The 57,671-nt window shown below is 50.3% G+C and carries 38 protein-coding genes, 14 tRNA genes, 2 rRNA genes and 3 pseudogenes (1 of these 57 running past the window's edge); 50 read left to right on the top strand and 7 right to left on the bottom strand.

Annotated features, from left to right (window positions below):
* The first annotated feature begins 61 nt into the window (after window positions 1-61).
* The 17 genes from AOU00_RS17715 (at window position 62) to AOU00_RS17795 (ending at window position 5,509) form a co-directional block, all read left to right on the top strand.
* Window positions 62-2,987: ribosomal RNA gene (locus AOU00_RS17715) — 23S ribosomal RNA — on the top strand.
* Between the two features lie 77 nt (window positions 2,988-3,064).
* Window positions 3,065-3,181 (top strand): 5S ribosomal RNA (gene rrf, locus AOU00_RS17720).
* 70 nt (window positions 3,182-3,251) lie between these two features.
* Window positions 3,252-3,327 (top strand) — tRNA-Ala (locus tag AOU00_RS17725).
* A 4-nt stretch (window positions 3,328-3,331) separates the two neighbouring features.
* Window positions 3,332-3,407, top strand: a tRNA-Asn gene (locus tag AOU00_RS17730).
* A gap of 3 nt (window positions 3,408-3,410) precedes the next feature.
* A tRNA-Ser gene (locus AOU00_RS17735) sits at window positions 3,411-3,502 on the top strand.
* Window positions 3,503-3,522: 20 nt separating this feature from the next.
* A tRNA-Glu gene (locus AOU00_RS17740) sits at window positions 3,523-3,594 on the top strand.
* Between the two features lie 9 nt (window positions 3,595-3,603).
* Window positions 3,604-3,679, top strand: a tRNA-Val gene (locus AOU00_RS17745).
* Window positions 3,680-3,705: 26 nt separating this feature from the next.
* Window positions 3,706-3,779, top strand: a tRNA-Met gene (locus tag AOU00_RS17750).
* A 27-nt stretch (window positions 3,780-3,806) separates the two neighbouring features.
* Window positions 3,807-3,883, top strand: a tRNA-Asp gene (locus AOU00_RS17755).
* Window positions 3,884-3,896: 13 nt separating this feature from the next.
* Window positions 3,897-3,972 (top strand) — tRNA-Thr (locus AOU00_RS17760).
* Between the two features lie 4 nt (window positions 3,973-3,976).
* Window positions 3,977-4,062 (top strand) — tRNA-Tyr (locus tag AOU00_RS17765).
* 7 nt (window positions 4,063-4,069) lie between these two features.
* Window positions 4,070-4,145, top strand: a tRNA-Lys gene (locus tag AOU00_RS17770).
* 11 nt (window positions 4,146-4,156) lie between these two features.
* Window positions 4,157-4,238: transfer RNA gene (locus tag AOU00_RS17775), tRNA-Leu, on the top strand.
* A gap of 10 nt (window positions 4,239-4,248) precedes the next feature.
* A tRNA-Gly gene (locus tag AOU00_RS17780) sits at window positions 4,249-4,323 on the top strand.
* A 7-nt stretch (window positions 4,324-4,330) separates the two neighbouring features.
* Window positions 4,331-4,407: transfer RNA gene (locus AOU00_RS17785), tRNA-Arg, on the top strand.
* A gap of 12 nt (window positions 4,408-4,419) precedes the next feature.
* A tRNA-Leu gene (locus tag AOU00_RS17790) sits at window positions 4,420-4,499 on the top strand.
* A 746-nt stretch (window positions 4,500-5,245) separates the two neighbouring features.
* On the top strand, window positions 5,246-5,509 hold the full coding sequence (locus tag AOU00_RS17795) for a hypothetical protein (RefSeq protein ID WP_231109524.1): 264 nt from the start codon (window positions 5,246-5,248) through the stop codon (window positions 5,507-5,509).
* Window positions 5,510-5,704: 195 nt separating this feature from the next.
* Here AOU00_RS17795 and AOU00_RS26680 read toward each other — a convergent pair whose 3' ends face one another.
* The 3 genes and pseudogenes from AOU00_RS26680 to AOU00_RS17805 all read right to left on the bottom strand — a co-directional run bounded on the left by AOU00_RS26680 (window position 5,705) and on the right by AOU00_RS17805 (window position 6,900).
* Window positions 5,705-5,887 carry a hypothetical protein gene (locus AOU00_RS26680; protein WP_061832043.1) on the bottom strand — a complete coding sequence of 61 codons (183 nt, stop codon included), beginning with the start codon at window positions 5,885-5,887 and terminating at the stop codon, window positions 5,705-5,707.
* 284 nt (window positions 5,888-6,171) lie between these two features.
* Window positions 6,172-6,403: pseudogene (locus AOU00_RS27150) on the bottom strand (IS110 family transposase); the annotation flags it as partial.
* A gap of 38 nt (window positions 6,404-6,441) precedes the next feature.
* Entirely contained in the window at window positions 6,442-6,900 is a 459-nt protein-coding gene (locus AOU00_RS17805) for a hypothetical protein (protein ID WP_069291226.1), read from the bottom strand.
* A 416-nt stretch (window positions 6,901-7,316) separates the two neighbouring features.
* Here AOU00_RS17805 and AOU00_RS17810 point away from each other — a divergent pair, with 416 nt between their 5' ends.
* Window positions 7,317-7,781: a hypothetical protein gene (locus AOU00_RS17810; RefSeq protein ID WP_061832045.1), complete on the top strand. Its 465-nt coding sequence runs from the start codon at window positions 7,317-7,319 to the stop codon at window positions 7,779-7,781.
* 455 nt (window positions 7,782-8,236) lie between these two features.
* On the opposite strand, the gene AOU00_RS17815 is transcribed toward AOU00_RS17810, so the two are convergent.
* Together AOU00_RS17815 and AOU00_RS17820 are read right to left on the bottom strand one after the other, a co-directional pair.
* Window positions 8,237-9,067 carry an SDR family oxidoreductase gene (locus AOU00_RS17815; RefSeq protein ID WP_061832046.1) on the bottom strand — a complete coding sequence of 277 codons (831 nt, stop codon included), beginning with the start codon at window positions 9,065-9,067 and terminating at the stop codon, window positions 8,237-8,239.
* A gap of 46 nt (window positions 9,068-9,113) precedes the next feature.
* Window positions 9,114-9,866, bottom strand: a complete 753-nt coding sequence (locus AOU00_RS17820) for an SDR family oxidoreductase (protein WP_061832047.1) — start codon at window positions 9,864-9,866, stop codon at window positions 9,114-9,116.
* A 167-nt stretch (window positions 9,867-10,033) separates the two neighbouring features.
* On the opposite strand from AOU00_RS17820, the gene AOU00_RS17825 reads away from it, so the two are divergent.
* On the top strand, window positions 10,034-10,690 hold the full coding sequence (locus AOU00_RS17825) for a TetR/AcrR family transcriptional regulator (RefSeq protein ID WP_061832052.1): 657 nt from the start codon (window positions 10,034-10,036) through the stop codon (window positions 10,688-10,690).
* Window positions 10,691-11,283: 593 nt separating this feature from the next.
* Window positions 11,284-12,324: a collagen-like domain-containing protein gene (locus AOU00_RS25905; RefSeq protein WP_335582230.1), complete on the top strand. Its 1,041-nt coding sequence runs from the start codon at window positions 11,284-11,286 to the stop codon at window positions 12,322-12,324.
* Between the two features lie 258 nt (window positions 12,325-12,582).
* On the opposite strand, the gene AOU00_RS17835 is transcribed toward AOU00_RS25905, so the two are convergent.
* Window positions 12,583-13,434 carry an aldo/keto reductase gene (locus AOU00_RS17835; protein ID WP_069291227.1) on the bottom strand — a complete coding sequence of 284 codons (852 nt, stop codon included), beginning with the start codon at window positions 13,432-13,434 and terminating at the stop codon, window positions 12,583-12,585.
* Window positions 13,435-13,694: 260 nt separating this feature from the next.
* A pseudogene (locus AOU00_RS27155) lies at window positions 13,695-13,961 on the bottom strand (GNAT family N-acetyltransferase); the annotation flags it as partial.
* A gap of 197 nt (window positions 13,962-14,158) precedes the next feature.
* Between AOU00_RS27155 and AOU00_RS17840 the strand changes: the two are divergent.
* The 30 genes and pseudogenes from AOU00_RS17840 to AOU00_RS17985 all read left to right on the top strand — a co-directional run.
* Window positions 14,159-18,187, top strand: a complete 4,029-nt coding sequence (locus tag AOU00_RS17840) for a DUF5695 domain-containing protein (RefSeq protein WP_061832049.1) — start codon at window positions 14,159-14,161, stop codon at window positions 18,185-18,187.
* Window positions 18,188-18,321: 134 nt separating this feature from the next.
* A complete protein-coding gene (locus AOU00_RS17845; RefSeq protein ID WP_061832054.1) occupies window positions 18,322-19,620 on the top strand; it encodes an alpha-glucosidase/alpha-galactosidase in 1,299 nt (432 codons plus the stop codon).
* A 13-nt stretch (window positions 19,621-19,633) separates the two neighbouring features.
* Window positions 19,634-21,460: a cache domain-containing sensor histidine kinase gene (locus AOU00_RS17850; protein WP_061832050.1), complete on the top strand. Its 1,827-nt coding sequence runs from the start codon at window positions 19,634-19,636 to the stop codon at window positions 21,458-21,460.
* Between the two features lie 16 nt (window positions 21,461-21,476).
* Entirely contained in the window at window positions 21,477-23,069 is a 1,593-nt protein-coding gene (locus AOU00_RS17855) for a response regulator (protein ID WP_069291228.1), read from the top strand.
* Between the two features lie 123 nt (window positions 23,070-23,192).
* Complete coding sequence (locus AOU00_RS17860; RefSeq protein ID WP_231109528.1) at window positions 23,193-24,548, top strand: ABC transporter substrate-binding protein; 1,356 nt, start codon at window positions 23,193-23,195, stop codon at window positions 24,546-24,548.
* 32 nt (window positions 24,549-24,580) lie between these two features.
* Complete coding sequence (locus AOU00_RS17865; protein ID WP_061832109.1) at window positions 24,581-25,486, top strand: carbohydrate ABC transporter permease; 906 nt, start codon at window positions 24,581-24,583, stop codon at window positions 25,484-25,486.
* Window positions 25,483-26,409: a carbohydrate ABC transporter permease gene (locus AOU00_RS17870; RefSeq protein ID WP_061832102.1), complete on the top strand. Its 927-nt coding sequence runs from the start codon at window positions 25,483-25,485 to the stop codon at window positions 26,407-26,409. Before AOU00_RS17865 ends, AOU00_RS17870 begins: the two co-directional genes overlap by 4 nt.
* A 166-nt stretch (window positions 26,410-26,575) precedes the next feature.
* A complete protein-coding gene (locus AOU00_RS17875; protein WP_061832103.1) occupies window positions 26,576-27,685 on the top strand; it encodes a M24 family metallopeptidase in 1,110 nt (369 codons plus the stop codon).
* A 68-nt stretch (window positions 27,686-27,753) separates the two neighbouring features.
* A complete protein-coding gene (locus tag AOU00_RS17880; RefSeq protein ID WP_061832104.1) occupies window positions 27,754-29,280 on the top strand; it encodes an Ig domain-containing protein in 1,527 nt (508 codons plus the stop codon).
* Window positions 29,281-29,327: 47 nt separating this feature from the next.
* Window positions 29,328-30,536, top strand: coding sequence for an NAD(P)/FAD-dependent oxidoreductase (locus AOU00_RS17885; RefSeq protein ID WP_061832105.1), 1,209 nt, complete (start codon window positions 29,328-29,330; stop codon window positions 30,534-30,536).
* Window positions 30,533-31,534, top strand: coding sequence for a proline racemase family protein (locus AOU00_RS17890; RefSeq protein WP_061832106.1), 1,002 nt, complete (start codon window positions 30,533-30,535; stop codon window positions 31,532-31,534). The genes AOU00_RS17885 and AOU00_RS17890 overlap by 4 nt, the downstream gene beginning before the upstream one ends.
* 63 nt (window positions 31,535-31,597) lie before the next feature.
* Window positions 31,598-32,485: a dihydrodipicolinate synthase family protein gene (locus AOU00_RS17895; protein ID WP_061832107.1), complete on the top strand. Its 888-nt coding sequence runs from the start codon at window positions 31,598-31,600 to the stop codon at window positions 32,483-32,485.
* Between the two features lie 15 nt (window positions 32,486-32,500).
* Window positions 32,501-33,937 carry an aldehyde dehydrogenase family protein gene (locus AOU00_RS17900; protein ID WP_069291229.1) on the top strand — a complete coding sequence of 479 codons (1,437 nt, stop codon included), beginning with the start codon at window positions 32,501-32,503 and terminating at the stop codon, window positions 33,935-33,937.
* The gene (locus AOU00_RS17905; RefSeq protein WP_069292078.1) at window positions 33,930-34,247 is read left to right on the top strand and encodes a (2Fe-2S)-binding protein; all 318 of its coding nucleotides are present in this window, start codon (window positions 33,930-33,932) and stop codon (window positions 34,245-34,247) included. Before AOU00_RS17900 ends, AOU00_RS17905 begins: the two co-directional genes overlap by 8 nt.
* Entirely contained in the window at window positions 34,244-34,579 is a 336-nt protein-coding gene (locus tag AOU00_RS17910) for a (2Fe-2S)-binding protein (protein WP_023987257.1), read from the top strand. Before AOU00_RS17905 ends, AOU00_RS17910 begins: the two co-directional genes overlap by 4 nt.
* A 5-nt stretch (window positions 34,580-34,584) precedes the next feature.
* A complete protein-coding gene (locus AOU00_RS17915; RefSeq protein WP_069292077.1) occupies window positions 34,585-35,799 on the top strand; it encodes an NAD(P)/FAD-dependent oxidoreductase in 1,215 nt (404 codons plus the stop codon).
* 85 nt (window positions 35,800-35,884) lie between these two features.
* Window positions 35,885-38,185 carry a glycoside hydrolase family 127 protein gene (locus AOU00_RS17920; RefSeq protein ID WP_069292079.1) on the top strand — a complete coding sequence of 767 codons (2,301 nt, stop codon included), beginning with the start codon at window positions 35,885-35,887 and terminating at the stop codon, window positions 38,183-38,185.
* Between the two features lie 439 nt (window positions 38,186-38,624).
* A pseudogene (locus tag AOU00_RS17925) lies at window positions 38,625-39,565 on the top strand (copper amine oxidase N-terminal domain-containing protein).
* 5 nt (window positions 39,566-39,570) lie between these two features.
* Entirely contained in the window at window positions 39,571-42,807 is a 3,237-nt protein-coding gene (locus AOU00_RS17930) for a DUF5704 domain-containing protein (protein ID WP_069291230.1), read from the top strand.
* A 445-nt stretch (window positions 42,808-43,252) separates the two neighbouring features.
* The gene (locus tag AOU00_RS17935) at window positions 43,253-45,724 is read left to right on the top strand and encodes a rhamnogalacturonan lyase (protein WP_069291231.1); all 2,472 of its coding nucleotides are present in this window, start codon (window positions 43,253-43,255) and stop codon (window positions 45,722-45,724) included.
* A 305-nt stretch (window positions 45,725-46,029) separates the two neighbouring features.
* Window positions 46,030-47,529, top strand: coding sequence for a nitrogenase cofactor biosynthesis protein NifB (gene nifB / locus AOU00_RS17940; protein WP_069291232.1), 1,500 nt, complete (start codon window positions 46,030-46,032; stop codon window positions 47,527-47,529).
* 6 nt (window positions 47,530-47,535) lie between these two features.
* On the top strand, window positions 47,536-48,402 hold the full coding sequence (gene nifH / locus AOU00_RS17945; RefSeq protein WP_061831012.1) for a nitrogenase iron protein: 867 nt from the start codon (window positions 47,536-47,538) through the stop codon (window positions 48,400-48,402).
* Between the two features lie 88 nt (window positions 48,403-48,490).
* On the top strand, window positions 48,491-49,939 hold the full coding sequence (gene nifD / locus AOU00_RS17950) for a nitrogenase molybdenum-iron protein alpha chain (protein WP_069291233.1): 1,449 nt from the start codon (window positions 48,491-48,493) through the stop codon (window positions 49,937-49,939).
* The gene (gene nifK, locus AOU00_RS17955; RefSeq protein ID WP_069291234.1) at window positions 49,936-51,465 is read left to right on the top strand and encodes a nitrogenase molybdenum-iron protein subunit beta; all 1,530 of its coding nucleotides are present in this window, start codon (window positions 49,936-49,938) and stop codon (window positions 51,463-51,465) included. The genes nifD and nifK overlap by 4 nt, the downstream gene beginning before the upstream one ends.
* A 79-nt stretch (window positions 51,466-51,544) precedes the next feature.
* Window positions 51,545-52,906, top strand: coding sequence for a nitrogenase iron-molybdenum cofactor biosynthesis protein NifE (gene nifE, locus AOU00_RS17960; protein ID WP_069291235.1), 1,362 nt, complete (start codon window positions 51,545-51,547; stop codon window positions 52,904-52,906).
* On the top strand, window positions 52,896-54,203 hold the full coding sequence (gene nifN / locus AOU00_RS17965; protein WP_069291236.1) for a nitrogenase iron-molybdenum cofactor biosynthesis protein NifN: 1,308 nt from the start codon (window positions 52,896-52,898) through the stop codon (window positions 54,201-54,203). Before nifE ends, nifN begins: the two co-directional genes overlap by 11 nt.
* The gene (locus AOU00_RS17970) at window positions 54,200-54,589 is read left to right on the top strand and encodes a NifB/NifX family molybdenum-iron cluster-binding protein (RefSeq protein ID WP_069291237.1); all 390 of its coding nucleotides are present in this window, start codon (window positions 54,200-54,202) and stop codon (window positions 54,587-54,589) included. Before nifN ends, AOU00_RS17970 begins: the two co-directional genes overlap by 4 nt.
* A gap of 103 nt (window positions 54,590-54,692) precedes the next feature.
* The gene (locus tag AOU00_RS17975; RefSeq protein ID WP_069291238.1) at window positions 54,693-55,457 is read left to right on the top strand and encodes a HesA/MoeB/ThiF family protein; all 765 of its coding nucleotides are present in this window, start codon (window positions 54,693-54,695) and stop codon (window positions 55,455-55,457) included.
* A complete protein-coding gene (locus AOU00_RS17980) occupies window positions 55,435-56,571 on the top strand; it encodes a homocitrate synthase/isopropylmalate synthase family protein (protein WP_069291239.1) in 1,137 nt (378 codons plus the stop codon). The genes AOU00_RS17975 and AOU00_RS17980 overlap by 23 nt, the downstream gene beginning before the upstream one ends.
* A 244-nt stretch (window positions 56,572-56,815) precedes the next feature.
* Window positions 56,816-57,671 carry the start of an ABC transporter ATP-binding protein gene (locus AOU00_RS17985; RefSeq protein ID WP_081330731.1) on the top strand. Its footprint extends 881 nt past the window's final position, so only the first 856 of its 1,737 coding nucleotides appear in the window; its start codon is at window positions 56,816-56,818; its stop codon lies beyond the right edge, outside the window.

The following is a 57,671-nucleotide window of genomic DNA, read 5'->3' on the forward strand; positions in this document are numbered from 1 at the left end:
TATTCACACATTCGTGTTGAACCGAAATTCAGAGCAAATCGTATTTACCATGTAAATACTAGGTTAAGCTACAAAGAGCACACGGAGGATGCCTAGGCGCCAGGAGCCGACGAAGGACGTGGCGAACAACGATAAGGCCTCGGGGAGCTGTAAGCAAGCTTTGATCCGGGGATGTCCGAATGGGGAAACCCGGCTGTCTTCATCGACAGTCACTTTCTGCTGAATACATAGGCAGAATAGAGGCAGACCAGGGGAACTGAAACATCTAAGTACCCTGAGGAAGAGAAAACAATAGTGATTCCGTCAGTAGCGGCGAGCGAACGCGGATTAGCCCAAACCAAGGAGCTTGCTCCTTGGGGTTGTGGGACGTCTCACATGGAGTTACAAAGGAACCGGTTAGATGAAGAGGTCTGGAAAGGCCCGCCAGAGAAGGTAAAAGCCCTGTAGTTCAAAACTTGTTCCCTCCGAGACGGATCCCGAGTAGTGCGGGGCACGTGAAACCCCGTATGAATCCGGCAGGACCATCTGCCAAGGCTAAATACTCCCTGGCGACCGATAGTGAAGCAGTACCGTGAGGGAAAGGTGAAAAGCACCCCGGAAGGGGAGTGAAATAGATCCTGAAACCGTGTGCTTACAAGAAGTCAGAGCCCTATTGATGGGTGATGGCGTGCCTTTTGTAGAATGAACCGGCGAGTTACGTTCCCGTGCAAGGTTAAGGTGAAGAGCTGAAGCCGCAGCGAAAGCGAGTCTGAATAGGGCGAATGAGTACGTGGACGTAGACCCGAAACCGGGTGATCTACCCCTGTCCAGGGTGAAGGTGCGGTAACACGCACTGGAGGCCCGAACCCACGCATGTTGAAAAATGCGGGGATGAGGTGGGGGTAGCGGAGAAATTCCAATCGAACCCGGAGATAGCTGGTTCTCCCCGAAATAGCTTTAGGGCTAGCCTCGGAAAGAAGAATCGTGGAGGTAGAGCACTGATTGGGTGCGGGGCCCGCAAGGGTTACCAAGCTCAGTCAAACTCCGAATGCCATAGATTTAGTTCCGGGAGTCAGACAGTGAGTGCTAAGATCCATTGTCGAAAGGGAAACAGCCCAGACCATCAGCTAAGGTCCCCAAGTGTGTGTTAAGTGGGAAAGGATGTGGAGTTGCACAGACAACCAGGATGTTGGCTTAGAAGCAGCCACCATTGAAAGAGTGCGTAATAGCTCACTGGTCGAGTGACTCTGCGCCGAAAATGTAACGGGGCTAAACACACCACCGAAGCTATGGCTTGATGCTTGCATCAGGGGTAGGGGAGCGTTGAATGCGGGTTGAAGGTGTACCGTAAGGAGCGCTGGACTGCATTCAAGTGAGAATGCCGGTATGAGTAACGAAAAGATCTGTGAGAATCAGATCCGCCGAAAGCCTAAGGGTTCCTGAGGAAGGTTCGTCCGCTCAGGGTAAGTCGGGACCTAAGGCGAGGCCGATAGGCGTAGTCGAAGGACAACAGGTCGAAATTCCTGTACCACCGTAATCCGTTATGAGCGATGGGGTGACGCAGTAGGGTAGTGACGCGGACTGATGGATGTCCGTCTAAGCAGTGAGGCTGGTGTGTAGGCAAATCCGCACATCGTAAGGCTGGGCTGTGATGGGGAGCGAAAATTGTAGTAGCGAAGGTCATGATCTCAGACTGCCAAGAAAAGCCTCTAGCCAGGAGAAGGTGCCCGTACCGCAAACCGACACAGGTAGGCGAGAAGAGAATTCTAAGGCGCGCGGAAGAACTCTCGTTAAGGAACTCGGCAAAATGACCCCGTAACTTCGGGAGAAGGGGTGCCTCGGTAGGGTGAATAGCCCGAGGGGGCCGCAGTGAAAAGGCCCAAGCGACTGTTTAGCAAAAACACAGGTCTGTGCGAAGCCGCAAGGCGAAGTATACGGGCTGACGCCTGCCCGGTGCTGGAAGGTTAAGGGGAGTGGTAAGCCCTTCGGGGCGAAGCTATGAACCGAAGCCCCAGTAAACGGCGGCCGTAACTATAACGGTCCTAAGGTAGCGAAATTCCTTGTCAGGTAAATTCTGACCCGCACGAATGGCGTAACGACTTGGGCGCTGTCTCAACGAGAGATCCGGTGAAATTTTAATACCTGTGAAGATGCAGGTTACCCGCGACAAGACGGAAAGACCCCATGGAGCTTTACTGCAGCTTGATATTGAATTTGGGTACGATCTGTACAGGATAGGTGGGAGCCGTTGAATCTTGAGCGCCAGCTTGAGAGGAGGCATCCTTGGGATACCACCCTGATCGTATCTAGGTTCTAACTTGGTACCGTGATCCGGTGCGAGGACAGTGTCAGGTGGGCAGTTTGACTGGGGCGGTCGCCTCCTAAAGAGTAACGGAGGCGCCCCAAGGTTCCCTCAGAATGGTTGGAAATCATTCGAAGAGTGCAAAGGCAGAAGGGAGCTTGACTGCGAGACCTACAAGTCGAGCAGGGACGAAAGTCGGGCTTAGTGATCCGGTGGTACCGCATGGAAGGGCCATCGCTCAACGGATAAAAGCTACCCTGGGGATAACAGGCTTATCTCCCCAAGAGTCCACATCGACGGGGAGGTTTGGCACCTCGATGTCGGCTCATCGCATCCTGGGGCTGAAGTAGGTCCCAAGGGTTGGGCTGTTCGCCCATTAAAGCGGTACGCGAGCTGGGTTCAGAACGTCGTGAGACAGTTCGGTCCCTATCTGTCGTGGGCGTAGGAAATTTGAGAGGAGCTGTCCTTAGTACGAGAGGACCGGGATGGACGTACCGCTGGTGTACCAGTTGTTCCGCCAGGAGCACCGCTGGGTAGCTATGTACGGAAGGGATAAGCGCTGAAAGCATCTAAGCGTGAAGCCCCCCTCAAGATGAGATTTCCCAGTATGTAAGACCCCTTGAAGACGACGAGGTAGATAGGTTGGGGGTGGAAGTGCAGTAATGCATGGAGCTGACCAATACTAATCGGTCGAGGGCTTATCCTAAAATAAAACGCAAATGAGTTTCGGATCCAGTTTTCAGGGTGTAACCTTGAATGTAGAATTTACGATGTAAATTCATGTTTGGTGGCGATAGCGGAGGGGTTCCACACGTACCCATCCCGAACACGACCGTTAAGCCCTCCAGCGCCGATGGTACTTGGACCGCAGGGTCCTGGGAGAGTAGGACGTCGCCAAGCAACCCCATAATGGGGATTTTTTTTCGCCTATCATGCTATTGATTATACATACAAAATTGATTTTTTAGATGGGGCTATAGCTCAGCTGGGAGAGCGCCTGCCTTGCACGCAGGAGGTCAGGGGTTCGATCCCCCTTGGCTCCACCAATATTCCCTGATAGCTCAGTTGGTAGAGCACTCGACTGTTAATCGAGTTGTCACAGGTTCGAGTCCTGTTCGGGGAGCCATGTGGAGAGGTGTCCGAGTTGGCCGAAGGAGCACGATTGGAAATCGTGTAGGCGCCAAAAGCGTCTCGAGGGTTCGAATCCCTCTCTCTCCGCCAGCTCTTAATAATAGATATATGGCCCGTTGGTCAAGGGGTTAAGACACCTCCCTTTCACGGAGGTAACAGGGGTTCGAATCCCCTACGGGTCATAGTAATTCGGAGGCTTAGCTCAGCTGGGAGAGCATCTGCCTTACAAGCAGAGGGTCGGGGGTTCGAGCCCCTCAGCCTCCACCATTTGAAAAGTAAATATTTATTACTGTCGCGGGGTGGAGCAGTTCGGTAGCTCGTCGGGCTCATAACCCGAAGGTCGCAGGTTCAAATCCTGCCTCCGCAATTACTTTCAACTAAGAGAGTTGCCTCTGGAACCGTGGTGTAGAGGCCCAACATGCCTGCCTGTCACGCAGGAGATCGCGGGTTCGAATCCCGTCGGTTCCGCCATTTAACTTAATATGCCGGTGTAGCTCAACTGGTAGAGCAACTGACTTGTAATCAGTAGGTTGGGGGTTCAAGTCCTCTCGCCGGCACCATTTTGGAGGATTAGCGAAGTGGCCAAACGCATCAGACTGTAAATCTGCTCCCTTACGGGTTCGGTGGTTCGAATCCATCATCCTCCACCAGTTTTACGAGCCATTAGCTCAGTTGGTAGAGCACCTGACTTTTAATCAGGGTGTCGAAGGTTCGAGTCCTTCATGGCTCACCATTGTATTACATGCGCGTGTGGCGGAATTGGCAGACGCACTAGACTTAGGATCTAGCGTCTTTTGACGTGGGGGTTCAAGTCCCTCCACGCGCATCTTGTTTTTGCGGACGTGGCTCAGCGGTAGAGCATCGCCTTGCCAAGGCGAGGGTCGCGGGTTCGATTCCCGTCGTCCGCTCCATTTATTAGTCCCCTTAGCTCAGCTGGATAGAGCGTTTGACTACGAATCAAAAGGTCGGGAGTTCGAATCTCTCAGGGGACGCCATTAACTTCATAAGCCGGTGTGGCGGAATTGGCAGACGCGCGCGACTCAAAATCGTGAGGGAAACCGTGGAGGTTCGAGTCCTCTCACCGGCATCTATTTCGGGATGTAGCTCAATGGTAAAACTCAGCTTTCCAAGCTGGTAGCGTGGGTCCGATTCCCATTACCCGCTTTATATAGATGAAAAAGGAGAGATGGCTTATTTTTATGCCATCTCTCCTTTTTTAGTTTTAAACTATTTCTATCGACATGACAACCAGTAGAAACCCCAAGGCAGTCTCCTCCGTTCTTTTGCGTTATTAACATGCACAGGCAACTTCCAGAATTTTTATTTTCTGATCTTCTTCATATACTTAAGTTTCAGCTCGTAGTTCAGTTCTTGAAGGCAATATCAGCATGCAGACAGAAATTGCCCCCGCAACCTAACTCTGGTATCGGCGAGAGAAGCAACCGCTCCAGATCCAGAGTTTCAATCTGCTTAACTATCGGTTAATGGGCTTTGAGCGAAGCACTGACCGGAGTCATCTTCGTCTGAGAAGCAACTGGACCTGGTGACCATGGATATCACGATGCCAGATATGACAGGTACACACGAGGCTTTCTATGGATAGGGCGTAAAACTAACGAGGAACGATAGTTAAATAACACACAATGTTGAGCAGGCGCTTCAAGTCTGCTCTTTTTATTAAACTAACGGGCAGGATAGTTATAAATATGTTAAAATAAGGGAGAATAAAATCAGAGGTGAGCTAATGTTCAATCCGAAGATCTTCTTCTATTAGTTGTGTCTAAGGTCATGGCTTCAAATGCCAAAATCTAACCCGGCACAACGGGGATGAAGATGTTTACACGGGAAGAGATTCAATTCTGGGAAGATGAGAAACAGCAAAGTCTGGAGATCAATAATAAGCCCAAAGATCCAAGAAAAGAGAAGCTTAAGGATTTCCGTAAAGGAATCAAGAGTGTTCATTACAACAAAGAATGTAAAATAGCAAGAAAAGATGATTATCGTCTGTATAGAACAAAAATGAAACGACTGATGCGTAGTGAAGAATACGAGCTCCTACACAGTTACAAACGAACGAGTGGTTGGATTACTTGGTAAATGAGGTAGCCTTTGAATGAACTCATCCTATTGTTGAAGTGAGTAGCAGTAGGGCAGTTCATGAGGGGCTGCTTTTTTTTCATTGAGCTAACGGGCAGTTTAGTTGAACAAGATAAGTGGAGGTTTTATGTCGCATTTGACGCAAACTGTGAAGGAGGAAGCTGGGAAAATGATAGCTAAGTGTAAAGTGTTGAGTTAACTATCCAGCTTGTTTGTTGATGTCTTTAATGTTTGTGCAGCCTCATCGAGATAGATATCTAAATAAGTACCATCAGTAAATTTAATAACCACAGCATTAGTAGTGATGGCGACATCTTCAATCGTCCTACCTTTAAGTTTTTCAGGTATAACTTTGAAATTAGTCGATTCCACATTCATCAAATCCTTTCATTGATTACACATCTTAGTAATCGGTAATAAGTATATAAAACCTATATTAGTCTAACACTTCTCATTATAAAAGTAAAAGATGAATGATAGAAATACTGAACAGTACGAAGATATTGTGTAATAAAAGAAAGCGTGCTTATTCAACTAACGAGGAACGTTAGTTAAATAAAGAACAGCGGTAGTCTAGGACTTTCTCCTTTTTTAGTCCAAGGCTGCCGCTATTACTATATTCAATTCAGTCTAATACTATATTTTTATCAGACACCGGCTTTCAGAACGGCATCAGAGGTGGGGAACTCCAATAAGGTTTTCAACGACACCGCAGAATGAAGATCCCCGATAAACACCCTTGTATTCAGGAGACATCTGATCCAATGCGGTTTGGACTGCAGCTTAATTTGAATATATAGACCGGTAAACGCGTCATGCTGTCGCGTTAAGTTTCGGAGATTCAAGCAACTGAATGCCCCTTGTTTTATAATGATCAAAGTCTTCTTTGTAGAAATAGAATCATCTTCGGTTGATTACTCCTCGGGTAAAAGTTATGAACGGTTGACCTTGGCTTCAAAACGCTTTTCCAACACGTCCCAGTTGGGTGTAGGGACCCGGGACCGTTCCTTCCAAAGGTGAAACACGCGGCTCAAAGCTACGATTTCCCCTACGAATCCGTCAACCAGCCGGCGGATCGGCATCCTATGATAAATTTTTATAAAAAGGCGCATCAACGCCGGTCGTTTGCGGATTAGTGAAGCTTGCGCGGCCGGCGTTAGTGGATACCGTAAGGCCTCTAACACGCGAAAGCCTTCGTCCATAGCCGCGATCATCTGCCGCAACAACTTGTCGTCGCCGGCGTTTTTTTTCATTTGACGCTCGTGTATAACCGTTACAAAGTTTAGCGCAATTACAGGCACGATATAATTCTTGAACCGTGCCTCTATATTTTCATGATAGATAGGTATCGTACTTATTTGGTTTACATATGCGGGTACGCCCCCTTCCATGCAGAGGGTCTTTCCCAAACAAACATGGCCTAACGGCCACCATCATGAATGAAAATGTCTTGGCTTGTGAATCTGAACCTCCTTAATGGAGTAGAGGGCACAGGCCGAGAGTTTTTTGTTAGGACATACTCTGAGTCCTTAATTTCCCGACCTAGAGGAACTATAGGCAGCATCGTATTATCTCGCTGGTCGAATATTTAAAGCGGTGTTTGTGAATACCAGTCTATGTGAACACTATTTAACAAAGAAAATCTTCTCTTGAACCAATTTTGGTATACTATGTGGTAGATAAGAGAATTGAGAATTATTTTGAAGTCTGGCTATAAGTGTGTTTCTACAACAACTTGAAAAATAAAATCGATTTTGGTGAAATGCGGAAGCTGTTAGGGCGTAAAGAGAGAAGAGGAGGAATGGAAATGTCGTATCTCGTTGATTTTAAAGATGTATCTACGGTTGGTTTAGAGTCTTCACCTGTAGCAGAAGCGCTTGCTGGTTTACGTGCTAATGAGGCCCGTTATTTTATGAACAAATACAAGCATGAGTTTACGGTTGTACCAGCTAGCGAAAGCCAGGAGAGCCTTGATTATGTGAACCGAATTTTGAGAGAAGAACGTGATATTGCGTTTGCGGCTAAACCTTTAGAAACGTCGCGTTTTCAAGTGGAAAATATCCAGTTTACCTACGTTTTTTATGAGGATGGTCTTGCAATCAACGTCATGTATACGGTGGATGACCCTAAGAAGCGGGCCGTTGGTTTTAAGCTTTCTGAGGGGATGGAGGTACCAAAGGAGCTAGAAGGGAAGTTTAAGTTTGCTAGGCAGAAGTCTAAACTAGCTGGAACAATTCGGGGTTCGTTTTTTGTAATTAAAGGACAATATTAAAGTAAGCAAAAGCGCAAATGGAGGAAACCAGCCCCTTATTCTCTTTGCAAAAAAGTGAAATTAAAGAAAGGGCTATCCCGCAAAAGGATGGCCCTTTTTTGAAAGAATGATGAAAAGCTACCGCTTATCGTATGATTATCAAACAGGAAGATCGCGGGTAGTCTCTGATAAGGAGACTATTTTTTTGAAAACTTGCCCCTTCAGCCAACGCGGTGAACCATACCATAAGTGAAGATGAAAAATTTTCTTGTGGGAAGTGAGCTAACAATACGATTAGCCAGAATAGTTTGCTGCGAATGAAGATAACAACACTTAGTGTGGTATGCACTCGTGTTGATCTCGTTTTAATATCCAAACTTCTATTTCATACATGTTGTTGTTAGTCCATGTCTTGCTTCGCTTTTCTCAAGTGCTTTATTAAGCGGCCCATGATCGATTCTCGATCTCGTCTCCAATCAGTTGTTGAAGTAGTGAGACTGTTCGAGGTCGTGGATCAGTGCAGGTTGCACAGGCCGCCATCCCAGAAGTTCCTGAGTTGCAACGCTTGATCTCGGGATATCGAGCGCTGCAAGTGTGCTGAGGAATCCGAAGTGGGTGTCTGCTTCTTCACGTGAAATGCTGACTACAGGCACGTTCAGGTGTTTACCGATAACACTTGCGATGTCGCGAAATGGCACGCCTTCATCTGCGACCCCATTTAGTCGTGAACCTGCAGGTGCCTTTTCTAACGCAAGGCGGTATAGATGTGCGGAGTCAAGGCGGTGCACAGCCGGCCAGCGGTTGGTCCCCTCTTCTACATAGGCTGAGAAGCCCTTCGTTTTGGCAATGTTGATCAGTCTCGGCACAAATCCTGTGTCACCCTCACCGTGTACCGAAGGACAAAGCTCTACGATCGATGTCCGCACTCCGCGCTCAGCCAGCAATAATATTACGTTTTCTGCTGCCACTCCATTGGCGTGCGTGGTGATCACGAACGGCTTCCCGGACCCTTCCAGCGCCGCCCCCATCGCTTCGACGGCGTGCAGATCTGCTGTGAGTGCCCTGGCGAAGTTCGAGAAGTCGTGATTGAATGCCAGATGAATAATGCCATCCGCAGCAGCCGCGCCACTACGAAGGCTGTCGAGATCGTCAATGTCACCGCGGTGTACTTCGGCCCCGGCCTCTTTTAGTTTCGCAGCGCTATTGTCTGAGCGCACAAGACCGACGACCTGATGACCCGCATCAATGAGTTCACGGACGACAGCGGAACCGATGTAACCTGTTGCTCCTGTTACGAAAACACGCATCATGAAATCCCCCTTAAGCTACTAACCATTATTGTATAAATTATAATTACCACGCGATGGGTCCATCCTCATCTGAGAACGTTCCTGTTGGACCGTCCGCACCAATCATCGCAAGCCGGACTGCTTCACGCGCCCCTTGTTCAACACTACGAGTGCCAGCAAAATTATTGAGCGCGGTCGATGTAAAACCTGGACAGGCCGCATTGACCTTGATGTTTGTCGATTCAAGCGCAAAGGCAAAGGCAAGTGTCACCGCATGAACAGCCGATTTTGATGCCGAATAGGCCCCAAACATCGCACGATGTGAGTTTTCCGGAATGGAATTCCAGCTAAGGGAGCCGCCGGTGCTGCCCATGTTGACGATGCGTGCTGCCGGAGCCTCACGTAAAAGTGGCAACATGGCCTGGGTGACTGCAATGACACCAAAAACATTAGTTTCATAAACCGAACGAATGTCTTCGAGCGAAGCAACGGTCAAAAGACCGCTCGTCGCGCCACTGCTCGGAAACGGATCGTCCGGTTTACCTGCGTGTGATATGCCCGCATTGTTCACAAGTACATCGAGACGACCAAATTCGTTCCGAATACGCTCTGCTGCAGCAACAATGGAGTCCTGATCGGTAACGTCGAGCTGGAGAGCGTGCGCATCCGAACCGATGCTTTTGGAGGCAATTTCTCCATTCTCGAGGCTGCGTGATCCAACGAGCACGGTGAAACCGTGTTCCGCTAGATCCTTCGCAATCTGTAAACCTATTCCTTTATTGGCACCGGTGATCAAGGCTACGGGTTTGTCTTGCATGATCGTAATCTCCTTTTTGGTATGGGGCACCATCTATATATTTCCCGTTGGATGTGGGATAATGATATTAAATCACACAAAAACGAAACTGTAAAGTTCCGGAACTAATGAGTTTCTGAATATATATTTTAAAAGGAGCTAAGTTTATGAGTAAAACAAAAAAGGAAATGTCTGAGAGGGGCGAATTAACTGAGGTCGTGGCAGAAAAGCCTGCGAAAATATTGGGACGCAAGAGAGATCACACGCGGGATGATAAAATCCTTGAGGCGGCAATCGCCATCCTCGCCGATACGAGTTTCGATGGTATGACAATGGACATGGTCGCGGCTCGAGCAAAGGCTGGGAAGGCGACGGTTTACCGCCGCTGGTCTTCCAAGGCGGAGTTAGTCCGAGACGCCTTGGCCTGGATGAATCGAAATCATCTTGAGCTCGAAAGCTTGCCTGATACCGGAACCTTGCGCGAAGATCTCCTCGTGCTTTTGAAGCCGCAATCGATCGCGGAAGAAGAACGCAAATTTCGAGTCCTAGCGGGCCTAGGCTCCTTTTTGCAGCATCCGGAATTTGCCGAAGCAGGAACAGCCGGGATTTTCGAGCCATGGGTTGTTGTAAACCGCGAGCTTATGAACCGAGCCGTCGTCCGCGGTGAAATTCCTGCTCACGCGGACATTGAGATGGCTTGCCAGGTCATTACTTCAATGGCTTCTTTTCGCGGACTCATCCAGCGCAAACCGTTCGACAAGCCTTTCTTTACAGCGCTAATCGATGGTATTCTACTGCCTGCACTCAAAAACCCGCGAACAGCTCCAAATATCATGGACCGATGATGACCAGGCGCTTACCAGAAGAATCTACAAGGTGGATCAAGAGGTGAGCAGGATTGGTTTCAGGATAGTGAGCCTAGGAGAAAAATATTACGGAGTCGAACGCTCTGTTGTATTATCACAGAAATGATTCAATTAACGGGAACGATACTTGAATTTAGAACAGGGAGCACACTGCCACTGTGAGGTACAAAAAAAGAACCAAATGTGATTTTGGTTGACGCAGTGAAGGACGATTTAAATTATGTAATTATACTGAAAGATTGTTGTGGTTTGTGGTATAACATCACCCTACTAAACACCCAATATTCTAAAAATGGATTTTAGTCTAGCGAATAACCGGCTATTCGTCCATGCCTAAAATAAACAACTCACGTACACTGAACCATATTTATAGGGAGGTGTCGTTGTTGAGTTGTCCGGATAAAAAAAAACGTGCAAAAAGAAAACCACAATTGTTTGCCATCCAAAAGAAAAGAAAAAAGAAACTGTTGAGTTTTCTGGATAAAAAAAAATCGTGCAAAAAGAAAACCGCAATTGTTTGCCATCCAAAAGGAAAAAAAAAGAAACGACGTCTTCTAGTTATTAAAAAAATAGTGCGGGTACCGTGTCCCCCACCTAAAGGTCAGCAATTACTTCAAGGACTTGCGGGAGCAATTGCAGAAGCTGGACCTCAAGGACTTGTAGGAGCACTTGGCCCCCAAGGATTGGCAGGGATTGCAGGAGCGATAGGCGCACTTGGTCCCGAAGGACTTGCAGGAGCACTTGGCCCCCAAGGATTGGCAGGGCTTGCAGGAGCGATAGGCGCACTTGGCCCCGAAGGACTTGCAGGAGCACTCGGCCCCCAAGGATTGGCAGGGATTGCAGGAGCAATTGGCGCACTTGGCCCCGAAGGACTTGCAGGAGCACTCGGCCCCCAAGGATTGGCAGGGATTGCAGGAGCAATTGGCGCACTTGGCCCCGAGGGACTTGCAGGAGCACTTGGCCCCCAAGGATTGGCAGGGATTGCAGGAGCAATTGGCGCACTTGGCCCCGAAGGACTTGCAGGAGCACTTGGACCCCAGGGACTTGCAGGGATTGCAGGAGCAATTGGTGCAGCTGGATTGGCAGGACCAACAGGAGCAGCAGGACCAGCAGGACCGGTAGGACCAGCGGGACCAGTAGGAGCAGCAGGAGCAACAGGTCCAGCGGGACCCGCAGGGCCGGCAGGTGGAGTATTAGGCTTTGCAGATTTCTTTGCCTTGATGCCTCCTGATAATGCAGCAACTGTTGCTCCCGATACAGACGTAAGTTTTCCGCAAGATGGCCCAATCAGTGGGACTGCAATTACCCGTATAAATGCGAGCTCTTTTAACTTGGCTACAATTGGCACTTATCAGGTTTTGTTTCAGGTAGGTGTAAACGAACCGGGTCAACTCATTTTAACACTCAACGGCGCTGATCTGGCTTATACGGTGGTCGGGCGTGCAACAGGTACTTCTCAAATAGTAGGAATGGCTCTTGTGCAAACAACGGTCATTAATTCAGTACTCACAGTGCGAAATCCTGCTGGCAATGCCGCGGCACTCACGATCACTCCATTAGCTGGAGGAACAAGACCAGTTTCCGCGCACCTTGTTATTACGCAGGTTGCATAGAGGGAAAGAAATGCAGTATTTTTCGATAATAATGCCAATATCAACGATAGTTCAATAACCACGAGGAGACGGCAGACGATAAAGTGGCTGTCGTTTTCTCAACTAACGAGCAAATTAGCTTAATAAATACATTGATGCCGCAAACGAAAAAGAGGAGTAGATATCCTTAGGGCATCTACTCCATACTTTTAACGTTAATGTTAAATTGTTGGTTCTTTTGGCGTAATCAAAACCTACGGGTGATCTTTTAAAAGATGGTTAGATATCGAGTTTACGGGTACCGATCCATTTCACCATGTCAGGATCGCGATGTGAAAAGAACAGGCTCTTTTTCGTATCTAACGTAGTAATCGACTCCATATCCTCCTGGCTTAACTCAAAGTCAAAGATATTGAAGTTTTCGATAATTCTTTCTTTACGAACAGACTTTGGAATCACAACAACTTCTCTTTGTGTCAACCAGCGTAAAACCACCTGAGCAACGGATTTATTATACTTTTCAGCTATGGATACCAATATTTCATTCTGGAACAAGTTATTTTTCCCTTCAGCAAAAGGCGCCCAGGATTCGATCTGAACATTATTCTCTTTCATGAATTTTGCATTTTCGATTTGCTGGTTGAATGGGTGCGTTTCAACCTGGTTTACGGCAGGAACAACTTCATTATGAATAATCAAATCGATCAGGCGATCCTCATGAAAGTTACTAACGCCGATTGCACGGACCTTTCCTTCACGGTACAATTCCTCCATAGCGCGCCAAGAACCAAACACATCTCCATATGGCTGGTGAATTAAATACAAATCCAAATAATCCAATTGCAATCTATCCAGTGATTTTTCAAATGCCTTTTTTGTACGCTCATAACCCGTATCCTGAACCCAAAGTTTCGTAGTGATAAATAACTCCTCTCTTGTCACGCCACTACGTTTGATCGCTCTGCCAACTGCTTCTTCATTTAAATAAGAGGCAGCAGTATCTATCAGCCGATAGCCTGCCATAATAGCGTCATAAACGCTTTGTTCACATTCATTTGCATCTTGGATCTGATAAACACCAAAACCGAGTATAGGCATCTCAACCCCATTGTTCAAAGTTACTTTTTGCATATAAAATCCTCCAGGATTTTTAACTATTATGTGTAAATCAACTACAATTCATATTCATAACAGACACCCACTTCACATCTTTATTATGCACCAGATGACAAAGCGATCGTTATCCCGTTCGTGCCAAATGTTTGCCTAATCCTCTCACTACCACCTATTTAACAGATAAATATGGACTATAATCGAACTTTAAAGAATGACGGCACGGGGAGGATCAAATGTCTGAAATAATCACTAAGCAGCAAATACCCCATACCCTATCCCCAAAATTCTTTACATACGCAGACTCCAAATTCTACCTTAGGAGCGAATCTATTAAATAAATACCCTCGCATCTGGAAAACCCAACGTAACGATTCCCCACTACAGCAACTCAAAATAAATTTATCAATTTCACGGTGTCCGTTTGTATAACCTGATCAAACCTCGATATATCTAAAAATGCCTCCCTTGCTCTCTATCTAAATTTCCTGTCTCTCCATCCTCTGTAATCTTAATTCAGATAAATCTGTCGTAGCTTGGTTGATTGCCGATCTAACAGTATCCCTCTATTAGGTTGAAATCCTATATAAATCGGTTGAAAATGTTGATTTTACCAATGGACAAGGATTTGTACAATAGAGTTGTAGCGCTTACATTTCCAAGGAGGTTGCGGCGAAATGAAGAGAATTCAGCTGATTGGCAAACAAATCAGGACCCCGAGATCCAAAAGGAGGCCGTGTTGATGAAATTTAAGGGAATATTGGCGGCATTTTTGTTTTTAACCACAGCGTCTGTGTTGTTTGGGACGCATACGGCAGAGGCCCATGAACTATCCAATGACAAGCTGACGATTCAGACAGGCGAGCATGGCGAAATTTCATCCATACGTATCAAGGGAGATGCTTTCCCGACAGAGTATGTCATGAACGCAACGGTAACACCTGAACAGAACACCGCAGATCATCAGTGGCTAGGGGAGCTGATGTTCACGTACCGATTGGATGGAGGCAGCTGGACGAAGGCATGGACGAACAAGTCGGCAGATGCACGTAAGATCACAACCAGTGGGAACCGTGTCACTGTCACGTACGAGAATTCTACTCATGCAGAAGGCATACGCAATTTTAAAGTCATCGAAACGTATTCGGCAGAGTCGAATGGTTCGGTGTTGTGGAATATACAGGTGCAGAATACAAGTGGGAAAAAATTGGAGATTGGCGATTTCGGTTTGCCTCTGCCTTTTAATGAGCAGTGGACCAATGGTGATGCGATCTACGAAACTAGAGTGGTGACGCATTCCTTTGTCGGCAATAACAGCTCCTACATCACAGCTGGGCGTCCCAGCGGCATTGGTTCTTCCCTGCTGCTGATTCCTGATTCCACAACGGGTGCGGGCTTTGAGTATCAGGATCACTGGCGGGATGAGGAGCATCCGGGCAGTAAATGGGCGTGGAACCCGGCTAACGAAGGCAAATGGCTGGAAGGACTCAATGTATTTTATATTCATTCCAATGTCATCAAGTCCACCAACCGGGGGTATTTGCCCAATACAAGCCTAATCCTGAATCCCGGTCAAAGCAAAAACTATGGTTTCAAGTTTCTGGCGGTGAAGGACGAGCATGATGTAAAAGATACGTTGTACCAAGAAAACTTGGTAGATACAACAGTCGTACCGGGTATGATCGTGCCTACGAATCAAAAGGCGAAGGTGGACCTGCGCTCCAAGCAGGCGATCAGCAAAGTAACCTATCCAGACGGAACCGCTATTCCGCAGACGGATAGCAAGGCCGGAGGACATCACATTTATGAACTGAAATTTACTAAGCTGGGCCCGAACTTCATAACGGTAGAATACGGCAACGGTAACAAAACGGTGTTACAGTTCTATGCCATCGAGCCGATTGATCAAGCGCTGCAACGGCATGCTACATTTATGGTCGACAAAACCCAATGGAATGTACCGGGTGATCTGCGCGACAAGGTATTTGACGATTGGATGATGCATACCAAATCCAAACGCAACATTTTTAACGGCTATTGGGGCTGGGGGGATGATTGGGGTCTGACCCACGGACAGTTCCTGGCTGAGAAAAACACACTGTCTCCAGTCGCCAAAGAGGTGCGGGCAGTAGACGATTATTTGGAGACGGCAATTTGGACGAATCTGATGAACGGACATCATGAGGATTATTTAATTCATGATTTCTTGATGCCGGAACCGAACGATACACCGACCTATCGAGGGTATGCGTATCCGCACGTATACAACACGTATTTCAGCATGTACAAGATTGCCAAGGAATACCCGGATCTTGTCACTTACAAGCATCCAAAGGAAACCTATTTGCTGCGGGCGTATAACATTTTCAAAGCATTGTATGAAGGGCCAGTCGCGTACAACTGGGAAACAGGTTTGATGGGCGAACTGACCACACCGGATATTATTCAGGCACTTCATGATGAAGGCTATGATGATGAAGCGAATGATCTTAAGGAAAAAATGGATCGTAAATATAACAATTTTAAAAATACAAAGTATCCTTACGGTTCTGAATATAGCTATGACAATACAGGAGAAGAGGCTGTATATACGTTAGCCAAACAGAATATAGATACAGAGGGCGAGCAAAGTAAAGCCCTGGAAATGATGAGTAAAATTAATGCCAAAACCCGTGCGGCACGCGGTCATATGCCCGTATGGTACTACTACACCGATCCGGTGACGATTACCGGGGAGAACTGGTTTAACTTCCAGTACACGACTTCGCTTGCTGGATATGCGATGGATGACTGGATTCGCCATCATGAGGACAATCACCGTGAGGAACAACAACGGTTGTCTTATGCAGCTAAAATTGCCAATGTTGGAGCGATTAACTCCGGGCAAATCAGCTCGGACCCTGAGAACATCGGGGCGGTCGCATGGACTTATCAAGCGGAAAAAGGCAATAACGGCACGAACGGCACTGGCGGTGGTAAAAATGTTCCGCTCTTTAACGGCTGGCGCGGCATGAGCGGTGAGGCTGATCTCGGATTGTTCGGTGCGCTCAAAACGTTAAGTGCTGATATCGCGATTGATCCTATTTTCGGATTGACGGGCTACGGTGCAGAGGTGAGCAAAAACGGCAACGTGTATACGATCAAGCCGCTGGACGGCCTGTTCAAGCGCATCAATCTGATCACGGAAAAGCTGTATATCGAGCTGGAAAAGGACCAATATACAGAAGCCAAGCTGGCAACATCCAAGGATTACGTATGGCTCCAACTGAAAAATCAAACACCGGGTCAAGCCCATTCCACGTACGTTACATTTGACGGTTTGAAAAAAGGAACGTATTTGGTTAAAGTAGGCGGTCAATCACAAGGGAAGTTTAATGCGTATGCGCCTTCCAACAAGCTTAAATTGGAGATTGGTACAGCATCCTCTTACACGGTAGAGCTGACACCAACCACACCTGATCCGAACAAAGCACCTGTCGTGGATGCCGGCAAAGATTCGAAGGTAAAGCTGCCGGATCAGATCATTCTGAAAGGCACGGCTACGGATGATGGGCTTCCGCAAGGAAAGGTGACAAACGAGTGGAGTCTGGTTGAAGGACCACAGGACGCGAAGGTCACATTCAGTAACAAAACATCGCTGCGCACGAAGGTGGACGTTTCCGAGCCGGGAACGTATGTGTTCAAGCTGACAGCCAGCGATTCTCAGTTGTCAGCGGAGGCTAAAGTAACGGTGGTAGCTGAACCGGCGGCTCCGTTACTTGAACAGCTTGCAGCTTACAAGTTTGATGAAACAAGCGGTTCTGTAGTTGCGGATTCATCAGACAGCGGTAATGATGCTGCCGTGAAGGGGACGGCTGCATGGGCTGCGGGTAAAACAGGCAATGCTGTCAGCCTGAACGGCAAGGACAGCTATGTGCAGCTTCCGGCGGGTATTGTCAGTCGGGCACAGCAATTGACCGTATCCGGTTGGGTTAAAGCGAACACCCTGAGCGATTATGTGCGGATTTTTGACTTTGGCTCCGGGACGAATGAATATATGTTCCTGACGCCTAAAGCAGGAAATACCATGCTGTTTGCCATTACCAACCAAGGCAACGGGCAGGGACAGGAGCAGACGATTGAAGGCCCTGTACTGCCGACAGGCGTATGGAAGCATGTTGCGGTCACGCTTTCGGGTTCCACAGGTATTTTGTACGTGGATGGAAAAGAAGTGGGACGCAATACCAACTTGACCTTAAATCCTATCAGTCTGGGTCAGACCAAAAATAATTTTATCGGCAAATCTCAGTACCCTGATCCATATTTCAATGGTCTGGTGGATGAATTCCGTATCTACAGCCGTGCTTTGAATGCAACCGAGGTGGCAGGTCTGGCCTCCGGTACAGCACAGAATCTGGCGGCAACTGAGAAAATTACCGCGTTAAAAGAAGTAAATGTAACGACACATGTCGGTGAAAAACCGGAACTGCCAAGCGTAGTGGAAGCTACGTACGGAGAAAGCTCCACTAAATGGGTGGCTGTGGAATGGGAGGATATAGCCCCTGCACAATATGCTGCTCCAGGTTCGTTTGAGTTGAAGGGCAAAGTAGAAGGGACAGAGTTAAAGGCAATTGCGAAGGTAACCGTGATTGAGGCAGGAGGGGCTGCGGCTCCAGCGGTAACACCGGTTAGCCCGGAGACTTTAGTAACCCCGCCAACTACGACACTCTCGGTAACATCTGCCTTACCGCCTCGGCCTGTTAGCTCCGCTAAATCAGCGGGGGTATCCTGAATGGGAGGCAACAACGCATAGTTATGAGTAACCTTTCCCATCGTCACTTTCCTCCTGTAAAGGGGAGAGTGGCGGTGGGTATCCTTGCATTTGGAGTGCAAAGCTGCGAACAAAAATGTGAATGGGGGAAAAGTATGAGCAAGATTACATTTCTGGGTGCAGGTAGTACGGTATTTGCTAAAAATGTGCTTGGCGATTGTATGTTGACGCCTGCATTGCAGGGCTTTGAACTGGCGTTGTTCGATATTGATCCCATAAGGCTGAAAGATTCGGAAAATATTTTATCCAATTTGAAAAAAACAACAGGGAGCACCTGTGTGATTCGCTCTTACACTGACCGTAAGGAAGCGCTGCGCGGAGCGACCTATGTGGTAAACGCCATCCAGGTAGGCGGCTATGATCCGTGTACGATTACGGATTTTGAAATTCCCAAAAAATACGGCCTGCGCCAAACGATTGCCGATACGGTCGGCATTGGCGGTATTTTCCGCAATTTACGTACAATTCCGGTGATGCTCGATTTTGCGGCAGATGTGCGCGAGGTGTGCCCGGATGCATGGTTTCTCAACTACACGAATCCGATGGCTGTGCTGACGAATGTGATGAATGTTCATGGAGGTGTCCGTACGGTAGGGCTGTGTCATAGCGTGCAGGCGTGTATACCGGAGCTGTTTAAAAGCCTCGGGCTGGAGCAGGAAGGTGTAAAGGCAAAAATCGCAGGCATCAATCATATGGCGTGGTTGCTCGAAGTGAGCAAGGACGGTGTGGATTTATATCCTGATATTAAAAAACGAGCCGCCGCTAAGCAGCAGGAAAAGCATCATGATATGGTGCGCTTTGAAATGATGCTAAAATTCGGCTATTACATTACGGAGTCGTCCGAGCATAATGCGGAATATCATCCGTATTTTATCAAACGGGCATACCCTGAGCTGATCGAGCGCTTCAATATTCCTTTGGATGAATACCCGCGCCGCTGTGTGAGCCAAATTGAACGATGGGAAACGATGCGTGAGGAGCTTTTGGGCAATCAGGATCTGCGTCATGAACGGTCAAACGAGTATGCCTCTTATATATTTGAGGCGATCGAAACGAATCAGCCTTTTGCCATTGGCGGCAATGTGATGAACACAGGCTTAATTACCAATCTGCCGAAGGAAGCCTGTGTGGAGGTACCTTGTCTGGTGAATCGTAACGGGGTTACGCCAACCTTTGTCGGGGATTTGCCACCCCAATGCGCTGCGCTGAACCGGACGAATATTAATACCCAGCTGTTAACGATTGAAGCTGCAATCACCGGGAAAAAGGAGCACATTTATCACGCTGCTATGCTGGACCCGCACACGTCCGCAGAGCTGTCCATGGATGATATTGTTTCTCTGTGTGATGACCTGATTGCAGCCCACGGGACATGGCTCCCAGCCTATGTGTAAGGGAGGCAGATGAATGGGAGGCCGGGGTCGTCAAAAGTTCGCCGGGATTCCTACAATCCGTGGGAAATTCATTGTACTGACGCTGGTACTCACCGTCATTCCGATGGTGGTACTGACCTTTACCTTTTACCGGATCGCGGCCCATTCCCTTGGTGAGAAGTCGGAGGCACTGGCTATGCAGTCCCGGCAAATGAGTGAAAATTACGTCAATGCGACGCTCTCCGATTTGAATGATCTGACCAATTCCATTCTCAGCAATCCTGATGTGCAGTCTACGCTGGAGACCAAGCCGGAAGATGATTATGAATATTTACGGAACGATGAAACACTCAGTATGGTGGTCCGTACGCAAACCCAGACCAAGCCGTATATCACGTCCTCTCTCATATATGCCGCCAATGGCGGGCTCAAGCATTCTCTCTATCAGGGGAATGTTTCGGTCCGTTTTGGCGGCCTTCCTACATTAGAGGAAGCACGTGTGTACTATCGCCGCCTGCTCGCTGAGCGGCCCATGATGTGGATGGCTCATTCGCCGTTTGAATCCGGACGCGGGATAGCGGAGGATCGGATCTATGTGGGGAAGCTGCTTCGAAAAACGACTGGAGATTATGCACCCCTCGGATTTTTGCTGCTGGAAATCGACAAGGCCAGTCTGTTTCGGGGGCTTGCTTTTCATGAAACAGACGGCAATACCCAGATGTGGGTGCTGGATCAGGAGGGCGAGCCTGTATACCGATTGCCGGAGCAGGGGGTTGCGGACCAAGCGCTATTGCGGCAGATTGCCAAATCGGCTGTGGATAGGCCTGTGCTTACGAAGGACTGGAGAACATGGAACGGCCGCCAGACGATGATCTCTTACGGCCCGTTAAATGAAGGACAATGGACGCTGCTGCAAAAAGTCGATCAGTCTGTGCTGTTTGAGGATGCGCGGAAAATTGGTGCCTGGACCATCTGGACTTTTTTGATTGCATTGATGCTGGGCTGGATGCTGTCTTATCGGCTAAGTGACACGATTCGTCGCCCCCTGCTTCAATTGAGCCGATTGATGGCGGTCGATGGGAGTGTGAACGCTGCAGGCTCAGCCCAAGCTTTCGAAGCTCCTACTTCCGTTGTTTTTAATCCTAAGGATGAGGTGGGGCAGATCGGGCAGCGTTTTCTTCATATGATGCAAAAAAATCATGAACTGTACGGTCAGGTCTACGAAGCATTGCTGTCGCGTAAGCAGGCTGAGTTTCGCGCGCTTCAGGCGCAGATTAATCCGCATTTTTTGTACAACACGCTAGAATCACTGAAGGGAATGGCATTGGCGAATGGGCAACGGGATATGGCAGAGGTAATCGGAGCCTTTGGTAAATGTTTTCGCATTTCGCTAAGTTATGGCCGAGAGCAAATCAGTTTGGGACAGGAAGTCGAGCATGTAAGCGCCTATGTGAAGGTGCAGCAGTTCAGATTTAGGAATTCGTTCGAGTGGATTTGCGAGGTCGAGGAGGATATTTGCGGATTTTATGTACCCAAACTAATCCTCCAGCCACTCGTCGAAAATGCTATTTACCACGGCTTAAAAGGGCGCACCGACCGTGGCTATATCATGTTATCCGGTACAAGGGAAGGGGATATGTTGCGTTTGACGGTCAGTGATGATGGGGGCGGTATTGGAGCCGAGCGTCTGAACGATATCCGGAAGTCGCTGGATGCGGAACGGGGGAATGCTATTGGCTTTGGGTTGCGCAATGTGCATGAACGTCTTCGGCATTATGGTCCGCAATATGGACTGTCCGTGACAAGCGAGCCGGGTCAGTACACCTCGGTTACTTTACTGGCACCCATTCGAACCGAATAAGAAAGGGGAGGATGGCATGTACCGGCTGCTGATTGTGGACGACGAATATCATATTCGGGAAGGACTGAAGCTGATGGTGGCGGAAAGTAGTCTGTCAGTGGAAGTCAGTGATGTGGCGGAGGACGGCGCAACGGCATTACGTTTGTATACGGAGCAGCGACCGGACATGATTTTACTGGATATTAATTTACCGGATATGAGCGGACTGGACGTAGCAAAAACCATTCGGGAAAAGGATCAGCAGACCCCGTTATTATTCCTGACAGGGTATGAATCTATGACGTATATTCGTCAGGCAGTTTCGCTTCAAGCGGTCGATTATTTGCTCAAGCCGGTGACCAGCGGGGATTTCGAAGCGGCATTGAGCCGGGCTGAGGATCGCATTGCGCAATGGCGAAGAAGCGAGGAGGAAGCCATTCACCGCCATCGTTCATTGGAGCCATTGTACAGGGAGCATCTACTGCTGGATTTGCTCCAGCAACGGCGTCCTGCAGCCGAGGTCATCCGGGAGATGGACGGGCTGAGATTTTTCGGCGAGACGAGTGGGCCGCCTTATACTGTGCTGTGCTGCGAGCTGGAGGAGGCGTCGCAGCAGGAAGCAGCCAACACTAGCAAGCCATACGGTTCCATGCATAAAAGCAGCCATGTATTCGCCGGACTGGCGGGGGAGGCTGCGGCAGCAGCCGGGGCTAAGGCGCATGGTGCGGCGGTTTCCCGCGATCGGCGTGTTGTGCTGCTGGCGACGGCATCTTGCAGGGCGGCGGAGCGGACGGCACAGCAGATTCGGCAGGCCGTGCAGGAACGATTGAACCAGGGCGTGTCCATCGGGATTAGCCGTCCCGTACAACGGATGGAGCAACTTTCCGAAGCGTATGAGGAAGCTGTGCAAGCGGCGGAGCATCGGGGGTGGGTGGGCTATAGCCAGATCATTCCCTATGAGAGCATTCAGGCGGCCGAGCCGAATAGCAATCAATTACTGGAGAAGGAACTGCTGATGATTACGGAAATTCGAGCGGGCAATGATGCTGCCGTACATGCCATTTTACAGGAATGGTCAGGACAATTGGCGGGCTTGCCTGTCAAGCAGGTGAAAATGATTGTCACTCAGCTCGTCCTGTTCGTCATGCGGATCGTCCAGAGTGATGCATCTGTAGGACAAACGTCCATGCAGGAGCAGGACCCGTTGTTGGAGCTTTCCCGATTACGGCATGGGCCCGAGATGATTGATTATGTATCGCGCTATTTTGTCCGAGTGGGCCGCCATGTCCGAGAATCACGCGAGAAGGGCATTCCACGCAAATTCCAACGGGCCAAGGAATGGATTCGCGAGCATCTTCAGGAGGATGGCGGGCTGAACCGTCTGGCAGAGTACATGAATATGAGCCCCAAGTATTTGAGTGCCCGTTTCAAGCAGGTTACAGGTGAAAGCTTCGCCGACTACCAGACGCGTGTTCGCTTTGAGCGAGCCCGAGAACTGCTGCTGGACCCGAATCGCAAGGTGGCGGAGGTAGCGGAGGTAGTGGGATTCACAGATACGAACTATTTTAGCATTGCCTTTAAAAAGCATACCGGACTGACCCCGACGGAGTTTCGTAAAACATTTTTGTAAACGCGCTGTTAAAAAAATCATACCAAAACAAAGAGAGTCTGGAGTCGTTGGGTGGTCGGCTCTGGGCTCTCGGCGCATAATAGGCTTGTAAGGAGAAACCAGTTCAGGAAGGGGCCGGTTGATTTGCTGAAACGAAGGTTACGGACATGGATGGCTCTCGTGATGACGGCGATGTTGACAGGGCTGACGGCTTGCAGTGGTAACGCTGGCGAACCGGCTAATCCCAATGCGGTCGAACTCAAGTTCATGTACTGGGGAAGCAATGACGAGAAGCAGGCGATGGAAAAAATGATTCAAAGCTTTAATGCATCCCACACGAATATCCGGGTGAAGGGCGAACATGTCCCTGGTGACTACACGACGAAAATTAACACGTTAATGGCTGCCAATCAGCTTCCTGATATCGCCTACCTGGGCGATTCCCTCACAATGAAATGGGCAAGTGAAGGCAGACTCCTGGATTTATCCTCTTATTATGACGAATATCCCGAATTAAAAAACAAGCTCAAATCCTCCTATCTCTACAGCGAACCTGGCAAGTCTATCGGAAATTACACCGCATTGGAAGTGATGCAGTTATTTTACAACAAGGAGTTGTTTACAGAAGCAGGGGTACCCGTCCCTCCGGCTGATCCTCAAAAAGCGTGGACATGGGATGAATTTCTGGAAATTGCCAAAAAGCTGACCAAGGATCAGAACGGCAAGCATCCGGGAGACAGTGGATTTGATCCGAAAAATATTGTGCAATACGGCTTTGCCTTCGGCAATGACCGCAGCTCCTGGGGGCCGCTTTTAGCGAGCAACGGTGGAGGTTTGACTGACAAAACAGGCAAGAAGTACACCCTGAACAGTCCTGAGTCGGTGGAGGTTTTTCAGAAGTTGCAGGATCTGGTTTTCAAGGAGCATGTTTCTCCTGATTTGATCCAACAGCAGGACATGCCGTCCAATACGATTCGGCTTCAGACAAGAAAGGTCGCCATGGTGGTGGACGGGACATGGTCCCTGCTCGATTTTTCGAACAACAAGCAACTGCAATGGAGTATCGGCGTTCTGCCGAAGCTAAAAGAGCCCAAAACGATGATCGTTGCGGGAGCCACGGTCATTTTCCAGAGCACCAAGCACCCGAAGGAAGCGCTCGAATTTTATTTGTACCATAACAATCCCGAAAAGGTGGATTTGTTCAAGTCCGGTCTGTGGATGCCTATCGAGGAAAAATATTATACCGATGAGCAGGCCATCCAGTCATGGACCAATAATGCCGCACATCCACCGGAATTTCAAAAGGCTGGCATTGAGTATGCCAGAGATTATGCGATCAAGCCGTCCACTTCGACCCTTCGCAACTGGCCTGATATCGGTTCCAAGCTGACCCCAGGGCTGGATCTGATTTGGACGAACAAGAAGACGCCGCAGCAGGCGCTGGATGAACTGGAGCCTATCATTCAGCCATTGCTTCAAGGAGTATACCCGGATGAATAATGCGGCGGACAGCTGCGAAAGGAGAACAGCCCATGAAGCGACCAAAATCAGGAATGATGCGCATGGAGCGAAACTGGGGTCTGCTATTCGCGCTTCCTGCCATCCTCGGATTAATGATATTTACAATTGGACCGATCGCGGCCTCGTTCGTATTCAGCTTAACCGATTGGACGATTGGCGGACAGATGACCTTTATCGGATTGGACAATTATCGAACCATTTTGACTGAGGATGCTACCTTTTCCCAATCCATGTTCGTGACCACATATTATGCACTGGGCAGCGTACCTCTAGGCTTGGCGGCAGCTTTTATCATTGCGCTGTTATTAAATCAAAAGGTGAAGGGTTTGTCGGTGTTCCGTACGATTTATTATTTACCTACCATTGTGCCGAGTATTGCCAACACGATGCTGTGGCTATGGATGTTCAACCCGGATTTTGGTCTGTTAAATTCGCTGCTGGAGAGCGTTGGACTGCCGGGGAGCAAATGGATTTATGACGAGAACACTGCAATACCCTCGCTAATCATGATGAGCACCTGGGGGATCGGGAACACGGTCATTATCTTTTTGGCGGGACTTCAGTCGGTTCCCACCCATTTGTATGAAGCAGCTGAGGTAGACGGCGGCAATAGGTGGCATAAATTTTTTCACATTACCATTCCTTCGATGACACCAACCATTTTCTTCAATCTGGTCATGTCTTTAATCAGCACCTTTCAGGCCTTCAATCAGGCATATGTTATGACCAACGGGGGACCTAATAATTCAACCCTGTTCTATGTGTTCTACTTGTGGCGTACGGCCTTTACGGAGACTAAAATCGGCTACGCCTCAGCGCTGGCCTGGATCTTATTTTTCGTCATCATGGTGCTAACGGTTCTGATTTTCTCCACATCCAAAAAGTGGGTTCACTATGAAGGAGGGGAACGTTCATGAATCAGGTCACTTCTTCTGTCAATCCTTCAGAAACACCACAACATCCGCTTCCACAGCCTGAACGCTCCCGAAGTCCTGCTACCGCCACCCGTTCCAAACCATTCCCAATCAGCCGTGTTGTACTGTATATCGTTTTAATTATAGGCAGTGTTTTAATGCTGTTGCCATTCGTATGGCTCATTCGCAGCTCACTGATGGGAACATCCCAAATTTTCGTGTTCCCACCAGAGTGGATACCCTCTCCTTTTCAATGGAGCAATTACCCGGAAGCGCTGACTTCAGTACCGTTCGGCAGGTATTTTATGAATACGTTCATCATTGAGGTATGTGTGCTGGCAGGAGTGATGTTGACCTCGATTATATCGGCGTTTACCTTTGCCCGCCTGCGCTGGCCTGGACGTAATCTGATTTTTTCCCTGCTGATCGGGTCGATGATGCTGCCTTACGCGGTGACGCTGATTCCCACTTTCGTGATGTGGCGTGAGTTGGGCGGGCTGAATACATTTCTGCCGCTGATTGTTCCTGCATGGTTCGGTGGAGGGGCATTTAACATCTTCTTGATGCGACAATTCATGCTGACGATCCCACGCGATTTGGACGAAGCGGCTTATATGGACGGAGGTACGCCTCTGACTGTTCTATGGCGCGTCATTATTCCTTTATCTTCACCTGCATTGATCGTGATCGGAATATTTACATTTATTGATGTGTGGAATGATTTTTTGGGCCCGATTATTTACTTAAGTGACGAAAAGCATTTTACGCTAGCGCTGGGGCTGGCGACTTTCCGGGGATTAAACAATACCAACTGGCCTTACCTGATGGCGGCTTCCAGCACGATTTTGGCTCCCATCGTCCTGATATTTTTTATCGGACAACGCTATTTTATCGAAGGCATCACATTGACAGGGATTAAAGGCTAAAAGGAAGCTGGGACGCGCTGATGTGCTTGAAAAAGAGACGGAGAATTGGGCACAGGACTTACGGGAATGCGGCAGCGAGAAGAGCATACATGTGTTCAAAAGCAAGTGGAGTGTGTGTTCTAAGGCATATGCCCTGAAAAGAGATGTGGAATAAGGAGGCGTACGAGTGAAAGAGGAAGAGAGTAAAAAGACAAAACCGTTACAGGGTGTTCCTGGCAGACTGGCCCGGTTACGCTCGGAATTCCCGGCTCTAGGGATAGATGCACTGCTTATTACACATGGGCCAAATCGAAGATATATGACCGGGTTTACAGGCTCCGCTGGAATTGCGCTTGTTACGCAGGAAGAGGCTTTTTTAGTGACGGATTTCCGCTATATGATGCAGGCAACAGATCAGGCAACGGAATATTCAGTGATTCGGCATGAGGCGCAAATTTTCCAAACCGTGGCCGACCTCACAAGTAAATTGGGTGTCCACAGACTGGGTTTGGAGAGCCGTCATGTCTCACTTCAACAGTCGGGACAGCTTCAAGCCGCGCTAGGCTCGTTGGAGTACGTACAAACGGAGGATGTCATTGAACGGCTGCGCGATGTGAAAGACGAAGAAGAGATTCGCACCATTAGCGAAGCTGCGCGTATTACCGATGCTGCCTTCACGGAGGTGCTGAATTATATTCAGCCTGGGGTTACAGAGCGACGGATTGCGGCGGAACTGGAATATCAGCTCCGGCTCGCAGGCGCGGAATCAGGCGGTTTTGCGTTCATTGTCGCTTCAGGCGAGCGTTCGGCGCTGCCGCACGGACTGGCCAGTGACAAGGAAATTGGTCAGAACGAGTTCGTCACAATGGATTTTGGCGCAAATGTGCGTGGTTATCTGTCCGATATCACGCGTACCGTATTCGTAGGCCAGCCCTCGGAACAACATGAGAAATTGTATGCCATTGTGCTGGAGGCAAATATGAAGACGATTGCAGGGCTTCGCCCCGGCATAAGCGGTCGGGAGGGAGACAGTCTGGGACGGGATGTGATTGCCTCTTACGGCTATGGGGAGCAGTTTGGTCACGGGCTGGGCCACGGCTTTGGTCTCGAGATTCATGAGCAGGTACGTCTGTCCCGCGAAAGCAAGTCGGTGCTCGTACCAGGTCATGTCCTTACTGTGGAACCGGGCATTTATATTCCAGGCTTCGGCGGGGTTCGGATTGAGGACGATGTGCTGATCACAGATGACGGTGTCAAGGTTCTGACCTCCTCGCCCAAGGAGCTGCTTTTGTTATAAAACGCAGTGGCGCTATAGGTAACTATCCATAGTTTGTAAATCATCCAAAAACGAGATGGAGGGATCGAATGAACACGTATAAAAGATGCACCAAAATATGGCTGACCACGCTGGCAGCTTCTCTCATAGTGGCTTTGACACCAGCTATTCCTGGGCAACAGACGGCTTATGCCGAAGCGGAGTCGGATGTAAAAGTCATCGACATCTTTAGTCGGACGGTGAACGATTATGGTATAGATCTGGTTGATTGGCAAGGATACCTTGCCAACCCGTATGTAAAGCTTAAAGTGAAGCCGCCAGCGGATGCTGCTTTTCCGTTAACGGTTACGTTAAATGCGCAGGGCACGTCCCGGCTGATGATGGATCTGCCAAGTACGTTGTCGGCGCAAGGTGCAAGCAAAACGCTGACTTTTGCCAATGCACAGGAGGAAAAAGATTTCCGGCTAGCCATCCATCCTGACCGGATTGGAGGAAACGGTGAAATAGAGAACTATACGCTGTCTATGTCCGTTGCTGGAAATGATGGTCACACGACTACTCAGTCCATTCCGATTCGCGTGCTGGATCAGGACGATAATAAAGAACCCACCGTTCCCCTCCATTTTGACTACAGATTCGATACGATCAGGCCTTATTTCAATGATGCAGCTACCAAAAAAGCCGCAGAGCTGGCGGTGAAGGACTGGTTCTATTTCTTTGATCTGGCGCCGTTCGATGAGGTTCCTGCCAACGCGGAGGTAAACCATCTGCCAGGAGACGATTGGCAAAATGAAATACAGGTGACAAATGATAAGCCCTATAAAGGCATGTGGGTATTCATGAGAGGGCTGAACGGGCCTTATTCTACGGGCTTTCCGGCCACGAACGGCAATTATCATACACGTAACGGTGTGACCGTCCCGGGGAATCTGAACCGTTCCTATAGTCTGATTCTGGATTTCTATGATGATGCGATTCCATTCACATCCGTGGACGATGAAGAATGGTATCAATCCGATCTGTCCAAAGTGACGGATGTGCATGGGCTGATCATGCATGAATTCGGTCATGCGATTGTATTCAGCGACACATTTCCGGGTGTCAAAGCGCTGAAGGAAGCGGCGGGCAATGACCCGGATATTATGGCTTATCAGCACAGACCAGCCGCGCTGGATAACAGCTATCATCTCTCTGGAGAGCTTGCAGAAGTCGACAGATTGAGCGGTCAAAATGGAGGCTGGCGCCATCTGTTTCCGACCCGCCGTTGGATGAACACGAAGCTTTCGCTACTGGTAGCAGAAAAAGCAGGCTGGCCGCTGCGTAAGGACCTGACTCCTTTCCTCGCGCCAGAAATCATGACGAAGGAACTGCCAGCACCCGTCAAAGGCAAAGCGTACACGGCCAAGCTGGAGGCCAAAGGAGGCGTACCGTTTTACGATTGGACGGTGACAGCTGGTCAACTGCCCGCAGGCTTCACACTGGACCGTTTTACAGGAACGATTAGCGGAACAGCAGGCAGCGGAGCAGGCAACAAGACGTATACGTTCACCGTACAGTTGAGGGATTATGATGAGCTGAGCAAGCCTGTGACACAAAGCTTTACGCTTAAGCTGTAAAAAATACCTCTCAAACAGATTAAAACGGTCGAAGGGAGGGGAAGCGAATGAAACATGATACCGCGGATCTGGTCATTGTAGGCGGTGGAATCATCGGTACAGCCATTGCTTATTATGCGGCTAAGACCGGTATGAAGGTCGTGCTGGCTGAGCGAGGGGAGATTGCTGGAGGCACTTCGTCCCGTTGTGATGGAAATATATTGGCAATCGATAAAGAGCCCGGTTTTGACAGTCGAATGTCGTTGGTATCGCAGGAGCTGGTGGCAGAGCTGGCTAGGGAACTGGAGGATGAGTTCGAGTATCGTGCGCCTGGCAGCATTCTGGTCTGTGAAAACGATGAGGAGATGCAAGCAGCTGAGCAATGGGTAGCCCGTCAAGAGCAGGAAGGACTTCCATTTCGCATGTTGGATCAGCAGGATTTGCGAGAGGAATGGCCGCATTTAGCCAAAGATTTGCCGGGCGGGCTGGAGTGTGCGACAGATTCCACCGTAAATCCGGTGTTGATGACGTATGCGCTGGCCAGGGCCGCGCGTCTTATGGGAGTGAGGCTAATGCCCCGCACACCGATACAATCTGTCCTTCAGGACGAAGGGGGAAACGTCCGCGGGGTAGAGACGCCCAATGGCGCTATCCATGCAGGTGCAGTGGTATTGGCGGCAGGTGTGTGGACACACAGCATCGGTCATTCACTCGGTTTGGACCTTCCGATCATGCCGCGCAAAGGACATATACTGGTGTCTGCCCGAATGCCTTCCATTGGGAACCGTAAGGTAATGGAGTTCGGCTATCTGATGAGCAAGTTTGGCGGTCAGCGGAGTGTGGATGAGCTTTATGAAAAATACGGTGTAGCGCTAGTATTCGAGCCAACCGCATCCCAAAATATTCTGATCGGCAGCAGCCGTCAGTTTGTCGGTATGGACACACGTGTCGATCAGCAAGTGATTCGCTTAATCGCCCGCAGAGCCATTCGTTTTTTTCCTGCTTTAGCCAATGTACCGCTGATGCGGGCGTATACCGGCTTGCGTCCATGGACACCTGATCATTTGCCAATTGTATCAGCAGTGGACGAAGTACCGGGGCTGTATATCGCTTCCGGTCATGAGGGGGATGGCATTAGTCTTGCGGCGGTGACGGGGAAGCTGGTGACTGAAATGGTACGGGGTGAATCCACTTGCATTCCGGTGGAGCCGTTGCGATATGACCGATTTGGCGAGGCTTTTACCAGCCACGAGGTTCACGGGGAGGTAACCGGATGAGTGTAACGGGCAGAATTACTACCATTGATACCCATACGGGAGGCAATCCGACGCGGACGGTCATTCACGGCGCGCCTAAGCTGGTAGGTCATACGATGCTGGAAAAAATGACTTATATGGCAGCACATCATGATGATTTTCGCCGTTTGCTGATGTTCGAGCCGCGAGGGCATGAGGTGATGTCGGGCTGTATTTTAACAGAACCTTGTCATCCAGATGCAGATATGGGTGTGGTTTTTATAGAGACTGGCGGCTATTTACCGATGTGCGGTCACGATACGATTGGAGTATGTACAGCGCTGATGGAAGGCGGGCTGATTGCTGCGGATAAAAAGTCTATATTGCTGGACACTCCGGCAGGCCCGGTTCAAGTGCGGCTGGAGGTGGAAGCGGGCAAGGTGCGACAAGTAACGTTCACAAACATCCCTTCTTTTGTGTATCGCCGTGAGGTGAAGGTCCAGGTAGAGGGTATCGGGCAAGTCACGCTGGATATTGCGTATGGAGGCAACTTTTACGGCATTGTAGAGGCGGCTTCCATCGGTCTTGCACTGGAGCAGAGCAATGGGGCCGAAATTGTACGAACAGCGGTACAGATTCGGGAGGCAGTAAATGCTGTTGTTGAGGTAGTACATCCTGAGAATCCGGTTATTCAAGGATTGACACATATTGAATTTTACGGGGAGCCTGTGGCTCCACAGGCCGATTGTCGCAATGTCGTCGTCATCCCACCGGGAGGGATCGATCGTTCCCCTTGTGGCACAGGAACCTCGGCCAAGGTAGCGGTGCTGCACGCCAAGGGAAAGCTGGGCTTACATGAGCCGTTTGTACATGAAAGCATCACAGGCTCCATGTTTCGGGCTGAAATCGTGGGCGAGACGCAGATAGGTCCTTATCCGGCAGTCATTCCACAAATTACAGGCTCGGCTTGGGTGACGGGACATCATCAATTTGTGTTGGACCCCGAGGACCCGCTTAAAGAAGGTTTTTTGCTGATGTGAGCATTTTGCATCAAACCCGAATGCTGAATATGAAAATAAAGATGGGAAAGGGTTGGTGAGCATATGGCACGTTTTGAAGGTGTATATGTGGCCTTGGTTACACCGTTCACGGCAGAGCTGGAGGTAGACCATAAGCGTCTGACCGAGCTGTGCGAGCATCTGATTGCAAGCGGCATTAGCGGACTGGTTCCTACGGGATCGCTGGGAGAATATGCGGCTTTGTCCCCGGAGGAACGGTCGCAGGTTGTGCATACCGTAATTGACGCTGCGGCAGGGCGTGTCCCGGTTGTTGTCGGCTCGGCGGCTCCGTCTACCAAACAGGCGGTGCATTGGATTCAGCATGCGAAGGATGCTGGGGCTGCAGGTGTCATGGCACTGCCGCCCATTAATTATAATCCACTGCCTCACGAGGTAACGGCCCATTATGAAGCATTATCGGAGGTGGGCTTGCCGATCATTGCGTATAACAACCCCCATGATTACAAGGTTGACTTGACTCCAGATATTCTTGCGGACTTGTCGCGAATTGAAAATATCGTAGCAGTCAAGGAATTTTCCGGTGATGTACGGCGTATTCACGCTATTTTGGATCAGACAGAGCTGGAGGTCATGGTCGGAGTAGATAATCTGGCGATGGAGGGAGCATTATTCGGCGCGACAGGCTGGATTTCGGGGGTACCGAATGCGCTGCCCAAGGAAGGGGTAGAGCTGTTCCGACTTGCGCAGGCGGGCAATATGGCGGAAGCGTCCGCGTTGTATCGCAGGCTACTGCCGCTGTTCCACTATGATGCCAGCCCACAATTAGTACAGTCTATCAAATATATGATGGAACTGGCTGGATTTCCGGTCGGTCCGACACGTCCGCCCAGACTTGCGCTGCCGCAGTCGGATTATGACCGCATTCGCGAAGCATTTGGGGTGGCGGTTCGTCCAAGCGAAGTATCATCCTGAATGGAGGTGAAGACGATGGAGAGCCGAAATTGGATCGGCGGTGAGTGGCTGAGCCCTTCCGGCGAGGAAATGGTGGTTCACAATCCTTCGGCCTTGAAGGAGGAGGTGGGAGTCGTCCATTTTTCAGAGACGGACGATATTACACAGGCCGGGGATGCGGCACGGCTGGCTCAGACGGGCTGGGCCGCGCTAAGTCCCGCAGCGCGGGGAGCTTATTTGTTCAAAGCAGCCGGGTTACTAGAGGCAGCATTACCTGAATTGGCTGAGCTGGCCAGCCGTGAGATGGGCAAGCCGATTACCGAGATGCGCGGAGAGGTCATGCGAGGTGTCCATCTGCTCCGGTACTATGCGGCAGAGGGCGTACGTTCCATCGGTACAGTCATTCCTTCGAATGAGCCGGGAGTGCTCCAATACACGAAGCGTATTCCGCTGGGGGTAACGGCTGTCATTACGCCGTGGAATTTTCCGGTAGCTATTCCGCTATGGAAAATCGCCCCTGCACTCTTGTGCGGAAACACGGTCATCTGGAAGCCTGCCGAACATGCTTCATTAACTGCAGTACGGGTCGCCGAGCTATTCGAGGCGGTGCAGCTTCCGCCCGGTGTACTGAACTTAGTCATTGGGCAAGGTAACCGCATTGGCGATGCCTTACTGGAGCATCCGGTACTGGATGCGGTCAGCTTCACGGGTTCTACTGCTACAGGTTTGGGCATTGCGGGACGATGTGCACGCCGTAATATCAAGTACCAGACCGAAATGGGCGGTAAAAATGCCGCTGTGGTGCTGAAGGACGCGGATGTAGCACAGGCGGTGGCGATGATTGCCAGCGGAGCTTTCCGTTCAGCCGGGCAAAAATGCACGGCCACCAGCCGGGTAATTGTGGAACAGTCTGTCTATGAGACGTTCACGGAAGCCTTACGCCAAGCGGTGGAAAAAATCCAGATCGCCCCTGCACTGGACCCCAGTGCGTATCTTGGACCTCTGGCATCCGCAGGTCAGTATGAGAAGGTCATGTCCTATATATCACTCGCCCGCCGGGAAGCCGACATTTTGGCTGAAGGCGGAGCCACCGCCGGGACGGAGAACGGGTATTATGTGCGTCCACTGGTCGCGACTGGACTGAATTCGTCCCATCCTTTGATTCAGGAGGAGATTTTTGGGCCTGTGATGGGGGTCGTGCAGGCGGACGACTTCGAGGATGCGATTCGACTGTGCAATGATTCTATTTATGGATTAAGCGCCTCTCTATTCACCCGCGATTTGCGGCTGGCTCATCGGTTTCTGGATGAGGCGAACGCCGGTATGGTCCGGGTTAATCAGGAGACGGCTGGTGTTGAATACCAGGCTCCGTTCGGCGGTCTGAAGCAATCCAGCTCACATACTCGGGAGCAGGGCCAGGCGGCGCTGGACTTTTATTCAGCGATTAAAACCTGTGCGATCAGCTATGAGTAAACGGGCGACGGGACGAAGTGAGACGATTGGGAGTGCATCAGGTCATTTGCTCGTATGTCGCTGCGAAGAAGTGAGTATCGCACAGATGGAGCAGGCCTGCCGCATGGGCGGCGCGGACACCGTGCGCCAGCTTAAAATGGCTACACGGGTGACGATGGGGGCATGTCAGGGCAGGGTATGCCGACAGTTGGTGGAGTCATGGTTTTACAATCAGGTTCCTGCTGCCCGTCGGGAGGCGGAGCTGCTATCCCAAAGGCCTCCCGTGCGTCCCATAACGTTCGGGCAGCTGGCAGAGGGAGGTTCTTTATGAGCCGCATGCGTATTGTAAATCATCCTATTTTGGGACCAAAGCCGGAGCGGCGGCAGGTATCTTTTATTTTTGACGGTCGTCCCATGCAGGGATTGGCTGGAGAGCCATTGGCAGCAGCACTGCTGGCCAGCGGTGTCCGTTTGCTGAGAAGGCATGAGGAATCCGGTACGGCCAGAGGTGTATACTGTGCCATTGGGCATTGTAACGAATGCCGCCTGACGGTTCATCCGTTCGGTACCGTCCGTTCCTGCCTGACCAAGCTGGAGGAAGGTATGGTGGTGGAAACCGGACGGCAGCTTTCGAATGAAATCACAGGGAGAATTGTGACATGAATGAAATGGCGCATCTCATCGTCATTGGGGCGGGTCCCGCCGGATTGTCCGCAGCGGTATCGGCTGCTGAGCAAGGATTGCCAGTCACGGTACTGGATGAGTTTACAGAGCCGGGTGGACGCATGCCCGGGCAATATCATGAGGAAGGCAGTCAAGGCTGGTGGGTTGGAAAACACGTTTCGGATGAGTTGATTACCCGTTGTAGGGAACTTAGGGTGGACATTCGCTGCGGCGTTTCCGTACATGGTATGGAATATACAACGACGTGGGAAATTTCCACTTCCTGTGGATTGTTCACTGCGGATTACGTATTGCTGGCGACTGGAGCTGCCGAAATTCCCGTTCCGCTGGATGGCTGGACGCTACCGGGCGTAATGTCTATCGGGGCCGCGCAGGTGATGACCAACGTCCATTACGTCAAGCCGGGAGAACGCGGCATCATAGTAGGCATGAACGTATTGTCGATGGCGATTGCCCGCGAGCTGTCCGTCGCCGGGGTGAAGGTGGCGGCGATTACACTGCCGTGCGCCAATCCGCTGGCTGGTGCGGCGGCAGATCCGACAGCCTCCGCGAAGCTGCTGCTTCAGCTGTCGGGGCTGGCCCCTGCCGCCTGGATGCGTGCAGGCGGCAGGCTGGCAGCTGCGATGCGGATGGAGAAACTCATCGCGTGCTGCTATCCCCACAGAGGCTTCCGTCTGTGGGATATCCCGATCCGTTTGCGGACGGCGGTGCTGTCCGTCAACGGGCAGGACCGGGTCGAATCCGTGACCCTGGTCCACGTTAAACCGGACGGCTCGCCTATTCCCGGCAGCGAGCGCGTCGAACCCGCCGACTTCGTGGCGCTGAGCGGCGGCTTGTATCCGCTCGCTGAGCTGGCGGCGGTAGCCGGGTGCAAATTCGTGTACAGCCCTGAGCTAGGCGGGCATGTTCCACTGCATGGTGAGCGAATGGAAACCTCGCTCAAAGGGTTGTATGTTGCCGGCAATATTACCGGCATCGAAAGCGGGCTGGTCGCGATGGCCCAAGGTCGACTAGCCGCCGCTTCCATGCTCCATGCCGCTGGACTCGGCGGAACAGGCGGAGAACAGCGGGTGCAGGAGGCGATCCGTGGGATCCATTTTGCACGGAAGCATGCGCTGATTCAGTTTCATCCCGGCATTACAGAGGCGAGAAAGCAGCTGTACCAGCAGTGGGAGCAAACCTCTGGCAGTGGCGCGTAACGGCTCGTTGTGTCTGATATGCGTTTTTTATCCCAAATTCGCCTTAAAGGAGGAACGGAAAGTGACTCTTAAAGCAAAAGCCCATATGAAAGCAAGGCCGTTCGCACTGAACGAGGTGGTATTGGCTGAAGGTCCCTTCAAACAAGCGATGGAGCTGAACCGATCTTATCTGTTGGAGCTTCAACCAGACCGCCTGCTGGCGCGTTTTCGGGAATATGCCGGACTTGCGCCCAAAGCGCCTCAATATGAAGGCTGGGAAGCGATGACTATTTCCGGCCATACACTGGGACATTATTTGTCCGCTTGCTCCATGATGTATGCTTCAACAGGCGATGAGCGTTTTAAAGAAATCGCACATTATATTACGGATGAACTGGACGTTTGTCAGGCGGCGCATGGTGACGGATATGTGGCAGGAATTCCAGGGGGAAAGGAACTTTTTGAAGAGGTGTCTGCTGGAAATATTCGCTCGAAGGGCTTTGACCTAAACGGTGCATGGGCCCCCTTGTATACACTACACAAGTTATTCGCTGGCCTGCGGGATGCGTACCATTTGACAGGCTGTAATAAGGCATTAGATGTGGAGCGTAAGCTGGCAGACTGGCTCGAAGGAATTATGAAGCCGATGAGCGATGAGCAGATGCAGCAGATGATGTTTTGCGAATATGGAGGCATGAATGAGGTATTGGCCGATTTGTATGCGGATACCGGGGAAGAGCGCTACTTGTGGCTGGCTGAGTGCTTCTGGCACAAGCTGGTGCTGGACCCGCTTAGCTCGCAGGAAGACTGTTTGCAGGGCATTCACGCCAATACACAGATTCCAAAGCTGATCGGGCTTGCCAAGGAATATGAGCTGACCAATGATACGAAACGCCGGGCAACGGTGGAGTTTTTTTGGGAGCGGGTGGTGGATCATCATTCGTATGTCATTGGGGGGAATAGCTTTGGAGAATATTTTGGAGCGCCAGATGGCTTGAATGATCGCATCGGGCCTCATACGACGGAGACATGCAACACCTATAACATGCTTAAGCTGACCAATCATCTGTTTCAATGGAATGTTTCCGCCAAGGAAGCAGACTTTTATGAGCGAGGTCTATTCAATCATATTTTGGCCTCGCAGGACCCGGTTCACGGAGGCGTAACATATTTTCTGTCGCTGGCGATGGGCGGGCACAAGCATTTTGAAAGCAAATTTGACGATTTTACGTGCTGTGTCGGCACAGGGATGGAAAACCATGCGAGCTACGGCAGCGGCATTTATTTTCACGATCACGATAAGCTGTATGTCAATCAGTTCATTGCCTCCACGCTGGAATGGAAGGACAGAGGCGTTACGCTAAAACAAAACACTTCCTATCCAGAGACGGATCATACGACGCTGGAGATTCAATGCGATCAACCAGCTCCATTTACGCTACTCATCCGCTATCCATATTGGGCTGAAAAAGGAATTACCATTCGTGTAAATGGTAAGGAGCAATCGGTTGTATCGGAACCGGGCAGCTTTGTCTCTATCGCCAGGACGTGGATTGATGGTGATGTTGTAGAGGTGACAATTACGATGTCGCTGAGGCTGGAGCAGATGCCGGATAATCCGGGTCGGGCGGCTGTCATGTATGGACCGCTGGTGCTGGCAGGCGACTTGGGACCCTTGGAAGATCCTAAAGCCAAGGAGTTTCTGTACACACCCGTATTCATTCCCAAAACGGAAAAGCTGGATGCCTGGATACAGCCCGTGGAGGGCAAGACGAATACGTTTCGTACCTTGAATGCAGGGCATCCCCGGGATGTGGAATTGTCTCCTCTGTATAAAATGCATGACCGTACGTATTCCGTATACTGGGACATTTTTACGAAGGAAGCTTGGCAGGAGGCGGAACAGGAATACACAGCGGCACGCGAAAAGCTGGCGATTCTGGAGCAGTGCACGATTGATTTTGCCCAACCCGGAGAAATGCAGCCGGAGCGGGATCATAACTTCCAGGGAGATGCTTCGACTCGCACCGGATATGTGAATAACCGACCTTACCGGAATGCGGGAATTGATGGCTGGTTTTCTTTTGATTTAAATACAGATCCATCTGCTCCGATGCTGTTGGTCATTACCTACACAGCTACGCTGGAAATGCCTAACTGCGGTTTTGATATTTTGATTAACGGTCATCTGCTTGAGCATTTTAGTGAAGGTTTTGATGAGGCCGATAAGTTTTACAATATTAATGTCGCTATTCCGGCTGCATATCTGAAGGGGAAGGATCAAGCGACGGTGACCTTCAAGGCCAAGCCGGGACAGCGTATTCGCAGATTGTTTGGGCTGAGGATGGTCAACAAGGACGTGTATGAGCAACTCTATCAAGCTGGAAGTTCAGGTATACATGAATGATCTTTGAAATGTTTCGTGAGAGAAAAGTAACGTTTGATTTTTAGTCCGGTATGATTTATGATGTAAGAAATATTGGATGATGCTGGAATAATCCATATGGTGGTATGATCTGATATATTCATAGTTTTGTTGCGCGTGAAGCACACGGGCTGTTTCTTCCTTCATAGGGGAGAGGCAGCCCTTTTTTGTTGATATTTTGCGGAAATATAAAACTTTTTAAAGAGTCAGTTCTATGATTTAGGGGGGAGGGGGTGCTCAATAGAGTCTATTTGTTTGGAATGCTTTGTATTAGAAGTTTTTCTTATAGATTTTGTAATAGGGAAACCCTATAATATATAAGTTGTATCCAGTATTTTCCGAAAGTGGGGATGCGATAAGTTTATGAGATTAGAGATGATATACATAGTTTAAAGTTTAAGCTGACAAAGGGGATAGAGAGATGAGTATGAAAAAATGGATGTTGAGTTTGACCGCAGTCACGTTGCTATGGGGGCGACAAGTACGATTCCAACGACGGAGGCTGCAAGCAGCACCAAACCCATTGAAGTTTTGTTAAACGCGAAAAAAATACAGTTTCCAGATGCCAAACCTTTTCAGGATAGTAACGATTATGTGATGGTGCCGATTCGTTTTGTATCCGAAGCGCTAGGGGCTAAGGTAGGCTGGGAGAAAACAGGCGGTCAATTGGCTGTGTCGATTAAAAATGATGCACATGCCGTTAACATGACAGTGGGTCAAAATACCGCTACCGTGGATGGGCAGACCAAAACGTATGAGACAAAGATTATTTTGAAGCAAAACCGTACTTTTGTGCCACTGCGGTTGGTAAGTGAGGGTCTGGGGCAGACGGTAGAGTGGGATAAGGTCAGCCGCTGGGTCTGGATTGGGAAGAAGGAAGTTGCTGCGCTGGAGGATACGGGGCATAAGGCGGTGAGTATTGAACCGTATAAGAAACTATTTGCTAAAGACCCGTTTTTGCTTAAAAATCTAAATGGTCAAGAATACACAAAAACTATAATTTTTAAGTATTCGGATCTTCCAATCAAATTATTGCGTGATGTGTATTCAGTTGAACCATACACCTTAAAAGGGGTTCCTTACTTGAAAGTCAGAATTAAAACTATATCTACAGCAAGCCCATTGTTCTATGTCACTAAGAGTAAAGATACGAGATACCGTTATCCTATGGATGAACTTACCCAAGATAACGGGGATGGGACAAAAATGATTTTCTATAAAATTTATTCTTCGGCTGACGAAATGTACTATGGCATCAAAGATTACAAATCATTTAAACTCCAAGACATTCAATACATTGGTTTTTATGGCGCATCGATAGATTATATACCGCTAATGATCAGCCCTTGGAAAGGTAACTAAAGCACATGAAGACCGCACAACGCATTCTGGCCGTATTGCTGGTGGGGGTACTGCTATTCTTGCAGCTCCCACCTTTTTTTTTTCCTACCAACAAGGCAGCAGCCGATACGGAAATTACGCCACTGTCCTACTATCCAGACAAGAATGATCGCTACTTTGTCGGCATGATGTACTTCGATATGTGGAAGAATACCGCAGGGACTTGGGTCACAGATGGTGGTAAGCAACCCAATAAGGATATGCAGGGTGAAGCCACATTTACCTACAAGTTTAATTTTCCAGGTCGTAAGATTAAGAATGTCGAAGCAAAATTGTATGATCCAGCAGCAAAAGCTAACCAAGACAATCCTGATTATATAAAGTATTTTACAAAATCTCGGTCAGATACCTATGGAGACTATCTGACTTCAATAAGTGGCGGCCCCAAAGGGGGGACTAAGGATTCGGATGTTCGACCTTTTGGAAAAAAGGGAATAGGAACTGATACAACGATAATCCCAATCACAGTAAATATACGGTTAAACGCTGATAGACCTAGAGATATAAAGCTGGAGAGCTGCTCTAACTGTGCGAAGGAAGTAGAAGCCTACCGTATTTTCCAGCCGATCCTGTTCAAGATCGAACTGGAAGGCGGCCTAACCGTGAAGCATTATACTGTAACAGACAAGCCGCTAGATAAGGTGTTTCCACCACGCAACGAAGACCTGAAAGTTGGTCAAACGTATGACTTCACTCCAGGAAGTGATGAAAATTACGAGTACGTGGGCTACAAGAAAAGCTCCACCGGAGCGCCTCCAAGTGGCAACATTACGCCCGGCCAGCTCAAGCCATTGACGTATGACGGCAAGTTTGAGCAGTACACGGTCAATCTTTACTACAAAGAGAAGGGGCCGCCTCCTGACACGAAATGCACCCGACCTACACCTAGCGGTAGCCAGTCGGACAAATACCTCGACCCAATGGCTTCAGGTGTTATTAAAGCCGATCAGCGAGGCGCGTCACGTTTTGATGTAGCCAAGGGTATTCCAACTTCTGAAAGCCTGTACGGAAACGTGCTGGCCCGTAATTACCTGTTTCAAAACACCTACCAACAGCTCAAAGGCGAGTGCACCTACAACGTCAAGCTGAAGCGCACGTATGATCTGGAATGGGAAGATATCAACGATACCCGGCACATGAAGGTCGTGGAGTATTACAAATACGAAATTGTGAAACCGTACTCCTACTGGGTGATCGACAACCTTGAGGTGTACGGTATTAAGAACGCGCAGCTACGCAACTATGCACTGCCGGGAGGTAGTATTACGATTCCACCACGGAATTACACGCCGCCGTCTGTAGAATCAGCGACCAACGGAAAATACTATCCGGCTCCTTCTCCGGGCATCATCGATGGGGGTTCACTTTATATTTATGGCGGCAAGAGTATGCCGAAGGTGCCCAATGAACAAAGATCACTGGAGCCTGTGGCCCAGAAGGCTACACCAGACGTAGAAGTCGAAAACGATACTGTGAAATTCAACGGTCAAACGATCATGGACCACCAGCGTGTCAAGGAAAAGGGGCCGACTCCTGGCAAAATCCCTGAACCCGTAAAAATAGGGTCGGATACCCTGTACAGCCCGGGCCATATGCTTGAAAAGCACAAGATCAATAAACCCAATACGCCCAGCAGCGGTGACATCACTTACGCTATTCTCAAGGGAAATATCAATGGAGGTGCGGATAAAAAGTTCCCGATACAGGGAATTAATACGGTGACTGTCCACACTCCCGTAGTGAATCTGTCTAGTGTGTCGGACGATGCTGCTCATAATCAGAAAACCCAACCTACGAAGGGACGATCCGCGCTTATTTTGGAGCGCCCTTTCCGGGTGACGATCTCGACAGCAGGTCCGCATTTGAACATTCCTGGCTATGGTGATCGGGAGTATGCCAAATATGTACGAACCAAGCAGGTGCGATTTCCGTTCGATGTGTACGACAAAAGGAAGACACTATTTTATCCACGAGGTACCTGGATCGACATTCCGGTGCTGCAGCTCGACACAGACTTTTATTTGCCCGTATGGGTGGATGAAGGCAACTATACAGTAGAGTTCCGTACCATTGCTGAAAATGCACCGGATGGATTCACCGAACAGCGCCATGCCAACACGGATATCGCCCACCATGTTGCCAATGATGTGGTAAATATAGAGGTCATCGGACGGATGTATGATTTTCATATCACGGATATTGCTGATTACCATTGGGAGCGGGTATTTCGGCAGCGAAAAGGAAGCCCAATGCATAGCGGCCTGTCCTATTGGACGGGGCTTGGCAATATTGACGGGTTGCCTAGAGGGAACCCGGAGCCATTCACCTTGCCCGTTCGCCCCGGTAGTCACCCATATGAAGGTTATGCAAATGTGGCGGTCAAGACAGGCTATCATTTCAAGTTTGACCTCAAGACCAAAGGCAATATGTTTAGCGCCAAGGACGGTATTCGCATCACGCCATCGTTCTATTGGGTGAGCAAAGATGGGCGACAGCGGGAAGAGGTAGATCTGTATACACATTCCGGCAGTCGAAAATTTATCCGTTTGGGATCGGCGGAGGACCGGGAAAAGCGCTATGTTATTTTGAATGAACGGCTACGCAATGTGCCGATGGAGGAAATGCAGGACACGTCAGCCTACCAATACAAGCATGAGCTGAGTGAAGCACAACAAAGCCAGTTGACACTGGAACGCTATGCTTCCCTGTATGCCCACCGTATTGCACGCAGCAAGACCTGGATTGGACGTTACGACTGGCTGGTGCTGCCTGCGGCTGTGCGTACCTTGATTGGTCCAAAGACAGACCTGCCAGATGGGGTCAACGTGGACCGCGCTAATGCGTCAATTCAGCGCTGGTATGGTGAATATAGCCTGCCTGCTGATGTGTACACAGTTACCAAAGGCACGGATTTGCGCGAGGTCAGTCGCCGTCAGGAGCTAAACGAGCATACAGATATATTCAAGAAAACGGGCTTTATCGTCGTCCGCTTTAATGTGGAGTCACTGCGTCAGGGGGACGCTGAGCATCCACATTTACAGTATATAAATGGCCCGCTGTTGAACCAGTGGCAACTGGAGGGTTACCGCAGAGAGATAAAAGACCCGTACGGGCATATCTTTCATTTACAGGACGGGGATGTAGTATTTTATCATGCGGATCAGTCAAGCAGGGACGATTTCAGTTCATTTGTCCCTCACTAGCTTGTAGTAACCAGGACGAATCCTAATCCATAGCTAGCGCGAACATACGAAAACGGACAATGGGAACAATCCACTGTCCGTTTTTTATATTTCCTTTTGAGTTTATGCGAATATGATTTTGCCTACTTTGGCCGTTACTGGCCACCTGGTTCGTACTGGGTGCAGTATTCGTGGTTGTAGCTCAAATTATTGGATATCACTAGAGTATAAAAGCCGAGATTAGACATATATTCAGCCCTTAACATGCCGTTTTCATACAGGCTTGGTGAGGGCTGTTTTATTTGGAATGATTAAACAACACGGATTTGTGTAGAGAAATCCTCGGATATTTAAACGCGTTTGGGGGAACGGCAAAACTATAATAGTAAGGAAATTTAATTTATGTAAGCGCAATCATTTCAGGTATTAGCTTGTCATCACAATACAATTGAGGAGGACGACCTGAATGGCTCGAGGGAAAGGCGTGTGGCGAAAGGGAAGCTTGACCGCCGCGTTGGCAGCGATGCTGGCGATGACGGGGACGACTGAAGGAGTGGCTGCGGAAGACTTATCCGAACCCACACTGCAGGCGGAATCAGCAATTGCAGTAGAACATAACCGTAGCGGCAGCATTCAGCTGGAAAAGCTGGATCGCGGATTGGTAGCTGCGGTGACGCAGGAGGGGGTATTTTTAAGCTGGCGGTTATTGGCTCAAGAAGTGAACGGTTACGGTCCAACGGGGCTGACAGGAGCGGACTTTAACGTATACCGTGACGGTAAAAAGATCGCGACGGTGACTGACAGCACCAACTATGTGGATAAGGAAGGAACCGGAAATGCGGTGTACAGAGTAGCTTCAGTCGTAAAAGGCAAAGAAAAGGATCGTAGCGCCAAAGTGAAGCCATGGCAACAGGGTTACTATGAACTTCCTCTTCAAAAGCCTGCCGATGGTGTAACACCCGCAGGTGAATCCTATACTTATTCGGCCAACGATATGAGTGTGGGGGATGTGGATGGAGACGGGCAATATGAATTTTTTGTAAAATGGGACCCGTCGAACTCCAAGGATGTATCTCAGAAGGGGTATACCGGAAATACGTATGTCGATGCGTATACGGCCGAAGGCAAGCTGTTGTATCGGATCGACTTGGGCGTGAATATTCGATCAGGTGCGCATTATACACAGATGATGGTGTACGATTTTGACGGCGATGGTAAAGCCGAGCTGATGTTCAAAACGGCTCCAGGGACCAAAATGATTTCTTTTGATAAGAAAGGCAAGCCGAAAAAAGAAAAGTATATTACTCTGCCACGCGAGGATCGCAAAGCAGGGATTACACATGAGGACGATTACCGTTTGAGTCGCTCGGATTATTATGAGCATGTGGTGAACATGTTCATGAACTGGACGAAGCATGAAGAAGTGGTCAAGGGACAATGGCCTGCTACGCTGGAGGAATGCTTTGGCATCGCTCCGAAGTACAGTTATCCGCTATCCCGAAAGGATGCGGAAAGCCTGACAGACTACTTTATGGATGTATATGCACTATCACGGAGCGACAAAAACAAGCTGAGAGAGTTCGAGGGCTTCATTGTCGATGGACCGGAGTATTTGACGATTTTCAAGGGGAAAACGGGAGCTGAGCTGGATACCATCCGCTATGAGCCGGAGCGTCATGACGATGGCCTCATGTGGGGTGACTATGCTATGGCCCGGATTGAACCCGCCAACCGTGTAGACCGCTTCCTGGCAGGTGTGGCTTACCTGGACGGGCGCAAGCCGTACGCTGTATTTGCACGCGGCTATTATACGCGTTCCACCTTGGCTACCTACACATGGGATGGTCGCCATCTCCAAAAACATTGGATGGTGGACAGTGGCTGGGCACCGATGACCAATCCATTTAACGATAGTCCGCATGGGCGTGATGGAACGGACCCGAAATTTGGCACCTTGACCACACAAGGAGCGCATTCTTTGAGCATGGTGGATGTGGACAGTGACGGCAAGGACGAAATCGTATACGGTTCTGCCACGATTGACCATGATGGCAGCCTGTTGTACAGCTCATTTGATGTCATGCCTCCTGAAAGCGCAACTCCGGGTCAAACCGCCAGATTGGGACACGGCGATGCGCTGCATGTAACCGATATTGACCCGGATCGCCCCGGCAAAGAAATCTTTATGGTACATGAAGGTGGCACTTACGCTCCATATGGCTATTCTTTGCGGGATGCCAAAACAGGTGAAATCATTTACGGCGCATATTCCGGCAAGGATACAGGTCGGGGAATGGTCGGTGACATCGACCCGGATCAGCGAGGTCTGGAGACCTGGGCCATCGGCCTGTGGACCGCAGCGGGTAAACAGCTGGATACAAAGATGCCGGGTACCAATATGAGTATCAAATGGGCAGCTGATATGACCACACAAATCGTAAACGGCGCAATTGATGTAACCCCAACCATTGAGGATTGGAAACGAGGTACATTGTTGACCGCCACTGGAACCAAAACGAACAACTATACGAAAGGAACGCCATCGCTGGTAGCCGACATTTTCGGTGATTGGCGCGAGGAAATGCTCGTCCGTACAGCGGATAGCTCAGCAATCCGTATCTATCTGAGCACAGAACCTACGACGCATAAATTGTACACGTTGATGCATGATCCGCAGTATCGCGCGGATGTGGCGCGTCAAAATACTGGGTATAACCAGCCGTCCTACACGAGCTTTTACTTTGCGTCCGATATGGATTGGGCGAATGTGCCGATTCCCAAGCTTTACACGCCAAAAGCCTTGATGGAGGAAGAGAGCAGTGACGAAGCGGATGAAGTAGAGGCAGCAGAGGTGGATGAGGCAAAGGCAGCAGAGGTAGATGAAAAAGAAGTCGATGGAACGAAAGTTGATGGGACGGAAATAGATGTGAAGGAATGATAAGCGGAGACTATTTCCCAAAATATATAATGAAATTTCTTGTCTCAAAAGGAGAGCCGTATTTACGGACTCTCTTTTTTTACGTATTGATGTTATTGAGAATATGAAATGTAACCGCGCACATGTAAAGGGTATGATATATTACTTGACGTAAAATTTGACACATATGTGAAATGAGGATAAATGTCAGGGATTTCATGGAGAAGCGAATTGACTGTATTTGTCCCTGTCTCTAAGATGTAATTATATTCCAGACAAAAACAGAGAATTGTGTGAGGGAATATAACGTAGAGAGGAGGGAATGAATGGACTCTTTAGCTGATCTCTCGGAAACCCCCTTAGCCTTGGAAACCCTCAGACGACATCCCTGTTATAACGAAGAGGCACATCGCTATTTTGCGCGCATTCATCTTCCAGTAGCCCCGGCATGCAATATTCAGTGCCATTATTGCAACCGCAAATTCGATTGCGTCAATGAAAGCCGTCCCGGCGTTGTTAGTGAACTGCTCACGCCGGAGCAGGCGGCGAGCAAGACCTATGGCGTAGCGGCACAGCTGATGCAACTGTCCGTTGTCGGCATTGCGGGACCTGGAGATCCGCTGGCCAATGCGGAGGCAACCTTCGATACCTTCCGCCGGGTCCGTGAGACAGTTAAGGATGTCATATTCTGTCTCAGCACGAATGGCCTTACCTTGATCAGGCATATCGACAGGATTGTAGAGTTGGGTATTTCGCATGTCACGATCACGATCAATGCTGTAGATCCAGTGGTGGGGAGCCGCATTTATGGATGGGTCTACGATGAAGGAAAACGCTATGCAGGAGAGGAGGCCGCGCGGCTGTTGATTGATCGCCAGCTGGCAGGCTTGAAGATGCTGGCTTCGAGAGGCGTATTGTGCAAGGTGAACTCGGTGCTGATTCCCGAAGTCAATGATGCCCATCTGCCAGAGGTAGCCAGGGTGGTCAAGGAGCACGGCGCGGTACTGCACAACATTATGCCGCTCATCATCGCACCCGGCAGTCGGTATGAGCAGGAAGGGATGCGGGCCCCCCGTCCCCGTCTGGTCCGGCAGCTGCAGGAGCAATGTGCTGAGGCGGGAGCTGTCATTATGCGCCATTGCCGTCAGTGCAGGGCGGATGCGATTGGACTGCTGGGCGAGGATCGCAATCAGGATTTTACATGGGAGAACATTGCGGCTGCTCCTCCCATGGATGAAGGGGCAAGGGCACAATTTCAGAAAGAACTGGATGAGAAGGTGAGAGTGAGAATGGAACGCAAGGAGGGACAATCGCACCACAAACAACCGTCAACCGGGGGTGGATGTAGCTGCCCGTTATCGGAGGATAAGCCTGAAGCAAGCTTTACCTCAAAGCCAGTCCTAATCGCTGTGGCCAGTCGTGGCGGAGGGAAGGTGAATCAGCATTTCGGTCGTGCCAAGGAATTCATGATCTATGAAAGCGACGGGACTATCGTAAATTTCATAGGCATTCGTAAGGTGCAATCCTACTGCCATGGGAAAGCCGATTGCAATGGAGACAAGGTCGAGACGATGAAGGAGATCCTTTCCATGGTGCATGACTGTGCATTGCTGCTGTCGTCCGGCATAGGCGAAGCTCCCAAAGAGGCATTGCAGGAAGCTGGCGTGCTGCCTATTGTATGTGGCGGGGATATTGAGGAATCCGTTCTGGAATATGTAAAATTTCTGCGTTATATGTATCCTGTGCAGAGCAATAAGGGAAGTAAGCGCAATAAGGGAGTTAAGGGCACTCATTCGGATTTACCCATTGAACATTTTGGAGGCTGAGAAAATATGAGACAAATTGCGTTTTACGGTAAAGGCGGTATCGGCAAATCGACAACCTCGCAAAATACACTGGCTCAGCTCGCTACCAAATTCAAACAAAAAATTATGATCGTAGGCTGTGATCCCAAGGCAGACTCCACCCGTCTTATTCTGAATACGAAGGCCCAACAGACAGTGCTACATCTGGCTGCTGAAAGGGGCACGGTAGAGGATTTGGAGCTGGAGGATGTTGTCCAGAAGGGCTTCGGTGACATTCTGAACGTGGAATGCGGCGGGCCAGAGCCTGGTGTCGGCTGTGCAGGACGCGGCATCATCACAGCCATTAATTTTCTGGAGGAAGAGGGGGCCTACGAAGGGCTGGATTTTGTTTCCTACGATGTACTGGGGGACGTCGTGTGCGGGGGCTTCGCCATGCCGATCCGGGAGAAGAAGGCACAGGAAATCTACATTGTATGCTCAGGCGAGATGATGGCTATGTACGCTGCCAACAATATTGCGCGCGGAATATTGAAGTATGCCAACAGCGGCGGGGTGCGTTTGGGCGGCTTAATCTGCAACAGCCGGAATACGGACCTGGAAGCGGAATTGATTACAGAGCTTGCAAGAAGACTGAACACGCAGATGATCCACTTTTTGCCGCGTGACAATGTTGTGCAGCACGCTGAGCTGCGCCGTATGACTGTTACCCAATATAACCCGGAACATAAGCAGGCTGCGGAGTATGAAGAGCTGGCAGGTAAGATTTTGAATAACGATATGCTGACGGTTCCTACTCCTATTTCCATGGAAGAGCTAGAGGAGCTATTGATGGAATTCGGCATTATTGAGGATGAAGAAACCGCAATTAACAAAGCTGAGGCGTCTGGGCAGTAGGCTGTAGCCAGAAGGCTTAATGACGGAATCATCGTGTGATGGTGGGGGGAGCTGAATGCACAGCTCGCAGGAGGGAGGAATAGGCCAAATGAGCAGTATTGTGGATAAGGGAAAGCAGATCGTAGAGGAGATACTGGAGGTATATCCCAAGAAGGCCAAGAAGGATCGGACCAAGCATTTTGAGATCGCGGATGAGGAACTTGTGAACTGCGGAACCTGTTCCATCAAGTCCAACATGAAATCACGGCCCGGCGTTATGACAGCAAGGGGTTGTGCTTATGCAGGCTCCAAGGGTGTGGTATGGGGCCCGATTAAAGACATGGTGCACATTAGCCATGGTCCCATCGGCTGCGGGCAATACAGTTGGGGTACCCGACGCAATTATGCGAATGGGGTATTGGGCATCGATAATTTTACCGCCATGCAGATTACCAGCAATTTTCAGGAAAAGGATATCGTGTTCGGGGGAGATAAGAAGTTGGAGGTGATCTGCAGGGAAATTAAGGAGATGTTCCCGCTGGCTAAAGGCATCTCCGTACAATCTGAATGTCCGGTCGGACTGATTGGTGATGATATCGGGGCTGTGGCCAAAAAGATGACAGAGGAGCTGGGCATTCCGGTCATTCCTGTACGCTGTGAGGGTTTTCGCGGAGTGAGTCAGTCTCTGGGGCATCACATTGCTAATGATGCTATCCGCGATTTTCTGATGGGGCGCCGGGAGCTAAAGGAGTGCGGGCCTTATGATGTCTCCATTATTGGGGACTACAATATCGGCGGTGATGCCTGGGCCTCGCGCATTTTGCTGGAGGAAATGGGACTGCGGGTCATAGCGCAGTGGTCGGGTGACGGTACGATCAATGAGCTGGGGATTGCCCATAAATCCAAGCTCAATCTGATCCATTGTCATCGTTCCATGAATTATATGTGCACAACGATGGAGCAGGAATACGGAATTCCCTGGATGGAATATAACTTCTTTGGCCCGACGAAGACGATGGAGAGCCTCAGAGCGATTGCTGCCCGCTTTGACGAGACGATTCAGGAAAAATGTGAGCAGGTCATTGCCCAATATATGCCGCAGATGGAGGCGGTCATCCGTAAATACCGCCCACGTCTGGAAGGCAAAAAGGTGATGCTTCTGATTGGCGGGCTGCGGGCAAGGCATACCATCGGTGCCTATGAGGATCTGGGTATGGAAATTGTGGCTACAGGCTATGAATTTGCCCATAAGGATGATTACGAAAAGACGTTTCCCGATGTAAAGGAAGGTACTATTCTGTACGATGATCCAACGGCCTATGAACTGGAGGAATTGGCCCAGCGGCTGAATATTGACTTAATGGGCGCCGGAGTCAAGGAGAAATACGTGTATCACAAAATGGGCATTCCCTTCCGTCAAATGCACTCTTGGGATTACAGCGGGCCTTATCATGGTTTTGACGGCTTTAAGATTTTTGCGCGTGATATGGATATGACCATAAACAGTCCAGTATGGAGCCTGCTGCCATCACGGCAGACTGCGGAGGTGTCGGTATGAGCGAGCGTCTGAACATTGTCGATCACAATCAGTTGTTTCGGCAGGATAAATATGTACGCCAGCGTGAGGAGAAACGGGCTTTTGAGGCCCCTTGCTCGCCAGAGGAGGTTACTGCCACCCTGGAGTATACCAAGACCAAGGAATACAAGGACAAGAATTTCGCTCGTACAGCCGTAGTTGTGAACCCGGCCAAGGCTTGTCAGCCGCTGGGAGCGGTCATGGCTGCGCTGGGCTTCGAAAAAACGCTCCCGTTCATTCATGGCTCACAGGGCTGTACAGCTTATTTCCGCAGCCATCTTGCCCGCCACTTCAAAGAGCCTGTTCCTGCCGTCTCCACCTCGATGACCGAGGATGCCGCCGTATTCGGCGGCATGCGCAACCTCATTGACGGTATAGAGAACTGCATTGCCTTGTATCAGCCGGAGATGATTGCGGTATGCACGACCTGTATGGCAGAGGTGATCGGGGATGATCTGTCTGCCTTCCTGGCCAATGCCCGTCAGGAGGGAGCCCTTCCTGAGGATATGCCGGTTCCTTTTGCCAATACCCCCAGCTTCTCCGGTTCACATATTACAGGCTATGACGCCATGCTGCGCTCTGTGCTGGAGACGTTGTATAACAAGTCAGGCCGGACGCCGCAGCCTGGTCATGAATTGAAGCTGAATGTACTGCTCGGGTTTGACGGGTATACAGGCAATTTTGCGGAAATGCGGCGCATGCTGGGGATGTTCGGCGCTACGTATACCATTCTGGGTGACCACAGCAGTAATTTTGATTCAGGGGCTACTGGAGAGTACAGCTACTATTACGGGGGAACGCCGCTTGAGGATGTGCCCAAGGCCGCAGATGCTGCAGGCACGTTGGCGATCCAGCAGTACTCTCTTCGTAAAACATTAGGTTATATGAAGCAAACCTGGGGGCAGCAGGTGTTCTCCATCTCCACACCGCTGGGCATCCGGGCTACAGATCGGTTGCTTGAGGAGATTAGCCGCCTGTCTGGAAGAGAAATTCCCGAGGCATTGAAGCAGGAGCGCGCCCGAATTGTGGATGCTATGATGGATTCGCATGCTTATCTGCACGGCAAACGAGTGGCTATGGCGGGAGACCCGGATATGCTCATCGGCCTGATTGGCTTTTGTCTGGAGCTGGGCATGGAGCCGGTGCATATTGTGTGCTCCAATGGGGACCGGAAATTTGAGAAGGAAGCAGAGCTTCTGCTGAAGTCCAGCCCTTACGGTGCAGAAGCCACGGTTCATTCCGGTCAGGATTTGTGGCATATGCGTTCGCTGCTGTTCCAGGACCCAGTAGACCTGGCTATTGGTAGCTCCCACCTGAAGTTCGCGGCGAAAGAAGCGAAAATTCCATTGCTCCGTGTGGGCTTTCCGATCTTCGACAGGCATCATCTGCATCGTTATCCGATTATCGGCTACCAGGGTGCGCTGAATCTGCTTACCCAATTCGTGAATACCGTACTGGATGTCATGGAGGAGCAGGCTCCGGATCATAGCTTTGATCTAGTGCGCTAATTGCTGTATCGCGTAGATGGAAGTTGACAACTTGGCTTGTGATTTCAATGGATTCTATCTGAAATAAGGGGGGTTGCGGATGGAGCCGGCTGTGTCTAACGGAAGGCTGGAGGTATCCTGCGGCAAAAAAATTCCCAAAAGCACGCCCTGTCCCCGGCCTGTGCCGGGGGAGGCTTCGGGTGGCTGCTCCTTTGACGGGGCTCAGATTACACTGATCCCTATTGCAGATGCGGCTCATCTGGTGCACGGGCCGATTGCGTGTCTCGGCAATAGCTGGGAGAGCAGAGGCAGCCTGTCCAGCGGCCCGGAGCTGTCGGCGTATGGCTTCACTACTGATCTTGGAGAACAGGACATCATTTTTGGTAGTGAACAAAAGCTGCATGAATCGATCCGCTACATTGTCAGCCGCTTTGCTCCTCCCGCTGTATTCGTCTATACCACATGCGTCACAGCCCTCACCGGTGAAGATATCGAGGGAGTTTGCAAGGCTGAATCGGAGCAGCTGGGAACGCCGATCATTCCGGTGAACAGCCCGGGATTTGTGGGCAGCAAGAATCTCGGGACCCGGCTGGCCGGAGATGTGCTGTTCCAGCATATTATCGGCAGCACCGAGCCGGAACAGACAACCTCCCATGATATCAATCTCATTGGGGAATACAATATTGCGGGTGAGATGTGGCATATCGAGCGGCTGATGCAGCAGGCGGGAATGAGTATCCTGTCCCGAATTACCGGAGACGGTCGGTTCCGTGAGGTGGGATGGGCGCATCGTGCCAAGGCCAATATGGTCGTATGCAGCCGGGCTTTGCTGGGTCTGGCAGTCCAAATGGAGCGTAAATACGGCATTCCTTATTTTGAAGGTTCATTTTATGGAGCAAAGGAGACGAGTTATTCCTTGCGACAGATGGCTTACCTGACGGGAGATCGTGATGTAGAGCGACGGGTGGATAAGCTGGCCGCACGGGAGGAAATGAGGCTATCGCTGGAGCTGGAGCCCTACCGCAAGCAACTGAAAGGAAAGCGGGCAGTGCTCTATACCGGGGGTGTAAAGAGCTGGTCTGTCATTACGGCTTTGCAGGAGCTGGGCATTAAGGTGGTTGGTGTAGGCACGAACAAAAGCACTGCCGAGGATGTATCCCGGATTGCTGACCGTATCGGAGATGATGCGGAATACATCCCGGAAGGCGGCGCCCGGCAGATTCTCAAGACCGTACGGAGCCGCAAGGCAGACATGGTCATTGCCGGGGGCCGGAACATGTATATGGCGCTGAAGGAACAAATTCCTTTTGTGGACATCAATCAAGAACGGCACAAAGCCTATGCGGGCTATGATGGGCTGTTATCTCTGGCGAAACAGCTTGTGCATACGCTACAGCATCCGGTATGGGAACTGACCGCCAAATTGGCTCCATGGGAGGAGGAGACGGAATTTGCCGATTAAATCCGCCACGAAGCCTGTCAGTGTCAACCCGCTCAAGGTAGGACAGCCTTTGGGCGGCGTGCTGGCTCTGCAGGGGATGTATCGCTCAATGCCTTTGCTGCACGGCGCTCAGGGCTGCTCGGCCTTCTCCAAGGCGCTGCTGACTCGCCATTTTCGAGAGCCGATTGCCGTTCAGACCTCTGCGCTGCAAGAGATGGACGTTATATTTGATGCAGACCGGAATCTGGAGGAGGCGCTGGATCATATCTGGTCCAAACACCATCCAGATGTCATCGGCGTGATCAGCACGGCCCTCACCGAGGTGGCAGGCGTTGATTTTCAGTCTAGGGTAAAGGCGTTCAAGCGAGAACGGGCATTGAAGGACAGTCTGCTGTTTTCTATATCGCTGCCTGATTTTCACGGCTCTTTGGAGACGGGCTACAGCAGTACAGTGGAGTCGCTAATGGATGCTGTACTCGGGTTAGCCGGAGGCAAGTCCCCCAAAAAACAGCGCCGGACGCAGGTCAATCTGCTGCCGGCTTCTTATCTGACTGCCGGAGATGTCATGGAAATCAAGGATATTATCGCTTCCTTCGGCCTGGAGGTTATTACACTCCCCGATATCTCCACTTCCTTGTCCGGTCATCTGCTGACAGGTTTTTCCCCTTTGACGAGAGGGGGGACTCCGCTGGATTCAGCCTGCCAGATGCTGGAGTCTTCCTGCACCATTGCCATTGGCGCGAGCATGGAGCGTCCGGCGCGCAGGCTGACTCATGCCGCAGGCATTCCCTACCACTTGTTCACGGGTCTGTCTGGCTTGGCCGCGAGCGATGCGTTCATACATTTTCTGCAGAAAATCAGCCGCGAGCCAGCCCCTGTTCGCTTCCGCTGGCAGCGTGAAAATCTGTTGGACAGCATGCTGGATGCCCATTTCTATTATTCCGGCGCTTCCGCTGTAGTGGCGCTAGAACCGGATCATATGCTGTCGACCGCAGCCTGGCTAGAGGAGATGGGAGTGGAACTGAAACGGCTAATTACACCCTGCAGCACGCCCGCACTGCAAAAGACAGAACGGGAAGTATGGATCGGTGATCTGGATGATGCAGAGGAGAGCGCGCAGGGCGTTGATTTGTGGATCAGCAATTCGCATGGAAGAAAGGGAGCGCCACGGGCTGGCGCCTCATTCGTGCCGGCAGGCTTGCCGGTATATGACGAGCTGGGCGCCCACACATCCGTAAGCGTCGGATACCGTGGAACCATGGAGTGGGTGAACAAAGTAGGCAATGTATTGCTTACCGAGAGGGGGAAGGGAGGATGAAGGTTGCATTTGCGACGGAAGACGGTGTGCTTGTGAATGCTCATTTTGGACAGAGTCCCATGTTCACTGTATTCGAAATCCGGCACTCAGGCGTCCAGTTCCTGGAGCATCGGCGGATAGCCCTGGGGAGCGATGAGAACGAGGCGGGCAAGATCGCCAGCCGAATTGGCCTGATCGAGGATTGTGCCTTGATCTTTCTGGTACAGATCGGCGCTTCGGCCGCCGCACAGGTTACCAAACGGACCATTATGCCTGTGAAGGTGGCCTTCGGCAGCACCATTGAGGAGCAGGTCCAGCGTCTCCAGAATATGCTGGCTCGCAATCCGCCCATGTGGCTTGCCAAAATCCTGCACGCTGAGGAGGGCAGCGGCAAAGCCGAATCATGAGCCTTCAGTAAGGAAGAGCAACCGAAGAACAACCAGATATGGTGTCAAGATCCTGCGGACCGAATATCTTAAAGGCGGGAGCCGCACATGGAGGGGGGGACGAATGGTACAGCTGCTGGAAGACGGTAGATACGGACGCCAGTTGAAGCTGCTGGGAGTGGGAGGTCAGAACAGGCTAAAGCAAGCTACTGTTATGGTCGCAGGCATCGGAGGATTGGGAGGGACAGCGGCCATGTACCTGGCCGCTGCTGGAGTGGGGAAGCTGATATTGGCCCATGAGGGCGTAATCCATCTGCCCGATATGAACCGTCAGGTGCTGATGGACAGCAGACGAATCGGGGAGGAACGGATGGAGACGGCATTGCAGCATTTACAGCGTATCAATCCGGAGACCGAGCTTGAGGGCCACGCCCACAGAATCACGGAAGAATCCTCTGGACCATGGGTAGAAGCGGCGGATATCGTGATTGATGCACGGTATGACTTTCCGGAAAGATATGCGCTGAACAGACTATGTGTTCGACATGGCAGACCGATGATAGAAGCGGCCATGTACGCCTATGAAGTATCATTGATGACCATTGATCCCGGTAGGACGGCATGCCTGGAATGTCTCTACCCGGAAGGCGGACAGCCTTGGGAGCCTCTGGGATTCCCGGTTCTGGGAGCTACATCGGGTTTGATTGGCTGTATGGCTGCACTGGAAGCGGTCAAATGGATTACAGATGCGGGCAATTTGTTCACTGACCGTATGTACCGTATGAATGTGCTGGATATGAGCAGCTGCACCATAGCGGTCAAACGCAACCCGCGTTGTCCTTGCTGCGGAACGGGAGGGGATATAGATGAGTCAGTTGCATATTTGTGATACGACACTTCGTGACGGAGAACAGGCTCCGGGCGTTGCCTTTTCGGCCGAGGAGAAAACTGAAATTGCCATCATGCTGGACTCGGCGGGGGTGGAGCAGGCTGAGATCGGAATTCCGGCAATGGGAAAGGCGGAGTGCAGGTCTATTGCCAGGATTGCTGCTCTCGGACTTCAGATGAAGCTAATGACCTGGAATCGGGCGGTGTTCACGGATATTGATGCAGCTGAATCGACAGGCGTCGGCTGGGCCCATATTTCGGTTCCCGTGTCGATGGTGCAGATGAAGTCCAAGCTGGGTATGAATCCTGAGCAGGTGACAGAGCTGATCCGCAAGTCTGTTGATTACGGTCAGTGTAAAGGATTGACTGTTTCCGTAGGCTTTGAGGATGCTTCAAGGGCAGATGACCTGTTCCTTGAGCAGTTGGCGAATCAGCTCTACAGGGATGGCATCCGGCGCTTCAGATATGCCGATACGCTGTCTGTTCACCATCCCGCTGCGATAGCTGCCCGTATAGACAGGCTTGTATCGCGCGTGCCGCAGGATGTGGAGCTTGAGATTCACTGTCATAATGATTATGGTCTAGCGCTTGCCAATACTTTGGCAGCTTTGCAAGCGGGAGCTGTCTGGGCCAGTACCACAGTGTCGGGCCTTGGGGAAAGGGCAGGTAATACGGCGCTGGAGGAAGTGGTAATGTCGTGGAGGGATCTATATCAAGGAACCTGCGGCGTCCGTCCCGAAATGCTGAACCCGCTGGCTGCACTGGTGTCCAAAGCCTCCAACCGAATCATTCCTGAAGGCAAGCCAATTGTGGGAGACATGGTATTCGCCCATGAATCCGGCATACATATCAACGGTCTGCTAAAGGAGCGTGCCGCCTATCAGACCCTTGATCCAACCGAGCTGGGCACTGACCATTCGTTCGTACTCGGCAAGCATTCGGGCAGAAGTGCAGTTCAATATATGCTGGAGCAGGAAGGAATCGAGGCGGGCTCCGGTGAAATCAAGTTTGTGCTGGAGCGACTTCGCCTAGTCGGTGAAGATCCCAAGCGTGTCATCCATAGCGCGGACTTAAAGCGCTGGTTGCAGTATTATCCGGCAGAGCTGCCGAAATAATCAAAAAGGCGTTCCCGTTCGGTAAGTGTGACCGTGACTGGAACGCTTTCTTGTATATCTTTTAATTTCACAACTGGAGTCTCCAATTTGCTGGTTAAACGAAGCCGTTCAGAAGGGTATAATAAAATATAGTGCTGTATAAAGTGCGTATATATGGTTTTACAGCAGACAGGTTCGAATCTTATAACCATGACACGCTGATCTGGAAGGACGGCTATGGGCAATTGGAGGAATGCTTGTGGGAATGATGTTTTCTTTTCTGAAAAAATATCGGGTTCCAGCCATCGCAGCGCTCGTGATGATGTTGCTGGAATTGACGGTAGAGCTATCGCAGCCATATTTGATCTCTAAAATCATTGATGAGGGCATCCGACAGCAGGATTTGTCCGTCGTCTGGTTATGGGGCAGTGTATTGGTGGGGAGTGCCGTTATCGCTTTTATGGCGGGGATATCCAGCTCTTTTTTTGCTTCACATGCAAGTCAGGGCTTCGGCTATGATTTGCGGGAAAAGTTGTACCGTAAAGTGCAATCTTTTTCGTATCCTGTGTTTAAACGTTTTGCCACTTCGTCGCTGATTACGCGCCTGACCGGGGATGTCACGCAAGTACAGGATACGGTGTTTATGAGCCTGCGGTTTATGACACGGGTTCCGCTTGTAGTCATCGGCAGTATTGTGATGGCACTGGTTGTACATTTCAGGCTTGGGCTGCTATTGGCGGTTATGGCCCCGGTGCTGTTCGTGTTTGTGCTGGTGATGATGCGGCGAACGGTCACTTTATTTAAGGGTGTCCAGCGTCGCCTGGATGACGTTAACGGAGTAATCCAGGAGAACCTGACAGGCATCCGTCTCATCCGGGTTTTTGTGCGGATGCGGCATGAAATCGAACGTTTTGCCCATTATGGAGGCGAATTGATGAAAGGGACGGTGTCCGCTCTACGCTGGACAGAAACGACGATGCCGTTCATTTTGTTTGCGATGAATGCAGGGATTATTGCAGTACTTTGGTTTGGACGCGGCCAAATTTCCACTGGGGATGCCAGTGTAGGACAGGTGGTCGCAGTCGTCAATTATTCACTGCGGACGATAGGAGCCTTGTCTG

Origin of the sequence: Paenibacillus polymyxa, from assembly GCF_001719045.1 — a bacterium.
Taxonomy (GTDB): Bacteria; Bacillota; Bacilli; order Paenibacillales; family Paenibacillaceae; genus Paenibacillus; species Paenibacillus polymyxa_B.

Coding starts and splice junctions, on each gene's coding strand:
- AOU00_RS17825 (WP_061832052.1), top strand. CDS start 10,034: ATGTCTGAGAGGGGCGAATTAACTGAGGTCGTGGCAGAAAAGCCTGCG.
- AOU00_RS17865 (WP_061832109.1), top strand. CDS start 24,581: ATGAAGCGACCAAAATCAGGAATGATGCGCATGGAGCGAAACTGGGGT.
- AOU00_RS17910 (WP_023987257.1), top strand. CDS start 34,244: ATGAGCCGCATGCGTATTGTAAATCATCCTATTTTGGGACCAAAGCCG.
- nifE (WP_069291235.1), top strand. CDS start 51,545: ATGGAGCCGGCTGTGTCTAACGGAAGGCTGGAGGTATCCTGCGGCAAA.
- AOU00_RS17975 (WP_069291238.1), top strand. CDS start 54,693: ATGGTACAGCTGCTGGAAGACGGTAGATACGGACGCCAGTTGAAGCTG.
- AOU00_RS17905 (WP_069292078.1), top strand. CDS start 33,930: ATGAGTAAACGGGCGACGGGACGAAGTGAGACGATTGGGAGTGCATCA.
- AOU00_RS17920 (WP_069292079.1), top strand. CDS start 35,885: ATGAAAGCAAGGCCGTTCGCACTGAACGAGGTGGTATTGGCTGAAGGT.
- AOU00_RS17835 (WP_069291227.1), bottom strand. CDS start 13,434: ATGCAAAAAGTAACTTTGAACAATGGGGTTGAGATGCCTATACTCGGT.
- AOU00_RS17815 (WP_061832046.1), bottom strand. CDS start 9,067: ATGCGTGTTTTCGTAACAGGAGCAACAGGTTACATCGGTTCCGCTGTC.
- AOU00_RS17845 (WP_061832054.1), top strand. CDS start 18,322: ATGAGCAAGATTACATTTCTGGGTGCAGGTAGTACGGTATTTGCTAAA.
- AOU00_RS17895 (WP_061832107.1), top strand. CDS start 31,598: ATGGCACGTTTTGAAGGTGTATATGTGGCCTTGGTTACACCGTTCACG.
- AOU00_RS17915 (WP_069292077.1), top strand. CDS start 34,585: ATGGCGCATCTCATCGTCATTGGGGCGGGTCCCGCCGGATTGTCCGCA.
- AOU00_RS17890 (WP_061832106.1), top strand. CDS start 30,533: ATGAGTGTAACGGGCAGAATTACTACCATTGATACCCATACGGGAGGC.
- AOU00_RS17855 (WP_069291228.1), top strand. CDS start 21,477: ATGTACCGGCTGCTGATTGTGGACGACGAATATCATATTCGGGAAGGA.
- AOU00_RS17880 (WP_061832104.1), top strand. CDS start 27,754: ATGAACACGTATAAAAGATGCACCAAAATATGGCTGACCACGCTGGCA.
- AOU00_RS17810 (WP_061832045.1), top strand. CDS start 7,317: ATGTCGTATCTCGTTGATTTTAAAGATGTATCTACGGTTGGTTTAGAG.
- AOU00_RS17900 (WP_069291229.1), top strand. CDS start 32,501: ATGGAGAGCCGAAATTGGATCGGCGGTGAGTGGCTGAGCCCTTCCGGC.
- AOU00_RS17980 (WP_069291239.1), top strand. CDS start 55,435: ATGAGTCAGTTGCATATTTGTGATACGACACTTCGTGACGGAGAACAG.
- AOU00_RS17805 (WP_069291226.1), bottom strand. CDS start 6,900: ATGGAAGGGGGCGTACCCGCATATGTAAACCAAATAAGTACGATACCT.
- AOU00_RS26680 (WP_061832043.1), bottom strand. CDS start 5,887: ATGAATGTGGAATCGACTAATTTCAAAGTTATACCTGAAAAACTTAAA.
- AOU00_RS17840 (WP_061832049.1), top strand. CDS start 14,159: ATGAAATTTAAGGGAATATTGGCGGCATTTTTGTTTTTAACCACAGCG.
- nifD (WP_069291233.1), top strand. CDS start 48,491: ATGAGCAGTATTGTGGATAAGGGAAAGCAGATCGTAGAGGAGATACTG.
- AOU00_RS17970 (WP_069291237.1), top strand. CDS start 54,200: ATGAAGGTTGCATTTGCGACGGAAGACGGTGTGCTTGTGAATGCTCAT.
- AOU00_RS17935 (WP_069291231.1), top strand. CDS start 43,253: ATGGCTCGAGGGAAAGGCGTGTGGCGAAAGGGAAGCTTGACCGCCGCG.
- AOU00_RS17930 (WP_069291230.1), top strand. CDS start 39,571: ATGAAGACCGCACAACGCATTCTGGCCGTATTGCTGGTGGGGGTACTG.
- nifH (WP_061831012.1), top strand. CDS start 47,536: ATGAGACAAATTGCGTTTTACGGTAAAGGCGGTATCGGCAAATCGACA.
- AOU00_RS17850 (WP_061832050.1), top strand. CDS start 19,634: ATGGGAGGCCGGGGTCGTCAAAAGTTCGCCGGGATTCCTACAATCCGT.
- AOU00_RS17795 (WP_231109524.1), top strand. CDS start 5,246: ATGTTTACACGGGAAGAGATTCAATTCTGGGAAGATGAGAAACAGCAA.
- nifB (WP_069291232.1), top strand. CDS start 46,030: ATGGACTCTTTAGCTGATCTCTCGGAAACCCCCTTAGCCTTGGAAACC.
- nifK (WP_069291234.1), top strand. CDS start 49,936: ATGAGCGAGCGTCTGAACATTGTCGATCACAATCAGTTGTTTCGGCAG.
- AOU00_RS17870 (WP_061832102.1), top strand. CDS start 25,483: ATGAATCAGGTCACTTCTTCTGTCAATCCTTCAGAAACACCACAACAT.
- AOU00_RS17820 (WP_061832047.1), bottom strand. CDS start 9,866: ATGCAAGACAAACCCGTAGCCTTGATCACCGGTGCCAATAAAGGAATA.
- AOU00_RS17885 (WP_061832105.1), top strand. CDS start 29,328: ATGAAACATGATACCGCGGATCTGGTCATTGTAGGCGGTGGAATCATC.